The organism is Boudabousia marimammalium (genome assembly GCF_001936115.1).
GTDB classification, from domain to species: Bacteria; Actinomycetota; Actinomycetes; order Actinomycetales; family Actinomycetaceae; genus Boudabousia; species Boudabousia marimammalium.
The window spans coordinates 173,015-230,685 of sequence record NZ_MPDM01000002.1; the positions used below are offsets into that span (position 1 = coordinate 173,015).

The 57,671-nt window shown below is 55.0% G+C and carries 52 protein-coding genes and 1 tRNA gene (2 of these 53 running past the window's edge); 18 read left to right on the plus strand and 35 right to left on the minus strand.

Annotation, left to right across the window (positions count from 1 at the left end; translation table 11 throughout):
* Positions 1–86, plus strand: partial view of an ABC transporter family substrate-binding protein gene (locus BM477_RS02355; protein WP_075361072.1) — the 3' portion only. Its footprint begins 1,600 nt before the window's first position; 86 of the gene's 1,686 nt are visible here — the last part of the coding sequence; its start codon lies beyond the left edge, outside the window; its stop codon occupies positions 84–86.
* 99 nt (positions 87–185) lie between these two features.
* On the plus strand, positions 186–1,031 hold the full coding sequence (locus tag BM477_RS02360; RefSeq protein WP_075361073.1) for a D-hexose-6-phosphate mutarotase: 846 nt from the start codon (positions 186–188) through the stop codon (positions 1,029–1,031).
* A gap of 29 nt (positions 1,032–1,060) precedes the next feature.
* Here the strand turns inward: BM477_RS02360 and BM477_RS02365 are convergent, their stop codons facing one another.
* The 3 genes from BM477_RS02365 to BM477_RS02375 all read right to left on the minus strand — a co-directional run bounded on the left by BM477_RS02365 (position 1,061) and on the right by BM477_RS02375 (position 4,929).
* A complete protein-coding gene (locus tag BM477_RS02365; protein ID WP_084543650.1) occupies positions 1,061–2,341 on the minus strand; it encodes a M18 family aminopeptidase in 1,281 nt (426 codons plus the stop codon).
* A 10-nt stretch (positions 2,342–2,351) separates the two neighbouring features.
* Positions 2,352–3,896 carry an NAD(P)/FAD-dependent oxidoreductase gene (locus BM477_RS02370; RefSeq protein WP_075361075.1) on the minus strand — a complete coding sequence of 515 codons (1,545 nt, stop codon included), beginning with the start codon at positions 3,894–3,896 and terminating at the stop codon, positions 2,352–2,354.
* A 91-nt stretch (positions 3,897–3,987) separates the two neighbouring features.
* Positions 3,988–4,929, minus strand: coding sequence for a carbohydrate kinase family protein (locus tag BM477_RS02375; protein WP_075361076.1), 942 nt, complete (start codon positions 4,927–4,929; stop codon positions 3,988–3,990).
* 60 nt (positions 4,930–4,989) lie between these two features.
* Between BM477_RS02375 and BM477_RS08335 the strand changes: the two genes are divergently transcribed.
* The gene (locus tag BM477_RS08335) at positions 4,990–5,130 is read left to right on the plus strand and encodes a hypothetical protein (protein ID WP_158024336.1); all 141 of its coding nucleotides are present in this window, start codon (positions 4,990–4,992) and stop codon (positions 5,128–5,130) included.
* 2 nt (positions 5,131–5,132) lie between these two features.
* Here the strand turns inward: BM477_RS08335 and BM477_RS08610 are convergent, their stop codons facing one another.
* The 11 genes from BM477_RS08610 to ychF form a co-directional block, all read right to left on the minus strand.
* The gene (locus BM477_RS08610; protein ID WP_075361077.1) at positions 5,133–5,393 is read right to left on the minus strand and encodes a type II toxin-antitoxin system RelE family toxin; all 261 of its coding nucleotides are present in this window, start codon (positions 5,391–5,393) and stop codon (positions 5,133–5,135) included.
* A 13-nt stretch (positions 5,394–5,406) separates the two neighbouring features.
* Positions 5,407–5,649: a hypothetical protein gene (locus tag BM477_RS08265; protein ID WP_143230175.1), complete on the minus strand. Its 243-nt coding sequence runs from the start codon at positions 5,647–5,649 to the stop codon at positions 5,407–5,409.
* A 179-nt stretch (positions 5,650–5,828) separates the two neighbouring features.
* Positions 5,829–6,149, minus strand: coding sequence for a hypothetical protein (locus BM477_RS02385; protein WP_075361078.1), 321 nt, complete (start codon positions 6,147–6,149; stop codon positions 5,829–5,831).
* Positions 6,150–7,039: 890 nt separating this feature from the next.
* On the minus strand, positions 7,040–8,596 hold the full coding sequence (locus BM477_RS02390) for an alpha/beta hydrolase (RefSeq protein WP_075361079.1): 1,557 nt from the start codon (positions 8,594–8,596) through the stop codon (positions 7,040–7,042).
* A gap of 15 nt (positions 8,597–8,611) precedes the next feature.
* A complete protein-coding gene (locus BM477_RS02395; RefSeq protein ID WP_075361080.1) occupies positions 8,612–10,192 on the minus strand; it encodes an alpha/beta hydrolase in 1,581 nt (526 codons plus the stop codon).
* Positions 10,193–10,604: 412 nt separating this feature from the next.
* The gene (locus BM477_RS02400; protein WP_075361081.1) at positions 10,605–11,696 is read right to left on the minus strand and encodes an EcsC family protein; all 1,092 of its coding nucleotides are present in this window, start codon (positions 11,694–11,696) and stop codon (positions 10,605–10,607) included.
* 184 nt (positions 11,697–11,880) lie between these two features.
* The gene (locus tag BM477_RS02405; RefSeq protein WP_245792816.1) at positions 11,881–12,756 is read right to left on the minus strand and encodes an ATP-binding protein; all 876 of its coding nucleotides are present in this window, start codon (positions 12,754–12,756) and stop codon (positions 11,881–11,883) included.
* Positions 12,743–13,042, minus strand: a complete 300-nt coding sequence (locus BM477_RS08530; RefSeq protein ID WP_245792818.1) for an AAA family ATPase — start codon at positions 13,040–13,042, stop codon at positions 12,743–12,745. The genes BM477_RS02405 and BM477_RS08530 overlap by 14 nt, the downstream gene beginning before the upstream one ends.
* A 182-nt stretch (positions 13,043–13,224) precedes the next feature.
* The gene (locus BM477_RS02410; protein WP_075361082.1) at positions 13,225–14,424 is read right to left on the minus strand and encodes a type II toxin-antitoxin system HipA family toxin; all 1,200 of its coding nucleotides are present in this window, start codon (positions 14,422–14,424) and stop codon (positions 13,225–13,227) included.
* Positions 14,421–14,678: a helix-turn-helix transcriptional regulator gene (locus BM477_RS02415; protein WP_084543651.1), complete on the minus strand. Its 258-nt coding sequence runs from the start codon at positions 14,676–14,678 to the stop codon at positions 14,421–14,423. The genes BM477_RS02410 and BM477_RS02415 overlap by 4 nt, the downstream gene beginning before the upstream one ends.
* A gap of 152 nt (positions 14,679–14,830) precedes the next feature.
* The gene (gene ychF, locus BM477_RS02420) at positions 14,831–15,916 is read right to left on the minus strand and encodes a redox-regulated ATPase YchF (protein WP_075361083.1); all 1,086 of its coding nucleotides are present in this window, start codon (positions 15,914–15,916) and stop codon (positions 14,831–14,833) included.
* Positions 15,917–16,024: 108 nt separating this feature from the next.
* Between ychF and BM477_RS02425 the strand changes: the two genes are divergently transcribed.
* Positions 16,025–17,068: a DNA recombination protein RmuC gene (locus BM477_RS02425; protein WP_075361084.1), complete on the plus strand. Its 1,044-nt coding sequence runs from the start codon at positions 16,025–16,027 to the stop codon at positions 17,066–17,068.
* Here BM477_RS02425 and BM477_RS02430 read toward each other — a convergent pair.
* Entirely contained in the window at positions 17,065–18,072 is a 1,008-nt protein-coding gene (locus tag BM477_RS02430; protein WP_075361085.1) for a 4-hydroxy-3-methylbut-2-enyl diphosphate reductase, read from the minus strand. The genes BM477_RS02425 and BM477_RS02430 overlap by 4 nt on opposite strands.
* Positions 18,073–18,146: 74 nt before the next feature.
* Between BM477_RS02430 and xseA the strand changes: the two genes are divergently transcribed.
* Together xseA and BM477_RS02440 are read left to right on the plus strand one after the other, a co-directional pair.
* Positions 18,147–19,403, plus strand: a complete 1,257-nt coding sequence (xseA, locus tag BM477_RS02435) for an exodeoxyribonuclease VII large subunit (protein ID WP_075361086.1) — start codon at positions 18,147–18,149, stop codon at positions 19,401–19,403.
* Between the two features lie 42 nt (positions 19,404–19,445).
* On the plus strand, positions 19,446–19,688 hold the full coding sequence (locus tag BM477_RS02440; RefSeq protein ID WP_075361087.1) for an exodeoxyribonuclease VII small subunit: 243 nt from the start codon (positions 19,446–19,448) through the stop codon (positions 19,686–19,688).
* Here BM477_RS02440 and BM477_RS02445 read toward each other — a convergent pair.
* Positions 19,685–20,449, minus strand: coding sequence for an isoprenyl transferase (locus BM477_RS02445; RefSeq protein ID WP_075361088.1), 765 nt, complete (start codon positions 20,447–20,449; stop codon positions 19,685–19,687). The genes BM477_RS02440 and BM477_RS02445 overlap by 4 nt on opposite strands.
* A gap of 168 nt (positions 20,450–20,617) precedes the next feature.
* Between BM477_RS02445 and trhA the strand changes: the two genes are divergently transcribed.
* The gene (gene trhA / locus BM477_RS02450; protein WP_075361089.1) at positions 20,618–21,301 is read left to right on the plus strand and encodes a PAQR family membrane homeostasis protein TrhA; all 684 of its coding nucleotides are present in this window, start codon (positions 20,618–20,620) and stop codon (positions 21,299–21,301) included.
* Positions 21,302–21,420: 119 nt separating this feature from the next.
* Positions 21,421–21,900 carry a transcription elongation factor GreA gene (gene greA / locus BM477_RS02455; protein ID WP_075361090.1) on the plus strand — a complete coding sequence of 160 codons (480 nt, stop codon included), beginning with the start codon at positions 21,421–21,423 and terminating at the stop codon, positions 21,898–21,900.
* A gap of 81 nt (positions 21,901–21,981) precedes the next feature.
* Here greA and BM477_RS02460 read toward each other — a convergent pair whose 3' ends face one another.
* Positions 21,982–23,529 (minus strand): AI-2E family transporter, encoded by a 1,548-nt coding sequence (locus BM477_RS02460; RefSeq protein WP_075361091.1) that lies wholly within the window; start codon positions 23,527–23,529, stop codon positions 21,982–21,984.
* Between the two features lie 105 nt (positions 23,530–23,634).
* Here BM477_RS02460 and msrA point away from each other — a divergent pair, with 105 nt between their 5' ends.
* Complete coding sequence (msrA, locus tag BM477_RS02465; RefSeq protein ID WP_075361092.1) at positions 23,635–24,165, plus strand: peptide-methionine (S)-S-oxide reductase MsrA; 531 nt, start codon at positions 23,635–23,637, stop codon at positions 24,163–24,165.
* 123 nt (positions 24,166–24,288) lie between these two features.
* Here the strand turns inward: msrA and BM477_RS02470 are convergent, their stop codons facing one another.
* Entirely contained in the window at positions 24,289–24,690 is a 402-nt protein-coding gene (locus BM477_RS02470; RefSeq protein ID WP_075361207.1) for an FKBP-type peptidyl-prolyl cis-trans isomerase, read from the minus strand.
* Positions 24,691–24,784: 94 nt separating this feature from the next.
* Entirely contained in the window at positions 24,785–25,684 is a 900-nt protein-coding gene (locus tag BM477_RS02475) for a Bax inhibitor-1/YccA family protein (protein ID WP_075361093.1), read from the minus strand.
* Between the two features lie 242 nt (positions 25,685–25,926).
* Between BM477_RS02475 and BM477_RS02480 the strand changes: the two genes are divergently transcribed.
* The 4 genes from BM477_RS02480 to BM477_RS02495 are packed head-to-tail and all read left to right on the plus strand — an operon-like array spanning position 25,927 to position 29,788.
* Positions 25,927–26,847, plus strand: a complete 921-nt coding sequence (locus BM477_RS02480; protein ID WP_075361094.1) for an ABC transporter ATP-binding protein — start codon at positions 25,927–25,929, stop codon at positions 26,845–26,847.
* A complete protein-coding gene (locus BM477_RS02485; RefSeq protein ID WP_084543653.1) occupies positions 26,844–27,719 on the plus strand; it encodes an ABC transporter permease subunit in 876 nt (291 codons plus the stop codon). Before BM477_RS02480 ends, BM477_RS02485 begins: the two co-directional genes overlap by 4 nt.
* Positions 27,720–27,725: 6 nt before the next feature.
* A complete protein-coding gene (locus tag BM477_RS02490) occupies positions 27,726–29,075 on the plus strand; it encodes a sensor histidine kinase (protein ID WP_143230176.1) in 1,350 nt (449 codons plus the stop codon).
* A complete protein-coding gene (locus tag BM477_RS02495; protein ID WP_075361096.1) occupies positions 29,072–29,788 on the plus strand; it encodes a response regulator in 717 nt (238 codons plus the stop codon). Before BM477_RS02490 ends, BM477_RS02495 begins: the two co-directional genes overlap by 4 nt.
* A gap of 19 nt (positions 29,789–29,807) precedes the next feature.
* Here BM477_RS02495 and BM477_RS02500 read toward each other — a convergent pair.
* Positions 29,808–29,884, minus strand: a tRNA-Leu gene (locus tag BM477_RS02500).
* A gap of 186 nt (positions 29,885–30,070) precedes the next feature.
* Here BM477_RS02500 and nhaA point away from each other — a divergent pair.
* Complete coding sequence (gene nhaA, locus BM477_RS02505; RefSeq protein ID WP_245792820.1) at positions 30,071–31,432, plus strand: Na+/H+ antiporter NhaA; 1,362 nt, start codon at positions 30,071–30,073, stop codon at positions 31,430–31,432.
* 83 nt (positions 31,433–31,515) lie between these two features.
* On the opposite strand, the gene BM477_RS02510 is transcribed toward nhaA, so the two are convergent.
* The 4 genes from BM477_RS02510 to eno all read right to left on the minus strand — a co-directional run bounded on the left by BM477_RS02510 (position 31,516) and on the right by eno (position 35,115).
* The gene (locus tag BM477_RS02510; protein ID WP_075361097.1) at positions 31,516–32,466 is read right to left on the minus strand and encodes a Ppx/GppA phosphatase family protein; all 951 of its coding nucleotides are present in this window, start codon (positions 32,464–32,466) and stop codon (positions 31,516–31,518) included.
* 2 nt (positions 32,467–32,468) lie between these two features.
* Positions 32,469–32,996: a DUF501 domain-containing protein gene (locus tag BM477_RS02515; RefSeq protein WP_143230177.1), complete on the minus strand. Its 528-nt coding sequence runs from the start codon at positions 32,994–32,996 to the stop codon at positions 32,469–32,471.
* Between the two features lie 33 nt (positions 32,997–33,029).
* Positions 33,030–33,674: a septum formation initiator family protein gene (locus BM477_RS02520; RefSeq protein WP_084543657.1), complete on the minus strand. Its 645-nt coding sequence runs from the start codon at positions 33,672–33,674 to the stop codon at positions 33,030–33,032.
* Between the two features lie 154 nt (positions 33,675–33,828).
* Positions 33,829–35,115: a phosphopyruvate hydratase gene (gene eno, locus BM477_RS02525; protein ID WP_075361100.1), complete on the minus strand. Its 1,287-nt coding sequence runs from the start codon at positions 35,113–35,115 to the stop codon at positions 33,829–33,831.
* A 263-nt stretch (positions 35,116–35,378) separates the two neighbouring features.
* On the opposite strand from eno, the gene BM477_RS02530 reads away from it, so the two are divergent.
* Positions 35,379–38,009, plus strand: a complete 2,631-nt coding sequence (locus BM477_RS02530) for a glycoside hydrolase family 3 N-terminal domain-containing protein (protein WP_075361101.1) — start codon at positions 35,379–35,381, stop codon at positions 38,007–38,009.
* An 87-nt stretch (positions 38,010–38,096) separates the two neighbouring features.
* Here the strand turns inward: BM477_RS02530 and BM477_RS02535 are convergent, their stop codons facing one another.
* On the minus strand, positions 38,097–38,699 hold the full coding sequence (locus tag BM477_RS02535) for a TetR/AcrR family transcriptional regulator (protein ID WP_075361102.1): 603 nt from the start codon (positions 38,697–38,699) through the stop codon (positions 38,097–38,099).
* Between the two features lie 127 nt (positions 38,700–38,826).
* On the opposite strand from BM477_RS02535, the gene BM477_RS02540 reads away from it, so the two are divergent.
* Both BM477_RS02540 and BM477_RS02545 read left to right on the plus strand, forming a co-directional pair.
* Positions 38,827–41,472: an MMPL family transporter gene (locus BM477_RS02540; protein WP_075361103.1), complete on the plus strand. Its 2,646-nt coding sequence runs from the start codon at positions 38,827–38,829 to the stop codon at positions 41,470–41,472.
* Positions 41,469–44,684 (plus strand): YhgE/Pip domain-containing protein, encoded by a 3,216-nt coding sequence (locus tag BM477_RS02545; protein ID WP_075361104.1) that lies wholly within the window; start codon positions 41,469–41,471, stop codon positions 44,682–44,684. Before BM477_RS02540 ends, BM477_RS02545 begins: the two co-directional genes overlap by 4 nt.
* Positions 44,685–44,766: 82 nt before the next feature.
* Here BM477_RS02545 and BM477_RS02550 read toward each other — a convergent pair whose 3' ends face one another.
* Positions 44,767–45,708: a hypothetical protein gene (locus BM477_RS02550; protein ID WP_075361105.1), complete on the minus strand. Its 942-nt coding sequence runs from the start codon at positions 45,706–45,708 to the stop codon at positions 44,767–44,769.
* Between the two features lie 131 nt (positions 45,709–45,839).
* Here BM477_RS02550 and BM477_RS08340 point away from each other — a divergent pair, with 131 nt between their 5' ends.
* Complete coding sequence (locus BM477_RS08340) at positions 45,840–46,685, plus strand: hypothetical protein (RefSeq protein ID WP_075361106.1); 846 nt, start codon at positions 45,840–45,842, stop codon at positions 46,683–46,685.
* A 48-nt stretch (positions 46,686–46,733) separates the two neighbouring features.
* Here BM477_RS08340 and mfd read toward each other — a convergent pair whose 3' ends face one another.
* The 9 genes from mfd to trpCF form a co-directional block, all read right to left on the minus strand.
* Positions 46,734–50,411, minus strand: coding sequence for a transcription-repair coupling factor (mfd, locus tag BM477_RS02560; protein WP_075361107.1), 3,678 nt, complete (start codon positions 50,409–50,411; stop codon positions 46,734–46,736).
* Positions 50,412–50,456: 45 nt separating this feature from the next.
* Complete coding sequence (gene pth / locus BM477_RS02565; protein ID WP_075361108.1) at positions 50,457–51,062, minus strand: aminoacyl-tRNA hydrolase; 606 nt, start codon at positions 51,060–51,062, stop codon at positions 50,457–50,459.
* 12 nt (positions 51,063–51,074) lie between these two features.
* The gene (locus BM477_RS02570; RefSeq protein ID WP_075361109.1) at positions 51,075–51,743 is read right to left on the minus strand and encodes an amino acid ABC transporter ATP-binding protein; all 669 of its coding nucleotides are present in this window, start codon (positions 51,741–51,743) and stop codon (positions 51,075–51,077) included.
* A gap of 31 nt (positions 51,744–51,774) precedes the next feature.
* On the minus strand, positions 51,775–52,404 hold the full coding sequence (locus tag BM477_RS02575) for an amino acid ABC transporter permease (protein ID WP_084543659.1): 630 nt from the start codon (positions 52,402–52,404) through the stop codon (positions 51,775–51,777).
* Positions 52,405–52,436: 32 nt separating this feature from the next.
* A complete protein-coding gene (locus tag BM477_RS02580; RefSeq protein WP_075361111.1) occupies positions 52,437–53,288 on the minus strand; it encodes an amino acid ABC transporter substrate-binding protein in 852 nt (283 codons plus the stop codon).
* 137 nt (positions 53,289–53,425) lie between these two features.
* On the minus strand, positions 53,426–53,734 hold the full coding sequence (locus BM477_RS02585) for a YerC/YecD family TrpR-related protein (RefSeq protein ID WP_075361112.1): 309 nt from the start codon (positions 53,732–53,734) through the stop codon (positions 53,426–53,428).
* Positions 53,735–53,790: 56 nt separating this feature from the next.
* Complete coding sequence (gene galK / locus BM477_RS02590; RefSeq protein WP_075361113.1) at positions 53,791–55,044, minus strand: galactokinase; 1,254 nt, start codon at positions 55,042–55,044, stop codon at positions 53,791–53,793.
* A 55-nt stretch (positions 55,045–55,099) separates the two neighbouring features.
* On the minus strand, positions 55,100–56,284 hold the full coding sequence (gene galT, locus BM477_RS02595; RefSeq protein WP_075361114.1) for a galactose-1-phosphate uridylyltransferase: 1,185 nt from the start codon (positions 56,282–56,284) through the stop codon (positions 55,100–55,102).
* Positions 56,285–56,430: 146 nt separating this feature from the next.
* Positions 56,431–57,671 carry the 3' portion of a bifunctional indole-3-glycerol-phosphate synthase TrpC/phosphoribosylanthranilate isomerase TrpF gene (gene trpCF, locus BM477_RS02600; protein WP_075361115.1) on the minus strand. It continues 343 nt past the right edge of the window, so 1,241 of the gene's 1,584 nt are visible here — the last part of the coding sequence; its start codon lies off the right edge, out of view; it ends in the stop codon at positions 56,431–56,433.

The window sequence follows — 57,671 nt, forward strand, 5'->3', positions numbered from 1 at the left end:
TTGTTGCTACGCGCAACGGTCTTGCTAACATCGGAGCGATGGGCTTCACCAAGATTGCTCATGAGTACATCGGTTGGAAGAAGTAAACTAGCCTGCTAGTTTCTTTGCAAACTCCGCTGTGGGGGTTGAGTGGTTTGACGACTCAACCCCCACAGCTTTTTGCTATCAGAGAGTACAATGAGGGCATGGATATAGACAGTGTGGTGATAGCTAGTCCCTCATCAAATGCCCGGGTGTTTCATCAGGGCGCACACGTGGAGCAGTGGACCCCGCAGGGTCAAGAGCCCGTCGTGTGGGTCTCTCAGGCTTCCGCCTACCAGGTAGGCAAGAGCATCAGGGGTGGTATCCCCATTATTTTCCCGTGGTTCAACCAGGGGCGCACCCTAGGGCTACGTCCTCGGCATGGTTTCGCACGCACCACAAAATGGGAGTATCTTGGCTCCAGGCCACTCCCGGAAGGCGGCATGCAGGCTACCTGGTTCTTTGACCCGACCAGCGCGCAGGAGGCCGAGGGAGCAGACCTGTTCCCCTACGACTACGCCTTGCACTATCGGGTCAGCTGCGATGAAGCCCTAACAGTGGAGCTGGAAATTACGAACCTCTCCGATGAGGATTTCGAATGTGAACTGGCCTTCCACACCTATTTACAGGTGGGAGATATTGAACGCACCACGCTAGAGGGTCTGGATGGTGTGGAGGCCGTAAATCCCTTCATCAGCCCAGAGCATTTCACCCAAGAAGGCAATGTGGAGAGCCTGACCGGAATTGATCGCGTATTCTTTAGTGGCCCTAATCTAACGGTCCGTGACGAAGCTCTGTCACGTAATATTCAGGTGGAATCTGAAGGAGCCACCAACACTATTGTTTGGAACCCGGGCCCAGAAGGGGCCGCCGGCATGTCTGATATGGGTGATGATGAGTGGCGCCAGATGCTGTGCGTGGAAGCCGGTTGCATTTACGATAACGCAATAGTGGTGGAGCCCGGCAGAACTCATACTCTGTCCTACCGACTCTCCACCACTTCGCTTTAAGTCTGCTTCCTTACTTTTACAGGTTGAAACTATTTGCCTGCCCAGTAGGCTTCGCATACCTTAGATAGGGCCACCAGATCATCCACATGGCATAGTTCCCTAATCGAGTGCATTGACAAAATGGGCACACCAATATCCACCGTGAGGATACCTAACCGGGTCGCCGCCATGGGGCCGATCGTAGAACCGCAAGGCACGTCATTATGGGAGACGAACTCCTGGCTGGGCACACCTGCCCGCTCCACAGCGTCACGCCAAATCGCGGTGCCCGGCCCATCAGTGACGTAACGCTGATTGGCGTTAATCTTAAGCATCGGGCCTTTGCCCATCACGGGACGAGTATCCGGATCATGCTTTTGCGGATAGTTCGGGTGAACGCTGTGTCCCACATCGGAAGACAGGCAGGATGATTTCGCTAAAGCCCGCAGGTAGGCTTCAGTGTCGCCACCAAGCGCGGTCGTGGTGCGCCGGAGGACATCCTCAAGCACGCTACCAGCTGCGCCCGCCCTCGTCCCAGAGCCAATCTCTTCATGGTCGAAAGCCGCGAAAACGGTGATAGCCTCCGGGGTTTCCTCAGTCAGACGTAAAAAGGCCCGCATCCCAGCGAACACAGTGACCAGGTTATCCATCCGTCCACCGGCCAGCATCTCCTGCTTGCCACCAAGGAAGCTGGGGGCCTGCGTGTCTGCGGAGATGAGATCATATCCGGCAATATCCGCTTCGCTCTCCAGCCCAGCCAAGCGTGCCACATAGCCCAGCAGACTGGTTTCAGTGCTGTTCACTCCCCAGACGGGATGAATGTGCTGCTGTTTTTCCAGCTTCAATCCGTCGTTGACGCCACGATCCAAATGGATGGCTAGCTGCGGCACCCGCATGATGGGACCGGTCCGCACCAGGTGCGTCTTCCCCGCGCGGTCAATGATGCGCCCCGCCACCTCAAGGTCACGGTCCAACCAAGAATTGATGAGCGCTCCCCCATAGATTTCAACGCCAACCTGGTTGAAACCATCAGGCGAAGTAGCATCCGGGTTCGGCTTAATCTTCAAGGTTGGAGAGTCAGTGTGACAGCCCAAAATCCGGTACGGGTGGTCAGCTTTGGCGCCCTCAGGAATGCGGTAGGCGATAATAGCGCCGTCACGGATAATGTAGTGACCACCAGCGCTGGCATCCCAAGTGTCGGTTTCATCTTGGGGTTTGAAGCCGGCCGCCGTGAAGGCTTTCGCGACCGTGTCCGCGGCATGGTATGCCGAGGGCGAGTCTTGAATGAACTGTCCGAATTCTTTAGCAAACTGTTGCGAATTAATACTCATGCAGGCTATTTTACGCCTGCGCGCGTTGCTTTTGCTCAGGGGTCGCAGGTGAGGTCAAAACCTTATGCGGCTGAGCTTTCTGTCCGCGCTGGGCTCGGCGGCGTTCGTCGGCCTGAGCGGCCGCACGGAAAGCGGCACGCGGGCTGGTGAGAGAGCCGAGGGCCACGATTTCACGTTGGAACAGCATCGCCATGGTCCAGTCCGCCACGATGCGAGCTTTCCGGTTCCAGGTGGGCATAGCCATCATGTGGTAGCTGCGGTGTGCGAACCAGGCGAGCGGGCCGCGTAGCTTCACGCCCGCGATTTCTGCTACGCCTTTGAGCAGGCCGAGGGAGGCTACCGTGCCTACGTTCTTATGTGAGTATCTGGTCAGTGGTTCGCCAGACAGTTGCGCGGCTAGGTTTTCGGCCAGCACCTTGGCTTGGCGGACGGCATGCTGCGCGGTCGGAGGGCAGGTAGCGTCGCCGGGGGCGTTGAGATCTGGCACTGCGGCGCAGTCGCCGGCAGCCCAGGCGCCGGGAACCACGTTTTCTTCAGCGTCGATAACCTGCAATTCTGCGTTTGTGGTGACGCGGCCACGCTCTTCCAAGGGCAAGTCTGAGCTATCAAGGACTGGGTTGGCTTTCACGCCGGCAGTCCACACGAGGGTGTCAGCCTCAAATTTGCTACCGTCGGAGAGCTCAATATTTCCGTCAACGCAGGAGGTGAGGAAGGTGTTGAGGCGAACATCAATGCCGCGATCTTGGAGCTGTTCGAGGGCGTAGCCGCCGAGTTCTTCACCGAGTTCCGGGAGGATGCGGCGCGCACCCTCGACCATAACTAGGCGCAGGTCACTCATCTCAAGGTTGTCGATTCGTTTGACGGCGGCGCGGGCCATGTCTTCCACTTCAGCGATGGCTTCGATGCCGGCGAATCCGCCGCCTACGAAGACGAAGGTGAGGAGGCGGCTGCGCTCTGCGAGGTTGCGGGAGCTGGCTGCGACCTCAAGCTTGTTGAGAACCCTGTTTCGTAGGTTGATGGCTTCTTCGACCTGTTTGAAGCCGAGGGCCATATCCGCTAGGCCAGGGATAGGCAAGGTGCGTGGCTCTGCGCCGAGGCCAATGATGATGTGGTCGTATTCCAGCTTGTAGGTTTCAATCTCACCGTGGTGCTGGTCGCCAGTTTCGGGGCGAATAGTGACGGTTTTGGCGCCGTGGTTAATGTCGGTGATTTTGCCGATCACGAGGCGGCAGTCGCGTAGCGCGATGCGGTGGGGTGCGACGACGTGTCGCGGCTCAATATTGCCGCCAGCAGCTTCGGGCAGGAAGGGCTGGTAGGTCATGTATGAACGCGGGTCCACTACCGTGATTTCAACGTCTTCGGCGGAGAATTGTTTGCGTAGGTTTTGGGCGGCGATGAGTCCAATATAGCCACCGCCGGCCACGAGGACACGGACGGGCCGGGATTGATCGGCCAGCTGGCGCGCAGGTTTGCGGGTCGCTAGGTAGGTGGCAGCGGCGGCTGCCAGGGTTGAGGTGGACAAGATTCCGATTTTCGCAAGGGTAGTGTTTCGCATATACACAATTTACGCGAGATGACAGTTATCTGACACCTGACTGAGTATGTCATGTCACACAGTCACGTCGTGCCCAATAGTTTCCTCTGCTTTACAGCCGTTCTTGCACCTGCTCCCGAGTGGGCAGATCAGCACCCGCCCGTTCACACGTTAAAGCCGCCACAGTACTGGCATAATGCAGCATTTCTTTGACCTGGTGAGGGCTAAACACCAAACGCCGTTTCGAAACCGAAAAATCTGGGCTAATCCGCTGCTCAACCAGTTGCACCAGCAAGGCAGCCATCACAGAGTCTCCCGCCCCGACCGTATCAACAACCCGACGAGGCTTCGATTCCTGCAAGATTTTGGTCCCGTCCGGCAAATAGGCGACCAACCCCGCTTTCCCAGCAGTAATCACCACCAGTGAAACCCCGTGCGCAAACCAGTCATCAACCAGCTCTGGATGCTCCTGTGAGGGTTGAAAGTGGCTACGTTCCAAACCCGTCAACCAAGCACAATCCTCATCAGAAACCTTAATCAAATCCGCCTGATAAGAGGCTTCCCTAAGCAACCGCTGAGAGTCCGGAATCTGATCCATAATCGCGGGACGCGCATTCGGATCAAAAGTGATAACCGCTTGGGATTTGGCTGCCTCCACGAGGGTTCTAACACTCTCCGCCCCCGGTTCCATCACTGCCGCAATCGACCCCGTATGAAGGGCTAATACCTCCGCGTCAAGCGCGAACACTGGCGGAGCCCACTGGATGGTGAACTCATACTGCGCATCGCCTTTAGGACTGAGCTGAATGTCAGCGATTGAGGTCACTGGCGCATCCGTTGAGCCAGGCGCTAGGCGGACTGCCGAATCAGCCAGATGATCGGTGAGTTGGCGCCCCGCGGAATCCTCGGCCACCCAAGTACCGAGGGTGGACTCCACACCTAGCCGCGCCACGCCGAGGGCAACGTTAGCGGCGGAACCGCCGGGTACGTCTTGGACGCCGGTAGCGTTATGGAAACGGTCAATCAAGGCTTCACCTAGGACTAAAACAGTCATGGTTACTCCTTCACTCTTCGTTGAGGCATACACGTTTAGGGTAGCCTATAAGTCATGAAGATGAAACTAACTGCGTTCGCATTGATTACCGTGGCGATCATTCTGGCTGGTTTAGGAATCGCCTACCTGCTGGAGCCTGCGGATGCTGCGCTGGCTAGGCGGTTATCTGAGGTTTTAGTAAAGCGGCATCTAGACGTGTAGTCTTAGCGGCGGTAGATGCTACTTCGATGACCTATCTTTAGCACCAAAATAGTCAGTTGACCGTCGTTAACCTCGTAGATAACCCGATGGGATCCGACTCTTATACGCAATTCTCCCTGTCCGCCTTTTAGCCTCTTACACCCGCGCGGTCTAGGGTTTATCGAAAGAGCCTCGATAGCTTTTAGGATTCGTTGACGAGGCAAGGGGTCGGTTTGTTTTATGACTTTTACAGCTGAAGGGACGTAGGTAATCTGGTAGGGCATAGGAATCTACTAATTAGAGTCCAAGTTCTTTCAGCAGTTCCTCATGGGTTATACGCCCAGTTTCCAAGCGTGCCTTAGCTACGTCTTTGGCGTCTTCTTCTTCCTCAATCGATTCGAATAAACTCCTCACGGTAGCAGGAGAGACAGACATGGGCTGCGATGATGGCACAAACCGACCAGATATGACAGAGCGATACGGCGCACGTGAAGTATTAGCACGGGCACTGGCACGAGACGTAGAAGAAGTGGGAATCATATACCCATCATACAGTTCGAAAAAGCTGGTAACAAGCTACCGTAGTCGCCCTGTGGATAGCAGTATTCAATATATTTCTATATTTTTACCTGCAGCAGCATACAATCATAGCGTTAGGGTGAAATCCATGGGAGGCTAATTCTCTACAAGGACCAATACAGCAAATATATACATTTTCGCTAGTTTTCTTCTGTCTTATACAGGGTAGAAGCGCCGCCAACCATAACAAATAACAAAATAAATATTGTCCACGCTACCGTTATTACCCAAAAAAATGCCGACCAAAAACCGGTCAAATATTGAGCCGCCGTCACAAGGCCATAAGATATACCCCCTCCTATAATAGCCACAAATACTATCGCGCCTATCGCCCCAGTATCCATCTTCCTTCCAAGGCGTTCGGAATTACGTCTCGTGAACACAGACATTTCTTCATGTATTAACTGATCAATATCATGCCAAGCTTTGCTGTCTTTATCGAGGCTCTTTTGAAGTTCCACGTGCCTTCTAAGACGACGGTATTCCCTGCCACCAGAATCTCGTTCAATCAGAGGTTTGACAATACCCAGAAGTAATGGAACTGCAATTCCGGTAAAACAGCTAGATTAGAACTAAGCCAACCCATTAGTCTCCCTAATAAAGTTATAAAACTAGTTGATGACGTTCATATCATATAACCCACTTAAAGATAACGTAAACTGTTGCACATTTTCGAAGCGCCACGATTACTATCCTAGTTCAATTGAGATTCAATCCTGAAATGCCGACTAACCAGTTCTTTCTGAGCGCCAGATAGGAGTGAACCATGGAAGGCTAAACCAGAAAGATCAATATCTTTGTCAACACTTAGGGCTAGTCGGTGGACATCTCAGGCAGCACGTATAGGCAACCCAATACTGCCAGCAAATTCATCCCAGTGTCTGCCCGATTGCACATAGAAGCTAACGCCACCCTTAGCGATACGCAACATATAGAATTTTGTGACATACAAGTCGACATTTCCCGTCAGCCAAGCGAAAAAGAACTGCAGATATAGCGTCCAAGCCACCCAAGGTGAAAGTACTCATCTTGGACTAGGTGGGGCGTGCTGGAGCTATGCCCGAGAAGAAGATTCTGGCGCCGCGACTAACCACTACATAGTCTTTGCTTACAATCAGAACCTTACCAGCGGCTACCAGATCGTCGGATCAAACGAAGTCATACTCTACATCCTCAGGATTCGCTGATGCGAATATTAGCGGCGGAACCACCGGGCACATCACGGATGCCGGCGGCGGTGTGGAAACGATCAACTAGGGCTTCCCCTAGGACTAAAACGCTCATGGCTATTCCTTCGCTCAACACTGAGAGGGACAGAATTAGCCTAGCGCATAGTCACAGTTTAGTCAGGTTAACGAGTCGCCAACAGTACCCCAACTTCGCGCACCACATCCTGCCAAGAGGCATAAAACTCTAAGTTTGCGTTAAAAATCATGAACATCGTCAATACTAACAACACTGAACTAGCAGCCACCAACATGAGACTAAGCAAATAATGCGGTAGGAAAACACGCAAGTTGCGCAGCCGTGTGCTCTCAGCATGACGGGTGGGCAGAGGACGTTTCCCGAAACTGACCGTAAAGAAACTGAGCATCAGAGAAATAACCGCAATCAAGACAATCATGATTACTGAACGAATCCCCCACCAACCTTCGGTGGGCGCATTCACGGACGCATGATTAGCCCCAAGCCCCTTCCCTAACGGCTGGATTCTACCGATTGTACGGTCACCTGCCAGCCAACTCATCGCATCCGGGAAACCATCACTCCAAGCACCCCAGTTATGTCCCCCAGTGAGAGTCAGCTTGGCGAACTCATCGCCAGGTAATAGGCTAATCTCATTAACCGCGAAAGCTACCCGGTCAGCGTCCGCGTCGCTACTATTGCTGGCGAGCAGCACCCGGCTAGGATATTTGCGGGGTAGAGCGATAATAGTAGTAAGCGTATTCGCATTATAGGTTTCCACGTCTGCCTGCGTGAGGAGCCCGATAATTGGACGATTGTAGCCAGAAAAAGAAACGATTGAACCGAAAACTTCCGGATGCGCTAAGCCGGTCCTAACCGCACAGTAGGCCCCCGCAGAGACACCCATGAGCGTCCAATCCGACCGCTGATCAGATACTTGCGGAAACAGGGAACGAATCATGGTGGGGATTTCTTTCGCCGCCCAAGTCTCCACTCGGGGACGATCTTGTAAATCCACGCAGTCAGGCTCCCGACCATCCACATTCAAATCAGGGAAGACCATAATGGTGGGTGGAATCTTGCCCTGATCAATAGCATTTTGTAGGAGATCACCAGCCCGCAAAACATGCTGCGAACCTTCCGCATTTCCGGGCGAACCATGAAGGAGTTGGATAACCCGGTACTTTGGCTGCCCTGCTGGATTGTTGAGGTTGAACCCTCGGGGCGCCCAAATGTAGACGGGTAAGGTAATCCCCGAAAGTGGTCCTGTAAACTCTGTCAAGAGCCTGACTGCACCATTATTTCCAGCAGAAACCGCATACTCGGGATGCCATTCTTTACCAGCTTGCGCAGAAATACTCTGAGGTGCCTCCAATAACTGTTCCCGGCCGGCATGCTGCTGCGAAAGCGGCGGAGTCAAGGGTGAAAGCTGCTTCACCTCGGTAACGGGGATGGAGCCATCCTCATCAATCAGTTCCGTCGTGGTCGGATAGAACCCAATCATGGCATTGACGAGGATTACGAACGCCATCAAAGTCGCAGCTACGCCCAAACCTAAACCACCTAGCCGCCACCAGATTGGACGCTTTTTCTGACGCTTACTCACCAGTAAGCCCGCCAACAGCAGCGACAGTATGAACGCGACCACCGTGGTAGTAATCGCAGTAGGCCCCACCAGAGAGATAGGGCGGCCAAACAGTCCTAAGGGGAGCAGACTGGACATACTCTAAAGACTCTCCTAATCGAAGGTGAGGAAGACCGTGAACTCACGAATCACATCCTGCCAAGAAGCATAGAACTCTAGGTTAGCGTTGAAGATGAGGAAAGCCTCTAATGCTACTAGCGAGGCAGTTAAAGTCACCAAAAATAGCGAGAGTAGATAGCCAATAATCCGGCCTCTCAAGGTTTGTACCTCCAGGGTGAAAGACGGCGAATTGGTTGCATCAGCGGTCACACTTCGCCCCGGAATAGTCCAGCGGGTTACCAGCCCTGCTCCAAGGGCCAAAACAAGGATACTGACAAGGCTAATCAGCACCCACGACTTAATTCCCCACCAGCCTTCCACGGTCGGCTGGGAAGGCTCAAACTCTGCCCCTATCCCCTTACCAAGAGGTTGAAGATGAGGCACCTCAGACTGTTCTCCAATCCAACTTAAAACATTCGGCAAAACTTCATTCCAAGCACCCCAATTGTGTCCGCCGGTAAGGGGAAGATTGGCGTATTCATCCCCAGGCAGCGGGGAAATCTGGTTAGTGGAAACGGTGAGGAAGTCAGCATCGCGATCGTTGGCGCTACTAGCGAAAAGTATCCGAGTCGGATATTTGCGCGGCAATCCAATCAAATTAGAGAGCGTATTCGCATTGTATAATTGCACTCCCGCTTCCGAGAGGAGGCCCACAGTGGGACGGTTGTATCCCGATAGTGAGGCGGTTGAACCAAAAACCTGCGGGTGTAAAAGCGCTGTCCGCACCGCACAGTAACCGCCTGCCGACACACCAGTTAGATTCCAATCCCCCCGGATAGCTGAAATCTGGGGAAATACTGAGTGCAGCATGGTGGGCAGCTCTTGCGCCAGCCAGGTCTCTACTGCCGGACGTTCCACCAAATTGACGCAATCTGGTTCTTGCCCGTCAACATTAAGACCGGGGAAAACCATGATGGTGGGAGGAAGCTTTCCCTGATCGATTGCGGCCTGTAGTTTTTCGCCAGCTCGCAAGGCGGCTTGTGAAGCAAAAGGATTACCGGGTGAACCGTGCAGGAAGATAATCACCCGATAGTCGGGCTGCGGCGGGTTTGGATCAAGAGAGAACTCTCGGGGCACCCACACGTCAACTTCTTGACTAATCTGGGAAATTGGGCCGGTGAACTTAGTTTGCAGAAGTTTGGCACCGTTGGCTTCCTCAACCTGTTCAAAATGAGGCATCCACTGAGGCTCATTACGAGGGGCAACCTCCGCAGATTGAGGCTCATTTTTGAGCGCTTCCCGACCTTCATTATTTTGTGTGAGTGGAGGTTGCAACGGGGAGAGCTGCTTTACTTCTGTGACTGCCTTATTGGCTTTAGGAAACAGTGAATCCAGCATCGGATAGAATCCCATTGCCGCGTTCACCATGATTACCATCGCTACAATCATGGCTGAGCTGGAGAGGAGCACTCCCCCTGCTCTCCACACAGGTGCCATCCGCCGATGCTTCACCCGGACCAGAAAAGTTGCAATTACCAGAACGAGGGCGAGCGACACCAGAGTCAGCGTGATTGCGTTAGGGCCAACCAAGGAAATTGGTCTACCGAGCAAGTAGTCGGGCTGTTCAACAGTCATTCGGGCCTCACCTTCTAAACTGGGTTAGTCACTTATCAGCATCTCAGCTTTTTGTACTTAAATTGTTTATCTTGGTACTGTACCCTGAGGCCGGGACTAAAAGCGGTTGATTTTGCTTCCGAGTCTTGAGAGGTACACTTCACTTTTCGGAGCGCGAAGACGCTAACAAATCTCCGCTATGATTTCGAAAGCCGAGGATTCTGTTTGGTTGTAGAGTTCCGTATCTAAGAATCCTCGTCTAGACTTAAGGCAGCATTGCCACCCAGCGCGAAAGAGGAAAACAATGAAGCTGAAACTAATCGCATTCTTGCTGATTACCTTGGCGATTGTGCTGGCTGGTTTAGGAATCGCCTACCTGCTAGAGCCGGCCGGAAGGGCGGCGCTGGCGTGGACGGTTTAGGGATTAGTGCCACTAGTCCTGAGGGTCTTCCCCGGTTTCTTCCGTTTCGGCTTTCTTCCTCGATACCTTTGAGAATAATGAACCCGCTAGGTGTTTAGCCTGCGAAGCGGCCTCTGCCCCGGCTTCTTTGGCGCTACTCGCTAGGTTACCTGCGGTTTCTTTAACGGTATCCGGTACTGCTTCTACCGCGCCCTCGACTGCACCCACAGCCTTGTCGAGTATCGCGTTGTGGTCAGTATTCGTGTTCACTTCATGCAGTTCTGCCATGTACTTTGCTGCATCAACTCCGGGCGGCGGGATTTGACGCAACTGCTTTTGCAGCCTCACAGACTGCGACTTGAGCGCAACCAGAGTCATTCCACCGGAGAGGAGACCTCCGGCCACGGGAACTGCCTTCGTGATGGTCTTAGCGAAGGAATCCTTGGTGACTTTAACGCCGATGATGCGCAACGTCTGCTTCATTGGGCCATACCAAACAGTCTTAGTCAGTGCTTGCTTTGTGATCTGCTTTTGCAAGGCAGGCATGGTGATTTGACGAACGAAAGTAGTCAAAGAGGTTGCCGCCCCACTAACCCCCATCATCACACCAAGGAACATAGCTAGTTTAGCTAGGGTTTCATCATCAATTTCATCTAAATCGTTGATGAAGTTCTGCCAACCATAAATGTAGGCAAGTTTTTGCATGACTCTGAAGGCATGTGCGTAATACTGCGCAACGTCGGTGGGAATAGTTGCCAACATTGCGAACCCGCCGGGCAGACCGGCAGCGAAGGACAAACTTGCAGACTTTTTAGTTTCAAAGCCGATTACTTGCGACGCTAGCTCATCAAGCTGCTCTAAACTGACGCCAGCTTCACTTGGGGTAGTTTCAATCGCCTTCTGAATTTGCTCATCCGACATGCGAAGTTTGCGAAACTCTTGGCGCAAGAAAGAATCACGGTCAATCCGCACACCGCGTAAACGAATCACTTTCGTAATGAAAGCGATAGCGTACTGTTGCAGTTCAGCGTCTTGCTGGCCTAGCGCTTCACGAATCGGATCTTCAGTTTCTTCCCCGAAAATATCTTCCGGTTCAATCGGCTGTTCTATGTCTTGTCCACTCATGTAGCTATTCCGGACTCAAGTTTTACAGGGCGTTTTATTGACTACTGGAATACTAGCGTACTTCCGCGCTTCTAGGACTCTTATTTGAGCCCGGTTAGCGCGCTTTCTCTTTCATCTGCCGCCACACATAAGAATATGGAGAACATCGCTTTTCCATGGTTTCCTCCTGAGACGGATACCAATATTAGGCGCCTAACAATGCTAGGGGAACTACCCCAACACCATCTGACCTGCGATAAGTGGCCGGCCCAGTATTCACAACTAGTAAATCAACTACCCGGTCTGGTATCTGCTCTCGTAGCCACAGCAAATGGCGAACGTCTTGATCGTGGACAGCACCAGATAGTTTTACTTCAATTGCTAAGACTCTGCCGTCTTCACCTTCAACAATAAGGTCAATTTCGTGTCTACCTTCATTGGTGCGTAAGTGATATACCCGAGCCTCAGCTGCTTGAGCTGCCACCCTCACACCGAGTGTCACTAGGGATTCAAATAGTGGACCCGCCATGTGCGCTCCTGATGGACCGGCCAGAGATGATGCGTTCAAGCCGAGGAGTCGCGCAGCCAACGCGGGATCAGCCAATTGACGTTTAGGAGCTTGCTGTAACCTCCGGATTGGATTGTTGGATGGAATCCATCCGGGTACAGGATCAAGAATCCATAAGCGTTCAAGGTGATCTATATAGTTACGGGTTGTTGTTTTGGCGGGCTGAGAACCATCGCCAGCTGTTGTGGCGTCTAGTAGCCGAGAGTATGAGGTAGTGGTTGAACTGGCGGTAGCGTAGGCGGACATCCACCGTCTGAGCGTTTCCGGACGTCGAACTACGAAACCTTCATTGGGCAGGTCATGGTCAATAATCCGCTCAAGATATGAGTCTAGTTGAGCCCGCTGAAGCCGGGGTACTGTTTGCTGTACAGCAGGGAATCCGCTTGCGGTAATGGCAGCAAAGTAGTCGGCTAGTCCAAATTCACTACGCAAGGCCGGCAGTTGGGAGACTCCCTCCAGTAAAGCACGAAGTGAAACTGTGGGCTTAACTAGCCCTCTTTCATGAAGCGCCATTGGACGCATTCGGAGAGAGTATTCTTCCTGCCCCACTGTGGGTTCCTAAAGCATCACGCGGGGTAGCTGACCCGGTGAGGATGAACTGTCCCGGGGAAGCCCCTTGGTCAACTTTTCGCCGTACTGAGTCCCAGACTTGCGGTAGGTGCTGCCATTCATCAATCAGCAATGTACCTTCCGGCACACCGCCGAGGGCGAAGTCAGCAGCTACTACTTCTCTTAGATTTGGATCATCCAAAAACCAAGCGTTACTTGCCCGCCGACGAGCTGTAGCAGTCTTCCCCACACCCTTAGCTCCATCAATCGCAACAGCCGGAGCCAGGGGAAGAAGCTCATCCAGTTCTAGGTCTACAGTTCAAGGTTGATACTGACTCACAAGCCATACACTACCATTTTCACACCCCAAACGCTACCATTTTCACACCTTAAACGGACAGGTTAGCTCCACATCTGCCCGTCGCCGTGCTTCTACTGCAGTAGTGATTCAATCTTGAAACGCCTGCTACTTAGTTCCTTCTGAGCTCCCGACAAGGGCGAACCCTCGAAAGGTAGTTGGGAAAGGTCGATACTCTTTGCCGTACTTAAGGCTAACCGCTGGATGTCGCGGGCGGCCCGTATCGGCAGCCCAATATTATCGGCAAATTCATCCCAGTGTCTACCACTAAGTTTGTTGGTGCGACCTGCGACTGGTAGTGCCATAGTAAAGTCTCTATAGAGAGCTGTGCAGGCCAAATCATACATGGGAGCTACAGACCAAATACCCTTGAGATTACGCAAAATAGAGAGGTTTTTGGCATGCAAGTCACCATTTCCGGTCAGCCACGCGAAAAGGAACTGCAAATATAGAGTGCGCGTCGCAATTTTGGGTGCTTGCGTTCGCTCTGCAAGCGCACGAACTACATCCTCGGAAGCAACCGAGTACTTCTGTGCCGGCAGAATCTCTAGCACTTGGGTGGCATCCTCTTGGGCGAGGCGCATCAGTTTCCCGTCTTTTCCTGCGACACGGTCAAATCGTGTCACGAATAACCCTTCACACCCTTTACTGTCAGTAAGTAGCTCTGCTTGGGCGACAGGGATTTTTAGGGCACGCGCCGACTTAAGATGAAGGTATTCGTTTTGGACGAGGTGGGGATGCACGGGAGGGTTAATCTTTAAAATTGCGTAACGCCCTTCAGTGCTGATTGGCATATTAATCATGGATGCTGAGGCTTTAGCCTGCACACCAGGAACCGCATACCGGTCCACTGTATCGGTGATGACTCTGAAATCGGATTCGGCAAGCTCCCCCACCAGTGGGGCTGGTTCCGTCGGAGCCACGCCAGAGGGGAATAGCCTGACGTCTCCAGGAGTATCCGCACCAACAGCTAAGAGCATTGTTAGTTCATCATCGAGCGAGGTTTTGGTCGCCCGGTTCAAAACGGTGAGGCGGTGCCCTTCAGGCAGGAGTCCCGCAAAGAACGGCGGTAGCGCACCGCCGGGACGCACTGCTTTTTCCCCGAGGGGTAACGAAAAAGAGATTGCCTCTCCATCGTACGAATCAAGATAGGAGAATTCCACTTCCCCGGTTTCGTTCCGTTTTAGAGTCCCAGCTAGGTAGTCGCCTTTATACACGTCTACAGTGTCTATAAAGCGCATCTGGTCGAGGGCAGGGGCAGCCGTCTGTATCATTGACGAACCACCTCAACCGTTAGCCCGAGCGTATCCGCGACGGCTAGGAGAGCTTTTAGGCTGGGGCTGGAACTTCCTTTTTCGAGGGAGCGTACAGTGCGATCCGAAACGCCGGATAGATCAGCAACCTGTTGCTGAGTCAGGCCGTATTCTTTACGCGCAATTTTTAGGGCCGTAGCTATCCCAGCTAGACCCGCATCAGAATCTGATTCACCAGACGTTTTCGGAACTATTTTTCCGTAATTGGTAGACATGAAGACAATGGTACACCCTAAAAGAGCAATTCGGAACTATGTTTCCGAATTTACCAAAATCCAACCAACCATGTTTACTTTCAGCCAGTTTCGGAAACATCTTTCCGGACAGTGCAAACATGAGCTCAGACTGATAAGTCTGCTATAGGAGACTACACGTTAAACCGAAACTCCACGACGTCGCCGTCGGCCATAATGTAGTCTTTGCCTTCCATGCGGACCTTGCCTGCGGCGCGGGCTTCTGCCATGGAGCCGGCGGCTACCAGGTCGTCGAATGAGACGACCTCGGCCTTGATGAAGCCCTTCTGGAAGTCGGTGTGGATGACGCCAGCAGCCTCGGGGGCGGTGGCGCCCTTCTTCACGGTCCAAGCCCTGGCTTCCTTGGGTCCGGCGGTGAGGTAGGTTTGCAGGCCGAGGGTGTCGAATCCGACGCGGGCCAGCTTGTCCAGGCCGGACTCTTCCTGTCCTGCCTCTGCTAGCATTTCAGCGGCTTCTTCCTCGTCCAACTCAACCAGTTCGGATTCAAACTGTGCGTCCAAGAAAACGGCCTCAGCGGGGGCGACCAGCGCGGAGAGTTCCGCCTGCAAGTCAGCATCCTCCAGCCCCTCGGCATCCATGTTGAAAACGTAGATGAAAGGCTTGGTGGTCATGAGCTGGAAGGTACGCAAGATCTTCATATCCAAGTCGGCGGCGGCAGCGTTAGCGAACAGCAGCTTGCCGTCCTCCAACAGTTGCAGAGCGCCCTTGGCTACGTCCAGGTACTCCGGCTCTGTCTTCTTACCGCGCACCTCTTTTTCGAGGCGCGGGATGGCCTTCTCTAGGGTCTGAATATCAGCCAAGATCAGCTCAGTGGAGATGGTTTCAATATCGGCTGCAGCATCAACCTTCCCGTCGACGTGAACCACGTCAGGGTCCTTAAAGGCGCGGGTCACCTGGCAGATTGCGTCCGCTTCACGAATATTCGCCAGGAACTGGTTGCCCAGACCTTCACCCTCTGACGCGCCCCGCACAATCCCCGCAATATCAACGAAAGATACGGTCGCGGGTAGAATCCTTTCGGATTTGAAAATCTCCGCCAGCTGATTCAAACGAGGGTCAGGTAGCGACACCACGCCTACGTTGGGTTCAATGGTCGCAAACGGGTAGTTTGCTGCCAGTACGGTCGCGCGGGTGAGCGCATTAAACAAAGTCGACTTGCCTACGTTGGGCAGTCCTGCAATTCCAATAGTTAAAGCCACAAGGGCATTCTACGCCATGACGGGCTTGCGGGGCACGCCACCGGGCCTGAATCACGTTTTGGGGACGAGGGGGTCTTAAATGTCCCGCCGCCTTGTTTAACTAGTCGCATGAGTTATACGGAACTATTTTTCATCTTCGCCAGCCTGTTGCTTGGCCTCGCGATTGGTTATTTTCTGGGCAGCCGCTCTCACGGCTACTCCCCTACTGACTCTGTCCAGCCGCCCGCCGCGACAGGACAGGATATGGCTTTGCTGTCACAGCATCTGAGACAGTTAGAGGGACGGGTGCAGGATTTAAGTAACCGCACCAGTCAGCATTTTGGCTCTATTGGGCAGCAGCTTCGGCAAGCCGTCGAGGGGGATGCCCGCTTGGTGGAGGCAACGCGGAGCCTTGAATCGACCTTGAGTTCACATAGCGCTCGCGGCGCTTGGGGTGAGATTGAGCTGCATAGGATCTTTGAAGCAGCCGGCCTGCAGCAGCACGTGGATTACTCTTTGCAGGCAGTGCAGACGGATCGTTCTCGGCCTGACGCAATCATTCACCTTCCCGAAAGTGGCAGCATCGTGGTGGACGCAAAAGTTCCCTTTGACGCATATTTACGTGCCATGGAGGTGCCAGCTGACTCTGCCGAATACTCCCAGCTAATGCACGCCCACGCTAATACCTTGGCAGAGCATGTGAAAACCCTACAGAAACGGGATTATCACAGCACTATCTCTGGCTCCTTGGGTTTCACCCTCATGTTCCTCCCCATGGAGGCGCTACTGTCTGCCGCACTGGATGTCGATCCTGCGCTGTTGGAAACCAGTATGCGGGCTAATGTTTACATTGTGACTCCCACTTCCCTACTGGCGACTGCGCGTACCTGCGCGCAAATCTGGCTGCTGGCCAAGACTGAGGATAATGCGCGCGATATTGTGAAACTAGGCCAAGAGCTATCTGGCCGCATAGCCACTGCGGTCAACCATTTGAACCGGGTCGGCAGCAGTCTCCAAAGCGCCCTCAAAGCCTACAATCAGACCGTTGGCTCTCTAGAAACTAGGGTGCTCCCACAGATACGGAAAATTGAGAATCTGGGGGAAATGCCCGCTCTAAATGGGGTCGAGGATGCTACCGCCCGCGCCTTCTCATCAGCGGAATGGGGTGATTAGGCGGTATGGTTACTGCTTCGCGTGCGGTCATTGTGCACGTCAATCACGCCGGCTTCTTTCATGTCGGAGCGAAGGTTCTTCGGCAATGAGAAAGTCACAGTTTCAGTTTCGGTCCGCACCTCTTCAACTGTGGCGTAACCGTGCTTATCCAGCCAGGCCAGCACGTCACGTACCAGAATCTCTGGCACTGAAGCACCAGAAGTCAAACCAACGGTGCTGACGCCCTCAAACCAGGACTCTTCCAGCTCATCAGCTTTATCAATCCGCTGTCCAGCTGAAGCACCGTTTTCTAGGGCAACTTCGAGGAGCCGCACAGAGTTTGAAGAGTTAGCTGAGCCCACCACAATCATCAAATCACAACGCGCCGCCATCGCCTTCACCGCAGTCTGCCGATTCTGGGTCGCATAGCAAATATCCGAACCCGGCGGATCCACTAGATTCGGGAAACGATCCCGCAGGCGGCGAACCGTCTCCATGGCTTCATCCACTGAAAGAGTGGTTTGTGAAAGCCAAACTACCTTGTCAGGGTCGCGGACAACGACCTTATCCACCTCATCCGGATTGTTTACAATCTGGATCCGATCAGGAGCATGACCGTAAGTACCTTCGACCTCTTCATGGCCTTCATGGCCAACCAGAACAATGTCGTAATCGCCCTTGTCGTACCGGACCGCTTCACGGTGCACCTTGGTGACCAGCGGGCAGGTGGCGTCAATAGTTTGCAAACGACGGGCCGCAGCCTCCGCATGGACCTGCGGGGAAACACCATGTGCGGAAAACACGCAGCGCGCCCCCTCAGGAACCTCATCGGTTTCCTGCACGAAAATCGCGCCGCGAGCACTCAAAGTCTCCACCACATACTTGTTATGGACAATCTCCTTGCGCACATAAACCGGGGCGCCGTACATCTCCAAGGCACGCTCCACCGCCTCAACCGCACGGTCCACGCCCGCACAGTAGCCGCGAGGGGCTGCCAACAGGACTTTCTTATCTGCTCCGCTCATACAGGCCAGATTACCAGTACACAGGCTGAATGATTGAGTGGAAAAATTGCCCCAAAGAAGAATAAGGTTAGCTTATGGATTCAACACTACCCCGCCTAGCCGGCGAAACCACCCGCGAAAATCCGTGGCCGCTCCGCTTACTCACCGAAAAGATGAAAGCGTATATTGAGCGAATGTCCACCTGCTGGGTTGAAGGCGAAGTCGTTGAACTCAAAATCCGCCCCGGCAACCGGATGAGCTTCCTCACACTGCGCGACATTGAAGCTGAAACACAAATGAACGTAGCCCTCTGGGCCAGCGCCATCCAGCCCGTCAAGGAGACCCTTGAACCCGGAGCCCGCGTAGTAGTCCAAGCCAAGCCCACCTTCTGGGAACGTAGCGGCTCACTACAACTCCAAGGCACCGCCGTGCACTTACAGGGCCTAGGCGATATGCTGGCCCGCATCGAGATGCTCCGGCAACAACTTCAGGCAGAAGGACTCTTCGCAGCAGAGCTGAAAAAACCACTCCCCTTCATCCCCCGCAAAATCGGTCTGATCTGCGGGCAAGGAGCCAAAGCCGAACAAGACGTCAAAGTCAATGCCCGCCTGCGCTGGCCCGGCGCCATCTTCGAAACCCGCTACGCCAACGTACAAGGCGAACACACTGCCGCTACCGTCATCAACGCCCTCACCGAGCTAGATCAGATCGAGGACGTAGACGTCATCATTATTACCCGAGGGGGCGGCGCAGTAACCGACCTGCTGCCCTTCTCAGATGAGCGCATCGTCAGAGCCGTAGCGGCCGCTACCACGCCAATCGTATCCGCGATCGGCCACGAAACCGACGCTCCCCTCCTCGACCTAGTAGCAGACTACCGGGCCTCCACCCCGACAGATGCAGCACGCAAAGTCGTGCCCGACCTAGCGCAAGAACTAGAAGGCCTAAACAACACGATTCAGCAAGGCAGAAGCCTCATCCTGGCACGGCTTGATGACGAACAAAAACACTTGAACGCACTCTATGAGAGGCCCACCTTCGCCTCCCCCATCGGCATTATCGACTCACACAGCACCGAAATCGAAAGAGCCCAGCAGGGATTACAAGAACGCATCAGCAACCGGCTAGACATTCTTGAATCAGCCCTCACCGGCTACCAGAGAGAACTCAAAGCACTATCCCCACAATCCATCCTGGAGCGCGGTTACACAGTGTTGAGAACCCCAGACAGGAAAGTCGTCACCGACGCGACATCCCTCAAAAAGGGCGACCTAGTGGAAGGCATGCTAGCCCATGGCTCATTCGTGGCCTCCATCGTTGGCACCAACACCAACCAAGGCTCCACTAAATAATCAGAACCTCCAACCATTACAACCCAAAGAAAGACAAGCACTATGACTGAAAACAACGAAACCGCAGCAACCGAAATCAGCCAGCTCAGCTACGAAGAAGCCCGTGCAGAACTAGTTGAAACTGTGCGCAAACTAGACTCCCGCGACATCCCCCTAGAAGACGCGCTAAAACTATGGGAAAGAGGACAAGAACTAGCTGCACACTGCCAGGCAATCCTAGCCAGCGCCCGGGAAAGAGTAGCCGCTAAAGACCAGAGCGGAGCAGGAAGCGAACCGGAAGCCTAATGGCCCATGCGGCGCTCACGCTGACCGTAATCACGCAAAGCACGCAAGAAATCAACGCGGCGCATATCAGGCCAGAAAGTCTCACAGAAATAGTATTCAGAGTGGACTGACTGCCAGAGCAAGAATCCAGACAGTCGCTGCTCACCAGAAGTACGAATCACCAAATCAGGATCAGGCTGGCCCGTAGTGTAAAGATTATCGGCAATCTCCTCCACCCCGACTTCCTCAGCAGCCTGCTCAATGGACTGTCCGGCCTCCGCACGCTTACACAGCAGCCGACGAACCGCCTCAGCAATCTCATCACGGCCCCCATAACCAACCGCAACATTCACCACTAAACCCTGCACATCACTAGTTGAATCGCAAGCCTCCTGCAAAGCGGTGGCCGCATCCTCAGGGAGCCGGCTCAAATCCCCCACCAGCTGCAAATGCCAGCGCTTCGACGCTGCCATCTGCTTCACACTATCCACAATGATGCCGATTAGCTGATCAAGCTCCTCACTGCTACGACCCAAATTATCCGTAGACAGCATCCACAAAGTCACAATCTCAACCTTCGCGGACTCAGCCCAACCCAAAAAATCTACAATCTTCTTCGCGCCCTCACGGTGACCTGAAGCAGTATCGAAACCCGCCTCCCGAGCCCACCGCCGATTACCATCCAAAATCACACCCACATGGCGCGGAATCGCAGAGCCCTCAAGAATTTCGCGCAACAAACGCCGCTCATACGCGTCATACAGCAACCGAAAATTCATCATGACTCCTCCTTAAACTAGGGATATTGTACGACGAAACCCGCCCCACACTGTAGAACTACCCCACCGGCACGCCCTCGGCGTACAAACCGAAGACTCCTGTTCATATAAGGTGACGCACCTCAAATAGCGAACTACAGTTATTAGTAACGCTTTCGCGAAAGGTCCAACATGTCTACAACAAAACCGGAAGTCAGCTCAGCACCCTACGACGAAATCGAACAACACCGCCCCCTGCTCCGCGGCTGGATCCACACCATCGCTGCACCCCTGTCGTTGGCAGCAGCAATCGTCCTAGTTGTCCTCGCACCCACCTCAGCCACCAGATGGGCATCAGTGGTGTACATGATTTGTTCACTCATGCTGTTCTCCACCTCCGCGATCTACCATCGCATCGTCTGGGGGCAAAAAGGCGACGCCATCCTAAGACGAATGGACCACTCCAACATTTTCCTGCTCATCGCCGGCACCTACACGCCCATTACCGTGGCATCCCTCACCGGCACGAACCGAATCATGTTACTCTCCATCGTCTGGGGTGGCGCCGGCATCGGCATCCTCATGCGCATCTTCTGGCTCCAAGCACCCCGCTGGTCCTACACACTGATCTACATTCTGCTCGGCTGGGTTGCCATCTGGTTCCTCTACCCCATCGCTGAAGGATCAAACTGGGCGGTAGTGTGGCTCCTCGTTTCCGGAGGCATCGTCTACACGATTGGCGCTATCTTCTACGCCTTACGCTGGCCCGGGCCGCTCGCAAAAATCTTCGGATTCCATGAGTTCTTCCACCTCTGCACGCTAATCGGCTGGACCCTCATGTGCGTCGCAACTTATATCGCTGTGCTTAGCGCATAGACAACAAAGCAGATACAATACAGACAACCTACGCATCAACCAATGATGCTTGATTACGCCCACAGGCAGCTGTATCATCCTGTGGTCTAGCTGCCCACAGGGTTAACAAAGGAAAAACAATGACCGAAAAACGTTGGATAGATAAAGCTTCATACCAGAAGCTGCAGGAAGAACTGGCTTTCCTCACGGAAACCAAGCGCCCCGAAATTGCCCGCAAGATTGACGAAGCACGGCAAGACGGTGACCTCAAAGAAAACGGCGCCTACCATGCTGCCCGCGATGAGCAATCCATGAATGAGACCCGCATCCTACAGCTCGAAGAGCTACTGCGCAACTCTGAAGTAGGCGAAACCCCCGCCGACGACGGGATTGTTGAACCCGGCATGGTTGTGACCGTGAAAATGGCTGGACGGGAAATGAAATTCCTGCTCGGCCTCCGTGAAGCCTCCGACGACCTAGACATTGACGTGTACTCTCCCGAAGCTCCACTCGGCCAGGCCATCCTAGGCTCCAAGCAGGGCGACACCGTCTCCTACAAGGCACCCAACGGGAAGACCTTCGACGTGGAAATCCTAAAAGCCTCCCCCTACGAAGGCTAAACTAGAAAACTAGAAAATACGAGGAAGGCTGGCACCCATCACGGGTGCCAGCCTTCCTCGTTAAACATCAGCTACCTGCAATTAAGAACCCTGCCGGTCAGTTGAATCATCTAACTCAGTCTTTTCCGCAACCGAACTAGACTCCACCTCAGTTGACTTAGACGACTCCGCCGATGCTGCCACAGAGCCTCCCTCGGCCTCCCCAGATGCCGTATCCATCTCCGCGTCAGACTCCGGCAAGAGCCGCAAATGATCTGGCGAATAGTCAGCACCCAATGGCACCTCATCCACGACTAGGTCAGCATCAGCAGCATCCTCGTCCTCGTCCTTGAAAGCGTCACGCGGCTCCTTGTCATCATCTTGTAAAGCATCCACAATTTCATCCGCGGAGGTCATCAGCCCCAGCTCTCTATCACTGGTATCGGACTTATTCATCCGACTGTAGGAACTATTCGCATAAACCACTGAAGCATTAATGAAAGCCATCACCGGGACGGTAAAGAGAGCCCCCAAAATACCGATCATGTAACTGGCGGCAGTCAAACCCAACAGAACCGCAACCGGGTGCAAAGAAACCGCGGAAGCCATCAGAATCGGGTTCAAAACATTGCCTTCCAACTGCTGCACGACCAGCACAATAATCAGCATAAACAACGCAGAGCCCGCGCTCACATCCACCAAAGCAACCAGCACAGCGACGACACCGGCAATAATCGCACCCACAATCGGGATGAAAGCCATCAAGAAAGTAAGCAGACCAATCGGAGCCCACAGCCCAATCCCTAAAAAGTAGGCGCCGGCGCCAATGCCAATAGCATCAATCGCGGCCACCAAAACCTGCACGCGAGCCCACGCACCCAAAGTAGTCCAGCCCTGAGAGACGGACTCATGCACGGTCCGGCGGCTAGCACGCGGCATGATACGCACAATCCACAGCCAGATTGTCTTCCCGTCATAGAGGAAGAAGAAAATACAGAACAGCACAATGAAACTGGTCGTCAAGAAGCTACCGAATGAAGCCACCGCGGTGAAAGCACCATTGGCAATATCGCTGACATTATCACGCAAAGTATTCATCAGGTTTGTGGTGCTCTGGCTAATCCACATATCCAGCTGATTCTCACGCAGATTCAGCGGCCCCTCAGAGAGCCAAGTCCGTAGCTGTTCAAAAGCAGCCGCAATCTTGTACGCCAAAGAGGGAGCGTCAGCGATCACCTGATTGATAGCCAAACCCACAATGGTCACGAAAATCGTAATTCCCACCAGCATGGCGATGACTACCGACAGTACCTTCGGGAAATGCAAGCGAACGGAAAGTAGATGCACCAGCGGGTTAAGCACAGCAGTGAAAACCATAGCGACCGCAACCGGAATTAGAATCATGCTGAACTGGCTCATCACCCACAAGACTCCCAGTCCAGCGACTGCTATGAGGATAATGCTCCAAGACCATTCCGCGGCGGCCCTGACCCCTAGCGGCACATAGGATTTAGCGGAACGGTTCGCGCCGCCAGATTCATCCACTGGCTCCATCGGAGAGAAAGCAGCTTCCTCAACCAAATTGCCTGCGCGAGAATCACGTATGATTTTCTTAAAACGATTTAGCAAGTTCTTTCTTGGCTTCTGCATAAAAGCATCCCTCTCAGTGCGGATGGTCAGGAATAGAGGCGACTTATATCGTGTTTAATAGTACACAGTATGATTTGAAATCACCATAAACAAAGGCTGGTCACAGTGAATAAAACTATCGTTATTGGCATGGGATGCTTCTGGGGCGTGCAAAAGGCCGCAGATTCCATTCCCGGAGTGAAAGAAACCACTGTAGGTTACATGGGCGGGACCACCCCGAACCCCACCTATATGGAGGTTTGTTCTAATCTGACCGGGCATGTTGAAGTAGTTGAGGTGGTTTACGAGGACGACCCAAAAGTCCTCGCTGACTTGCTGAAGTTCTTCTGGGAGCAGCATGATCCCACCCAGGGTAACCGTCAGGGCAATGATATTGGCTCCCAGTACCGCTCTGTGATTTACAGCGCTGACGTTGAGCAGTTAGAGGCCGCGAAAGCTAGTGCGGAGAAAGCACAGCAGGCCCTCACCGCGGCAGGTTTTGGCCCCATCACCACGGAGATTTCACTAATGTCCGAGGCAGGCCAGTTCTGGCCGGCAGAAGAATACCATCAGAAGTATTTGGAGAAGAACCCGAACGGCTACTGCCCCGTTCATGCGACCGGCATTAAGTGCGGCTGGACTGCTGACGCGCAGTAGCGAGCGGTGGGTAAACACAACAAACCGTCCACGCAAGCTTACGCGGTCAGTAACCGCAGCAAACCGGCTAAGAAATGGGCCCGAGAGTCAACTGATTCCCGGGCCCATTTTCTGTTGGCTAGTTTAGAGCTTGCCGACGATGTCAGTTACGAAGACGAGGGTGTCTCCACCCTTAATGCCGGCCTGCGGGACTCCGCGGTCACCATAGCCGAGCTCCGCAGGAATCGACAGCAAGACGCGGGTACCGACCCGCTGGCCAACTAGGCCATCATCCCAACCGCGGATAACCATGCCGACACCAACTTGGAAGACCAGCGGCTGACCGCGGTCGAAAGAGTTGTCGAAGACATTTCCGTCCCAGACCTGACCCAGGTAGTGGGCAGCGATGGTGTCACCAGCTTCGATGACGTCGCCGTCACCGGCGTGAAGCACTTCCACCTGCAACTGCGCCGGAGCGTCAGGTGACGGGAAGGAGATAGTAGGTTTAGTTCCGAAAGGTTCATTTACTGAAGGCATATTTTCCATAATGCTAAGCATAACAATGCCCACCCCGGATTGTCAGGGGTGGGCGCTGTTATTCTGCTAGCTTAGAGCCAGAAAACGTCGATTTAGACCAGTCCTAGTCGCGGCCAGCCAAGATTGAGGCGTAGCGCAAAAGGTTGACGTACAGCCAAATCAGGGTAACCATGAGGCCGAAAGCCAGAGTCCAAGAATACTTCTGCGGAATCTGACGATTTACCGCCTGCTTGATCTGGTCAAAGTCACCAATGAAGGAGATGGCACCCAAAATCACCACGATGATTCCTAGCAGCGCTGCCACCGGGATACCGAAAATCGTGCCCCCTTCAATGCCCCAAGGGCTGGAAGTCAAGTTAAACATGATGAGGACCCAGTTGACCAACTGCAATAAGCCAAGTGAGATAATGCCAACCAGCCCGACCATCATCAGTTTCGAACTGTTACGCACGAAACCGAAAGAGAACAAGAACAAGGTGACGCCAAAGACCACGAAGGAAGCCACCATAGCCTGCATCACAACGCCAGGATAAGCATTGTTGAACACCAGTGAGATGCCGCCCAGCAGTAGGCCCTCGAATACGCCGTATGCCATTACCAGAACCGGCGAGGGCTCACGTTTGAAGATGTTGACCAGTGCGGTCACTAGGCCACCAATCGCGCCTATACCGGTGAGCATAACACCGAGACCCGGGTTCATCAGGAATAGGTACCAGTTCACTGCGGCACTGCCCAGCACGAGGGCGAACAAGACAGCGGACTTAATTAGCACGTCATCATAGGTGATTCGGCCGGTGTCCACGCTATCTGCGGCTGGACCCGAGTACATTTGCTCATATTGGCGCATATCAGTTGCGCCCGGCTGAGTGTAGGTGCCTGCCACTGTAGCCTGATAAGATTGGGGGTTTTGCGATCCGGGCTGATAACCGGGCATCTGCGGATAACCGTTCGGGGTCCGATCCTTAGTAATCGTATCAAGCCGGTCAAATACGGGGTTACTCATGTGAGCCTCCATTTCGTGCTATTCCCGTCCAGTATGTCATGCCTGCATGTTCAGAGACAGACACCGGTTCGGTCTTTCCCCTCAGGCGAACACAAAGGACGGTTTTTCATACCTGCGGAGGATACAGTCCAGCGTCTCTTAGTACCCTGGGCGTAGTTCATAAAAGCGAGTTCATTCCACTGCCCTATCGGCTTTCCGAAACTCAAGCGATAGAGTGGAAGTATCGAAGAAAGGAGAGCGTAATGATTGAAGCTCGTAACCTAACTAAACGCTATGGAAAGAAAGTAGCGGTGGATGACGTCTCATTCAGTATTAAGCCAGGTAGGGTAACTGGCTTCCTCGGCCCAAACGGCGCAGGCAAATCAACCACCATGCGCCTGATTATGGGCATGGATAAGCCCACCTCAGGTTCAGTAACTGTAGGAGGGGAATCTTTCGTCAAGTCGAAAGCCCCACTCACCCGTGTAGGCTCACTTTTGGACGCGAAGGGCGTTCACCCGTCCCGTACCGCCTACAGCCATCTACACTCCATCGCTGTCACACACGGTATTCCTTCCTCCCGGATTGATGAAGTCCTCGCGATGACCGGCCTAACAGAGGTGGCAAAGAAACGCATCGGCGGCTTCAGCCTCGGCATGGGACAGCGCCTCGGCATCGCAGCAGCTTTGCTGGGTGACCCCGAAATCCTCCTTTTTGATGAGCCAGTTAATGGTTTGGATCCCGAGGGCGTTGTCTGGGTTCGCCAACTGTCCAAAGAACTAGCCGCCAACGGCAAAACCGTTTTAGTCTCATCCCATCTCATGTCCGAAATGGCACTCACCGCTGATGATGTGATTGTGATTGGTAAAGGCAAGATTTTGGCATCAGGCGCAATCAACGACATTATTGGACAAAACACGAAAACAGAAACCGTTTTTGTGGTTTCACCGCAGCTTGATGAACTGATTCGCTCCCTCGGCTCCACCATTGCCGTGGACCGGAAGGAATCCAATGTTGCGTTCATCAGCAATCTTGACGCCGCCACAATTGGCCGCCGCGCGCTAGAGAGCGGCATTGAACTTCATCAGCTAACCACGAAGCGTGTCTCCTTGGAGGACGCATTCTTGCAGCTCACTGAACAAGCCGTGGAATTCAAGACCGGCTCGAAAGGGGAAACACTATGAGCACAGCAACTATCCCACATCGTTCCGTTCCGGCGACAGCACCAACCAATCATGGTTATAAATTGAGTTTCCTTGGCGTGCTACGAAGTGAATGGATGAAATTCTGGTCCCTGCGTTCCTCCTGGATTGTAGTTCCACTAACCTATATTTTGGCAGTCGGACCGTCCATCGCCTTGACTTATGCCCTTCGCAACGAAATCGGTACAGGCAAAGAGCTGCTAGACACCATTTACTCTCTGCTTTCGCTCTCCGCCGGATTATCAGGCCTGATTGTGATTGCCTATTCGGTAACCATTGTGACGAATGAGTGGTCAACTGGATCGATCTACTCGACCGTCACCGCAGTCCCCCGCCGTACCCCGACTTTCTTCGCAAAACTAATCGTCTCAAGCTTCATCACCATACTGGTACACACCCTTGCGTACCTAACGATTTTGGCGAACCTTAGCTACATTGGCGATACCGGCTCTTTCTGGAGCGATAAAGACACTTGGCTGCTAATGCTGATTCAGATTGTCGGCATCTTGTTCTACAGTGTCCTTGCCACTTTCATTGCCTACCTGCTACGTAACACTGCCCTATCAATGGTCATCTTGTACGCTTTTGTCACCGTCGTACAAAGCATCTTGACGGTCCTAGCCCTACAGTTTGAGTGGATGCGAAACATTGTGAAAGTGCTTCCCTCCTCACTGGTCCAAGCAATCAACGAATTCGTCATTAGCAGTGCTGAGCAAGCCCCACCTGGGGGAGACTCAAGCATTCCGGTACCCGATCTGACTTTGTCAGCTAACTGGTCTGCTTTCACCATGGTGATCTGGGTAGTGTTCTTCGGAGTACTAGCTTGGGTAACTTTGAAACGACGCGACATTTAGGAAACTGTGAGTCACTTTCATCCCTTTCATCAAGGAAACACCATTAGTTGGTGGCGACCGCAACGGAGAGAACTGATTACCGTTGCGGTCGTCGCCATGCTCTGGGTCGCCGCACTATGCGGGCTCTGGGCACAGCCAGTGCATCCGCCGTTAGGCGTCCTAGCGGCAATGCTTCTGCTACAAACCCTAGCGATGCTCTGCTGGATTCGGCTGCCATTATTCACCTTAACCGCAGTCGGTTTATCGGTTTTAGGATTCTTAACCACACTATGGGCTCGAAATCTAACTATTCCGAACAGCTACCAAAGCTTCAGTGCCGCCACCGCAGAATTCCATTTCGGCTACGCATTCTTCTTGGCGCTGCTGGCTTGGGCTCCCGGACTGGCGGTTTACGCGGTCGCCCTCGGCTTCAAAGCCAAAACTGCCATCCCAGTAAACCTCGCTTTTTTGGCGTATCTACTAGCCCTAGCTTATTTCTTCGAATCCTGGCCACATCCTTATCTTCTGTTGGCCTCCATACTGGCACTGTTGGTTTGCCACATTATTGGCATGTACCAGCGCTCCTATCTGGAACGCCTCAGCATACTAGAAGACCAGTTACGGAAGCTAACCCTGGCAAATGAGCAGATCCAGCAGCTGGCCGTAGTCGCAGAACGGACCCGAATTGCCCGCGAAATGCATGACATAATCGCGCACTCTCTTTCAATCATGATTACCCTGGCGGACGGCGCCAAAGTCAGCTTGGAAAAGAATCCTGCACAGTCGGCAACCGCCCTCGAAATGCTGGGAAGTACTGGACGAACCGCCTTAGCGGAGGCACGAAAACTGGTGGGAGTGCTCCGCAACCCAGAACAGAACACCGGGGCAGCAAAGACAGAAGACGCGAAGCTATCTTTGACGCAGGATGAGTCAGACCAGATCATGCCGCTCAGCCCGCAACCCAACTATGAGGACATAGAACAGCTGATTCGCCGCTTCCAAAATGCTGGACTACCCATCACCGCACATCTGGATGCCTCTCCCCTGCCCGATGAGCCCGGGCTGGTACTGACCCTCTTTCGTTTGATTCAAGAATCCTTAACCAATATCTTGCGCTACGCCCCCAGCACCCCCAAGATCACGGTCACTACTGAACGCAATATTGGCTCCCTGATTGTGACCGTTTACAATGCGACCGACCCGAATGCGATTACGACACCAGGCTCCGGAAACGGGCTGCTAGGCATGAAAGAGCGCGTTTCCGTTTATAATGGACAAATCGAAGCCGGCCCCTATCAGCAAGGCTGGCAGGTCCGTGCAGTACTGCGCTGGACTGAAACTGCTGACGGTTTATCTGCTTGGAAGGCTCCCCTATGATTCGCGTTCTTATCACTGATGATCAGTCACTCATGAGGATGGGTTTCGGCATGGTGATTGGCGCCGAAGAAGACATGGAAGTTGTCGGGGAAGCCAGTAATGGTCTGGTTGCGCTGCAGCAGGTGAAAGCCCTAAAACCTGACGTGGTGCTGATGGATGTCCGCATGCCAGAAATGGATGGGATCGCAGCTACGAAAGCGATCGCGGAAGAATACCCTGAGACAAAAATTCTGATTCTGACAACTTTCGATTTGGATGAGTACGCTTTCGCGGCCCTTCAGGCGGGCGCCTCAGGCTTCCTCCTGAAGGACGCCGAGCCGGCCTCCGTAGTGGATGCCATTCGTGCCATCGCCGGCGGCGACGCGGTGGTTTCACCGCGAATCACCCGCCGGATGATTGAACTATTCGCAGATAGGATGCCTAGAGAGTCAGATTCCACCGGGTCGCGCCCAATCGAAGCTCTGCAAGTGATTGAGAACAGCAAGCTAACCTCACGTGAGGTTGAGGTCTGGAAACTGTTGGCCCGCGGCCTCTCGAACCATGAGATTGCGGAGAAACTATTCCTCTCCACCACCACGATTAAGACTCATGTCGGCAATATTTTAGCGAAGCTAGGAGTACGCGACCGGGTCCAAGCGGTCGTAGTAGCGTATGAGCATAACCTACTGGGAGATCAAGATCAGGTCAGCGTCCTAGACGCACCTGAACGGTAATATTACGCCGCAAGGTAGTTGGTACCCCCAGTGGGACTCGAACCCACAACACATCGATTTTAAGTCGATTGCCTCTGCCAATTGGGCCATGGGGGCGCACCCACTAGAGTACCAGCTACCGACGATTTTGCACGAGATAGGCCGCGCAAGAAGATTCGCCAACATGCCAATAAAAGGTAAAGCCGACATATCTTTCATCACTTGAAATAGTCAAATCAAGATTAGCGGCGGTAGAATGGGAGTTCAGATTGACTACCATTGTAGAGCCGATTCGAGGATAGCGTGACTGAGCAGAAAAACCATGAGGATCAGATTCCCTACAAGGGCCAAGGAATCAAGCGACGTTCTCGATACAATACGCCGGGAATGAGGACTCTCCCTCGTCCCCATAGACTACAGAGCTCACATCGCCGCGTTTATGAAGTATCACACTCCACACAAGAGTCTTTCCCGCAGCGGCTGACCCGATTCCGGTATGCGATTGCACGCTTCTTGGCGAATGAAACCAAGTCCGGCCTGATTCTGATGGTCTCCGCGCTCCTCGCCCTGATTGTTGCGAACAGCCCCTGGCGTCATATTTACGAGGCCGTATCCGCATACCATATTGGCCCCCAATCCTTGCATCTCAACCTCTCGGTCGGACACTGGGCAGCGGACGGTCTGCTCACTATCTTCTTCTTCGTGGTCGGCTTGGAACTCAAAACCGAGTTCGTTACCGGTTCACTACGCGACATTAAAGAAGCAGCCCTTCCAATGCTGGCCGCCGTGTTTGGCATGATTGGCCCCGCCCTTATCTACATACTGATACAGTCGCTCTCCGCGGAGCCCGCCTACCACGGCTGGGCCATCCCGACCGCAACAGATATCGCCTTCGCCGTCGCAATCCTGGGCATTTTCGGTCGTGGCCTCCCGCCCGCAGCCCGCACCTTCCTGCTGACTTTAGCGGTTGTCGATGACCTGCTGGCAATTATTGTGATTGCGGTCTTCTACTCTGAGAACATCAACTTCGTCGCCTTACTTCTTTCCCTCGTAGTAGTGGTTATCTTCATGCTCCTAGTGCAGAACCGGATTACTTTCTGGTGGATACTGATCCCCGTGGCGGTAGTAGCCTGGGCGCTTATGCATGCCTCCGGCGTACACGCCACCATTGCTGGCGTACTCATGGGCCTGTCCGTGCCGGCTCTGCGCCGCCGCCATGAGGAACAGATGACCCACCGCTTTGTGGAGAGAATCAATCCCTGGTCAGCTGGCCTTGCCCTGCCGCTCTTCGCTTTCTTCTCCGCTGGCGTGAATATGGTTGACTCCTCCGGCCTGGTTTCAACCCTGACCGACCCGGTTACCGTCGGCATCATATTGGGCATGCCGATTGGTAAGTTCCTCGGGGTCTTCGTCTCCGTGGCGGTGCTGACCACCTTCACTCGTTTGAAGCTGGGCAATGGCGTGGACCTAGGAGATATTCTTCCTATCTCTATCCTGTGCGGCATCGGCTTCACCGTGGCGTTACTGATTGCCGGCCTGGCCTTCCCAGCCGGTTCACCGCACGTCGAGCACGGCAAGCTGGCAGTTTTGGCCGGCACGCTGGCTTCCGCATTGCTGGGTTCCATGCTTTTGCATCACCGCACCCGCAAGCACGTCCGTCACTAAAGCACATGAAAACTGGGCCCGTTACCAAAATGGTTACGGGCCCAGTTTCCTATCTAAATGCTCAGGCAAGGAAACGGCTTAAGTCACCTTCCCTGCTGAGCGGCTTCGGCTGCCGCGCCGAGGGTGATGCCGTCCAAAATGTCATGCTCTGAGGTAATAATCTTCCCCAGCTGGCGTCCTGCTTGGGAGACTTCGGCAGATACCCTGTCTACAATCATTTCCCAAATTAGCGAGCCTGCCCCGATTACGTCCCGCCGTCCCGGATGCATGAAAAGCATCTGGGCTTTCTCCGCAGAGCTGGCGAAACGCAGCGCCTCAGTTGAGGCATGAATCTGCTCCACCGTCAGGGCGGCGCCATCAATGGCTGCAGGGTCGTAACGCTTCAGGCCGAGGGCGTGCGCAGTAATCGTAGTAACTGAGCCGGCCACCCCAACTAGAGTGCCAACCTTTGAGAAATCAACCACCCGGTCAGCGTCATCCAACAGTTGATTAACGTACTGGTGGGCCTCATCCTCGGCCCCAGAGCGTAAGAAACGCTCCGTCACCCGCACGCAACCCATATCCACGGAAATGGAAGCCTCCACGGACTTGCTGCCGATTGCGAACTCGGTAGAGCCTCCCCCAATGTCTACGACCAAGACCGGACGGGGAGCCGTAGCCGGGACTCCAGCCATCGCCCCGGTGAAGGAGAAAGCAGCCTCCTGATCGCCAGAGATGACACGTGGGCCAACCCCCAGGCGCCGCTCCACGCCAGCGATGAACTCGCCGGCGTTCTCAGCATCCCTACTGGCGGAAGTCGCCACGAACAGGGTGTGTTTAACCCCGTGCTGGCGAATCAAAGCCACATACTCATCCAAAGCGGTGAAAGTGCGTTCCAGTGCTTGCGGGGCAAGACGGCCAGTCTTATCGACATCCTCCCCCAGGCGGACCACCTTCATCAGCCGCTCAATGTCATGCAGCTTACCCTGCTGATCAACGTCAGCTATCAGTAGACGAATCGAGTTAGTGCCACAATCAATTCCGGCCACGCGCATGATTACTGGGCCTCCTGCTCAGCGAAATAGTCGATAAACTGCTGCGGCGGCGTCCACATGTGACGCTCCACCATGAGGCGGATCGCCCAGTCACCGATCGGATTTACGCCCGGACCGGCAGCCAGAGAATGACCAACTAGGGCGTGCAAACATTTGACGCGGGTAGGCATACCGCCAGCAGATGTGTTTTCAATCTCTGGGACTTCACCCAGCTGATTACGCTCACGCAAATATGCCTCATGAGCTTTTTGATACTGCGCTGCCAAGTCAGCATCGTCTTGCAGGGCCTGCTTCATCACATCCATGGTGTGCTCAGCTTCCAAAGTTGAGCAGGCCTTCACGGCACCCGGGTCGCTCAGGTAGAAAGTCGTCGGGAAAGGAGTGCCGTCTTCTAGCCGCGGCGTGGTTGCCACCACGGCGGGTTCACCGTTGTCTGCGCGGGCGGCAATGCCCACCACCCCGCGCGGGAGGCGTCCCAGCTGCTGGGCGAGGATTTCTAAGTCGGTACTGGTTGCTTCAGTAATCGGCACGCTAGTGTCCTTAAAGTTGTTTGCGATTAGGGGCTAGTTTTCTGGGCTGGGCGAGGGCGTTGCCGGGCTTTCCGGCGAAGTAGCTATAACAGTTTCAGGGGTGACTGCCGGGACTTCTCCGGCCGCCGCTAAGGAGTCGGACATAACTCTGAACCAGGGCCGAGGGGGGCCCTCCAAAGCTTGGCCTTCAGCTTTTGCTAACTGTTTTGCTTTCGCCGCCGGATCAATCACCAGATACTGGGTCTCTCCCGGGCGAGCGTAGCCGAGGCGAGCGCGGGCCTGAGCTGCCACATACTCATCATCATCCCACTGCGCAATCAGGTCTTTTAACTGCTGCTGACGTTCCTGTTCGGTGGCAATCTGCGCTTTGATGTGCTGTATTTCTTGCTCCTGCGCCAGCAGATTCTTCACCGGGCGGCTCAAGAACAGCAACAGGAAAACCAGCAGGGCAATAATGGCGAAACTTCGGTATGAAATCTCACCCTTGCGTCCTGGTTTCTTCGCTGCAGGTTGCGCACTGCTGGACAGATTCTGGCGGGCGCTCATACCCGGTCTATTACTGCCTGGACCGCTACTGCCGCGAGTAGATTTAGGCTTCGCCGGACCTGCCGGACGGCCCGAGGCGGCGGGGCGTTTCCGGCCAGGCTTCGGGCTGTTGGGACGAGGAGGACGAGTCATAATGACAATTGTGAACTAAGGAGAGGGATGATGCCACCTGCCGCGCGGTTAAACCCTGCTTTGAACACAGTGCAGCCCCACCGTGATGGTGGGGCTGCACTGTCTTAAAAGCTAGGCGGGCTATTAACTAGCCCTCAGCTCAACCTGAGTACTCTCAGAAGTTTGCACGCGGGAAAGCGCTGTGGCCAGCGTAAACAGCTGCACCGCCCAGGTCTTCCTCAATGCGGAGCAACTGATTGTACTTGGCGACACGCTCAGAGCGAGCCGGAGCACCAGTCTTAATCTGGCCGGAGTTGGTAGCAACTGCAAGATCCGCAATGGTGGTGTCTTCAGTTTCACCGGAACGGTGTGAAGTCATGGTGCGGAAGCCTGCACGGTGTGCATCTTCAATGGCCTGCATGGTTTCAGTCAGTGAACCAATCTGGTTTACCTTAACCAGCAGAGCGTTAGCGGCCTTCATTTCGATACCCTTGTTCAGACGCTCAGGGTTGGTGACGAACAAGTCGTCGCCGACGATCTGGACGCGGTCACCGATAGCTGCAGTCAGAGCAGCCCAGTCTTCCCACTCGTCTTCGCTCAACGGATCCTCAATGGAAACCAGCGGATACTTGGAAATGAGATCCTCGTAGTACTTCACCATGTAAGCGGTGTCGCGCTGCTCACCTTCGAAGGTGTAGGTCTTGGTCTCGGTGTTGAAGAACTCAGTGGAGGCAACGTCCAGAGCCAATGCCACGTCAACGCCCGGCTTGTAGCCGGCCTTCTCGATGGCTTCAATGATTAGGTCCAAAGCTTCAGCGTTGGAATCCAGGTTGGGGGCGAAACCACCCTCGTCACCTAGACCAGTGGAAAGTCCACGCTCCTTGATAACGGCCTTCAGGGTGTGGTAAACCTCTGCACCCCAACGCAGAGCCTCACGGAAAGTGGGGGCGCCAACGGGAGCAATCATGAACTCCTGAATGTCAACGTTGGTGTCAGCGTGTGAGCCACCGTTGAGGATGTTCATCATCGGGACGGGGAGAACGTGACCGTGGGGTCCACCCAAGTAACGGTACAGCGGCAGGCCTGCTGAATCAGCAGCAGCCTTAGCAACAGCCAAGGAAACGCCCAGAATAGCGTTCGCACCCAGCTTGCCCTTGTTGTCGCTGCCGTCAAGGTCAATCATGGCCTCATCAATAGCGCGCTGATCGGATGCTTCCAGATCAATCAGTTCCGGGGCGATGGTATCAATGACAGCCTCAACCGCATCCTGGACACCCTTGCCCTGGTAACGGTTCTTATCATTGTCACGACGCTCAACAGCTTCGAAAGCTCCGGTGGAAGCGCCTGATGGGACAGCGGCCTGAGCCAAAGTACCATCCTCAAGCAGAACCTCTACCTCAACGGTAGGGTTACCGCGCGAATCCAAAATCTCGCGTGCGCCAATTGCTTCAATACGTGCCACGTGCAACTCCTTTAGTTATGATGACTGCTCCGGCACTTTTGCGCCGGCAACGCGCACCAACATCTTTGGTACGCAAAAGTCTTCTGACAGAACTAATACTAGTCGGTTTAATGCGCTGCGTCATAGCCTTTAGTCCCCGTGTTCGCTGTCCGCTACTTATCGACTTCACATTTGCTTTTTCTCTAACTTGCAAACCCCTCGATTGGTCCTGATAAAATCAGAAGACCGTCAACGTTGACGGATACAAAGCAAAGGAGATTTACATGCTCTCTTCATATTTTCATTCGAAATATTCTTTGCGTAACAAACTCCTAGCTAGCGTAGCTATATCAGGCATAGTCTTTACTGGCTTGGGCTTCGTTACGCCCACCGCAACCGCGGCCGAGTCCACCCATTTTTCGGGGGCCACCTCCAGTGCGGTAAAAACTGCAAACACTGACCCACATGAACGTGCAGTTGCGCTGCGAAACCAGATGAGTCTGGATGAGAAACTGGGACAACTCATTTGGACCCATGTTTACGGCAGCGATGCCAACCAGGTAACTGAAAAGCAAGCCGCCAGCAACGAAGCAGTCTTCGGTACTGGAATCACCACTCCTGCCGCCGCCATCCAGCACTGGAAACTTGGTGGCGTCCTGTACTTCAACTGGTCGGATAATATTGGCCGTCCAGCCGACCTGCAGCAAATTGCTAGCCTCTCAAATGGGCTACAAGACGCTGCCCGCGCTACCGGTACCGGTGTTCCACTGGCCATCACGGTCGACCAGGAAGGCGGCTTGGTTGCCCGCCTGCGTGGTTCCACCACAGATTTCCCTGGCAATATGGCTCTGGGAGCTACCCGTAGCACTGAGCTCGCTCAGCAGCAGGGTGTCGTCATGGGCAGAGAGTTGAAAGCCGTTGGTATCAATGTTGACTTTGCACCCGTCGCCGATGTGAACACAAACCCGCAGAATCCGGTGATTGGGATTCGCTCCATCGGCTCAGATCCGAAGTTGGTTGCCGACCTCACGAAAGCGCAGGTTCTAGGTTTACAATCCGAGGGCGTTTCCGCCACCGCAAAGCATTTCCCCGGACATGGCGACACGTCCTCGGACTCACACACCTCCCTACCGGTAGTGAACTATGATCGCGCCACGCTGGACCAGCATCTTGAACCTTTCCGCGCCGCTATCGCCGCGGAAACCGACATGATTATGACAGCGCACGTAATCGTGAAGGCGATCGATCCGCAGCAGCCCGCTACTCTTTCCAAAGCGGTACTTACGGACCTATTGCGTGACGAAATGGGTTTCCAAGGAATCATCACTACCGACGCGATTGATATGGAAGGTGCGCAGCTAGCGGTAATGACCGAGGAAGAAATCCAACACTACAACGACTGGAAATGTAAGGGCACTACCTCCATCAATGGTGGCAAAAATACCGCCCCTGAAAACGCCGAGGCCTGCATTGACCTGATGAAGAAGATCCGTGGAGAAGTAACCGTTAAGGCAGTCGCAGCCGGCTCCGATATCGTACTTAACACCTACGATGTATCTGCTTCAGTTGAGGCACTAAAGACGGCCTTGCAGGACGGCACCCTCTCTGAAGACCACATTAACGCTTCTGTGGACCGGGTCTTGGAATGGAAAGCGCGACGCGGCGTTCTAGACAGCCCGAATGCGGATTTGAGCCAGATTGACACCACCGTGAAGAACGGGGAAGCAAAATATATTGCTTCACAGATTTCTTCCCTTGCAACCACCTTGGTCCGCAACAAAAATCAGGTTTTGCCGTTACCCGCAGGAGCGAAAGTGCTGGTGACCGGTTCTACCTACGGCAATCCGGAAAAACTTGAGCCGAGACTAGCCAATTTTGGTTTCCGCACTAGCTACGAGACCACAAAGAAACTAAATCCGACTGATGAAGAGATTGCCAAGCAGGTAGCTGCAGCCAGCAATGTTGACTACATCATTTATACGGCATACCGGGCCTACACCAGCACACAGCAGCAAAAGGCTGTGAAAGCCCTAGCTGAAACTGGCAAACCTGTAATAGTTGTAGTGACGCACGTTCCCTACGATTCTGCAGCTTTACCGCAAGCTAACGCAGTATTGAACATATACGGTAATCAAGACCCGAACCATGAGGGGGCAGCCCGGGCACTGACCGGTTTAATCTCACCACGCGGTTCACTTCCAGTTTCAGTGCCAGCAATCGCGGGAATTGAAGGATCACGGAGCCTCCCCTACGGTTACAGCCTGACTTACCCGTCTCGAGTACCGGTGATTGATCGAGCTCTAGCACCTGCCCCTGAAGAAGCTCCTTTCCAAGACGTCCCCGTTAATCGCACCTTCGCCGGAGAGATTAACTGGCTGAAAACGACCGGCATCAGTACAGGCTGGGATGACAATACTTTCCATCCCTTGGAAGGAATCAGTCGCGAAGCTTTCGCCGCCTTCCTGTACCGACTGATCGACAGCAAGCCGGGGGCGACGCAAATGGATTTGCATGAGGATATCACGTCCCCCTTCATGGATTACCAAAATGGCAAGTTCTCTAATGAAGTTGCACATGTGGCCCGTCTGGGAATCATCAAAGGGTGGCCCGACGGAACCTTCCGTCCTGAGGAAAAGATTAGCCGCGAAGCTGTCGCAGCCATGTTGCACCGTATGTGCGAAGAAACCCGATTCGTCTGCGCGACGGGTCTGAACACTTTGCCAGTGCCAGAGGTGTCCGGCAATGTGTTCTCCGACGTGCCTGCGGGGGCCATGTTTGCTGCGGATATCCAGTGGTTTAAGCAAACTCAGATTACTACCGGATACCCGGATTTCACCTTCCGCCCACAAGAACCGGTTCATCGTGACGCCATAGCAGCGTTCTTGTACCGTCTCACGAAGAACAGGATCCGCTAGTTCTTACCCAAACAGGTGGCTCCCTTGAGGATCAATCTCAAGGGAGCCACCTAATTTTATTCAGCTTCAGTTTTCACTCCCCGACATTCACTTCTGTGAAAGTCCAGCAAGCAGATTATCGATTGTGCTTTGGAGTAGATCTGCACTGTTTCCACCTGTCGGATTAAGGTGATCTTTGACCACAGAGTCGAAGAAAAGCACCATCAAGGAGTCAGCAATCGTGTACGTGTCGGTTTGCGGGGAAACCCCCATCCGTTTAAAGATTTCTTCTAGGAAATGCTCGAACTGCAGAGTCAGCTGCCGGCGCAAGTGAACGGCCTCCTTGCGTGATTCTGGATGACGCAAGGCATACATGGTCATTTCAGAGCTAAGGAGGAACATGTCCAACCCCATCGGGCGAAGCCGCTCTAACACGCGCACAATCACGGTCCTATCAAGCAGATTGGTTTCTACCGCAATGGCTTCACGAGCAACTTCCAAAGACTGCTTTGCTAGCAGTTTTACGGATTCTATAAACAATTCATCCATGGAATCGAAGTTGGAGTAAAAGGCGCCTCGGGTGAAGCCAGCCTCCGCAACCACATCATCAATTCTCGAGAAGGAGAACCCCTTCTTCACAAACACCTTAACGGCGGCCTCCAGTAATCGAGCCCTGGTATTTTCACGGCTCCGTCGTGCTGGCACAGGCATCGTTCCCTCCATAAAAACGTACAGTAATAGGCCATTATACCCACACCCAACGCACACTCCTCTTTAGATTCATACATAAATCGAATATGATTAAGTACAGGATGATTTCTGAGAATCTGGAGGAAAAATGTCGGCTTCACTGCACCAGTTAGGCCGCCTCTGTGTGCGCCGAGCCAAAACCGTACTTACCGTATGGCTAGCTATCCTCATAACACTATTTGTCGGGGTTGCTAGCGTCGGTTTGAATCTTGATGATTCCTTCACTTTGGAAAACAGCGAATCCATTGCCGGGATGAATATTCTGCAAGAACAGCTCCCCCAAGCTTCCGGCACGAATGGGCAGATAGTTTATGAATCCATCGATGGGAAACCAATTACCGACCACCGCGACCAGATTCTGGAGTTCGTTGAAAAGTCTTCAAAGATTAAAGGCGTCACCTATGTGGCTAACCCCTTCGACTCACCTGATCTTTGGGTTTCCCTGAATGGAAAATTTGCAATCTCACAAGCCCAGATAGCAGATTTTACCGATGCCGCCACGGCTGGCCCGGGAATGCACGAAAATGCTAAAGCGTTAGACGGCGTTAAAGTTCATTTATCTAAAGAACTGACTGAAGTTCCTGGCGTCTTGCTGTCCATTACGGAGGCCTTCGGTGTCCTCCTCGCAATGCTGATTCTGTTTCTGACTTTCCGTTCCGTGGTGGCGGCTGGTCTCCCGATTGTTTCAGCACTCATAGGGGTGGGAGCGGGCATGGCCGGAATCTTACTGATTGCAGCTTTCACCGATGTTTCCTCCACTGCCCCCACCCTCGCCGTCATGCTGGGTCTAGCTGTCGGTATTGACTATTCACTGCTGATTCTCTCCCGCCACCGCGACCATTTAGCAGAGGGATTGAGTGTCGAGGAGGCTGCGGGCAGAGCCCTCGCCACTTCCGGATCTGCGGTTATCTTCGCTGGCACTACGGTGATTATTGCTCTGCTCGGCATGTTCGTCGTTGATATCGGTTTCCTCACCGTCATGGGTGTGGTTTCCGCAATGACGGTAGCGTTCGCGGTATTGGTTGCAATCACTGCGATCCCCGCATTTGCCGGCCTAGTAGGTGCACGGTTGACACCCAAACCACAGAAACAAAGCAAAGCGGGCCAAAATCGCCCCACTCATCCGGTGGCAGACAAGTGGTCCAACTTCATTATCCGCAAACCTTGGCTAGCCATTGCCGGGGCTGTCATCATTGCAGCTTTACTAACCATGCCGGTTACGGCTCTGGGATTGGCTCTTCCAGATGCTAGTTTCGACCCGAAGGACAGCGAGGGGCGGCAAACCTATGAGCTGATTGCAAAAGAGTTCGGAGAAGGCTACAACTCCCCGATTGTCGTGATCGGGGACCTAATCACCTCCACCACGCCGGTGGAAGACGCTGAGCGTCTAGGTGATGAGCTTAAGAAGATTCCGGGGGTTGAAAAAGTCGCGATTGCCACGATTGATCAGAAAGCCTCAATTGCTTTCGCCCAACTGATTCCAAAGCATTCACAGTCTGATCCGCGCACCACAGACTTGGTGAACCAGATTCGCAACCAGAGACAAAACCTAGAGGACACTACTCAGGTCAGTAACCTGAAGGTCACCGGCCTGACCGCTGTAGCTATCGACATATCCAGTAGTCTCTCTCAGGCCTTCCTTCCCTTCGGCCTAGTCGTAGTCGGCCTGTCCCTGATCTTGCTGATGATCGTGTTCCGCTCTGTGGCGGTACCCATCACCGCCACCTTGGGATACCTGATCTCTTTAGCCTCCGCGATGGGTGTCACCGGGGCTGTTTTCGGCTGGGGCTGGGGCGCTGACTTGCTCAATGTGACCCGCACTGGACCCGTGATCTCTTTCATGCCAATTATTGTCATGGGCGTGCTCTTCGGCCTAGCGATGGACTACCAGGTCTTTTTGGTCTCCCGCATGCGTGAGGCACATGTACGCGGAGCAGACACTGACGGCACCATACGTGAAGCCTTCCGCGGTGCCGGAAAAGTCGTCACCGCAGCTGCCCTCATCATGTTCGGCGTGTTCGCTTTCTTCATCCCCGAAGGCGGCGTCTACGTCCGCCCGATGGCGGTTGCCTTAACAGTTGGCATCGCAGTAGACGCATTCTTGGTCCGGATGACTTTAATTCCAGCCCTGATGAAGCTGCTGGGAGAGCGCGCCTGGTGGCTGCCGGCTTGGTTGGACCGTTTACTCCCACAGGTGGACATCGAGGGAGAGGGCCTAGCCCGGGCCATTGACAATGATGAATGGCATCTGCAGCACCCCGATATTGTGGTGCGGGCAGAAAATCTCAGCATTAAAGATGAGGTTAGCCAGATTTTCTCCCACTATAGTTTCACAGCTGGAGAGGGAATCAACATTATTGTGGAGCCCGATGCGCTCCGCAGAGCAGCCCTCACTGCCGCTTTGCAAGGCCGCCTAGCTGTCACCGCTGGTTTACTTTCCGTACTTGGCCAAGTGCTACCCGATCGCGAGAGCGCAGTCGGTATGCAGACGGCCGAGTGGGAAGCTTCCTCGGCGCGTAGATTGCAGAAAGCCCAGCTGGTGGTAGCAAACCAACCACCTGAACAGTTCTGGACGGAACTTAAGGCCTTCCCGCCCCGCGAAACCGGCCAGACCGTGATGGTGCTGCTGGCCGATCAGAGCCTAGCTCCAGTGGAAATCTGGGACCAAGCCACTCTCATTCAGCCTATCGAATCACCCTTAGAGTCCCCGCTCACGCAAGGAGAAAGCCAATGAGCACCTCATATTTTCGCAATCTAACGAGGCGACCGTGGCTACTGGTAGTAACCATTATTTTCCCGGTAGTGGCAGTAGTCGGATCCCTCCTCATGGTGGCGCCTTCTCTCATGGAAAACAGTCACCTTCCGGCAGCTATCGTGAACCAAGACGAACCCTACACGCTAGATAATGGTAGTCTCCTGCCCGCCGGCAGAATGCTGGCCGGACAGCTCATGCACCCCAACTCGAGTTTGAACGGGGAAAAACCGATCGAGCTGGTTAGCGATGATGGAAGCACCTTCAAATGGGAGATTGTTTCCGCGCAGACCGCCCGGCAAGGCATCATCGATGGCACCTACGCGGCAGCCGTGACTATTGATAGCGACTTCTCTGAGCAACTGGCAAAAACTTTGCAGGCGAAAGAGCCCACCCAGCCGAAGCTCCTGATTGATTTCCCATCGAGACTGAACCCTGCCGTGGAGCATCAGGCCCGCCGCCTAGTGACGGAGGCCTCCCAAAGGGTCGGTTCCTACCTGACTGCGACCTTCCTAAACACCTCGCTCAGTCAAACCGGGGAGATGGCTGATGGTTTGAGTCAAGCCAGCGACGGCGCTAAGAAACTGGGCAACGGCGGCAAACAGGCGCAAGATGGCGCGGACCAACTCAAAGACGGAGCGACACAGTTAGCTCAAGGCGGCAACCTCTTGGAAGACGGTTTGCGACGGCTGGCGGCAGGTGGCCGCGAAGCCGTCAATGGAACGAGGCGACTTGCTGGCGGCTCACAGCAGTTAGCTGCAGGCGCCGCAAAGCTCAATGGCGGAGTCACTATCTTGACCCGCCGCGCACCTGAGCTTACTGACGGGGTCCTGCAAGTGATTGCGGGCACCAAACAGACTTCCGACGTGGTCAACGGTCAGCTTCTACCCGGCGCGAAACAGCTCTCCGCTGGTCTAGCCCAGGCCGATCAACAGCTGAGCGGCGTCGATTTCAGCCAAATGACCGAAGGCTTTGACCGTCTCCCCCAGCTGGCTTCCGGAGCGCAGCAACTAGCTGACGGTCTAGAAACTGCGGCCGCTAATGCGCCGCAGCTGTTTGCTGGCGGGAACCAGCTACAAGAACAGACCCCTACCCTTCTGGCAGGCGTGCAGCAACTATCGACCCAGTTGACCCCGCTGATTCAGGGTTCTCAAGATTTCGCGGCTGGGGTTACGCAATCACAGCAGGGCGCCACGCAGCTACGGACTGCCGCGCAGCAACTTCCGGCAGCTTCAGATCAGATTAAAACCGGCGGGACGCAGATTAGTTCCGCGCTCTCCCAAGTAGATGCCGGATTCCAAAGTCTGGTATCCGAACTCCCCCAGTTGAAAGCCGGTGCAAAACAGTTAGCTACCGGAACGCAGCAGCTGGCGACCGGCGCTAATCAGGCGGCAGCTGGCGGGCAACAGCTTAAGCAGGGAGCGGGGCCGCTAGCTCAAGGCGCAGACCAGCTGGATACCGGCCTGGCCGCCTACCTGAACGGAGTAGAGCAACTAGCACAACACTGCACCGCCACGAATGACAACTCAATTCCCTGCATGGGCCTGAAACAGATTGTCGCCCAGGCAACTCAACATCAGCTGAAGGACAATACGCACCGGTTCATTACCGGCGCAAAACAGCTGAGTGAAGGCACCCTTCAGTACGTGGATCAGACCGCCCCGCTATTCGCCTCCACTCAGCAGCTGGCGACCGGCGCACAGCAGCTCAACGAAGGTATCGCACAGTCCAATGCCGGTATCGTGCAGCTATCGCAAGGTAGCCAGCAAGCCAACGAGGGGGCACGCCAGTACATTGCCGGCGTCTCCACCTACGCTGACGGGATGAAGCAGCTTTCCTCCGGGGTAATCACCTACCTAGATGGCACCGCTCAACTGGGTGCCGCCGCGCAGCAGCTTGGTAACGGCTACCAGCAGGCAGCTGATGGGCTACAGCAGCTCTCCCCCGGCCTCACCGCTTACGGCAATGGCGTCACCGCCTTCACGCAAGGTTCCATCCAGTTGGCCGAGGGCGTGACGCAGTCCGCGCCAGGTGCCCGTCAGATCTCCGACGGCGTGACCCAGCTAGTGGATAAACTCTCTGTCCTACCGGACTCAGTGCAACAACTGAACCAGTTGCAGGCCGGTATCGCTCAGGCAGCCTCAGGTTCCGCTGCTTTGACCGATGGCATTGGTCAGCTGGGCAACGGCTTGGCCGCGAATGCTCCGAAGCTAGATCAGCTCTCCGCCGGAATGAAGGCTTTCGGGCAGCAAATCCCGCAGCTTGCCGATGGTACTTCCGCACTGACTACAGCCAGCAAGCAGCTAGCTAGTGGCGTGGAACAGCTGACCGCCGGCAATCAGCAGCTAGCTGATGGCCTCAGCCAAGCCGCCCGGCAGTCTGGTCAGATTCCTGACGGGGCACGTCAGCTGGGTGATGGTGCTGGAGAGTTGGCGGGCGCCCTCGGCCAGATTGCTGACGGCGCAGGTGAGCTCTCTGAGCAGTTGGATGAGGGAGCTGAAGCTATCCCGGTTTACACTTCCGTTCAGGCTAAACAGCTGGCGGATGCTCTTTCCGCACCTATTGGGGCGGAGGTTGCCACTGCACAGAACACATACTCTGTATTGACTCCGGCACTGTTGGCTGCTGGACTGTGGCTGACTGGCTTGCTGAACGCCCTCGTCCTCGGCCTGACTGCGAAACGAAACCGTCGCGCCAAGCTGGTCCCCGCCGCCCTGTCTGCCATTGTGCAGGTATCAGTACTGGCGGTAGTGCAGACGCTACTGATTGCCCTAGGGGTGCTTATCTTCGGCCCGGCAGTGGCGAATCATGTGGCCGTTTGGGTGGCAGTTTTAGCCGGTCTGGTAGCCATGACTTTCATTAACGCGGGTCTGCTCTCCTGGCTGGGTAAGGTTCTGGCAACCGGGATTTCTCTGGTCCTATTCGCCCTGCAGGTGATGGTTTTGAACGCGGTTAATCCGTCAGTAGCTTTGGGTGATTCTGATAGTTTCATTGCTTCGATTAGCCCGATGGTGACTGTGGAGCATTGGGTGACGAACGGGATTTTGAACGTACATAGCTCCGTCTATCAGCTGCTGGGTCTAGTGGTTTGGGGCGTGATTGGTTTGCTGCTGGTACTTGGCGGTATGGCAGTAGCGCATCGGACTAATCTCTCCCAGTTGAAACAGCAGCTGGCTGAGCCACAACCGGCTTAACAGTTACAGAAAAGTGGGGGCGGGGTGTCCGAAATGCTACACCCCGCCCCCACTGTCTGTGTAGGCTAAATCAAGCGGTCGCTTAGTCAGCGGCCGGCTTGGTCACTGATGGGATTGCGATTTTGACGGCTTCGAAATGTTTCCCGCCGCAGTCGTATCCGCCTTCGATTTCACGGATCCAGCCGGAGTTAAAGTCCTCCCCGACCATGATCTTGACTGGCTGCTCACCGACAAGCAGGTAGGTGCCTTGCGAGTCGGCGACGGCAGGCTCAGAGAATACCACCAGTTTGCCGTCTTGTTGGAGGGGGCAGGCCTGCTGGTTTCCAATGTGGATTTTGGTCAGGGTGCTGGTCAGCAGTGGCAGGGGGATTCCGCCCGTATCTGGGGCTTCGGTGGGAGCGGGGATTGTCTCCATCGCGGTGGGCACTGTTTCGTGGTGCACGTAGTAGATTGAGGCTCCATTTTCGGACGGTTCCTCAGCTAGCTTCTGGGCTTGCTTTTCTGCGTCGCTACCTGGTTCCACGCCCAGTTTCACCCGGTTGTTCATGACATCGACTGCGATGGTGGCCCATCCGGTCACGCCTTCTGACTGTGCTGCGGCTTTGTCCTGAGCTGTTTTCAGCTGTTGTGTGGAGAAATCAACTTGGCGCACCTGCACTAGATTGGGGTTGTCTGCGGCGATCTTAGCTGCCTCTGGGGCTTCTGCCTTGAAGTCGGCCTTGGTAGCGAACAAGAGGACGCTTTGCCGGTCATAGGCTAACGCAACGCCAGCGAAAACTTCGGGCTGCTTCTCCACTAGGGGACCCAGTTGTTCGATCAGTTCGGTGACGTTTTCCGGTGCGGTGCCGTGCCAGAGCTGCTCTTCTGAGGTGACTTCAGGGGATGTCTTTTCAACGGTTTTATCTCCTGGTGCGGTTTCAGGTGTGGCGGGCGTCCATAGTACGGGAGCCAGCACGAGACCACCCAAAACTAGCACTACGACAGCACCAATTCGGTACCGAATATTTTTTGATTGGAGATTCATCTTTCCCCTCCAGTAAAAATCGATTAGTGGTTTGTGCTTGGTTATCTACGGCCTTGTAGCTTCTTGAAACGTCATCTAAATGAGAATAGGATTCTTTAATATTAGTGTATCGCTAAACTTCAGGGGGAAAAATGAAAAACGATAGGTTATCTCTAGGCTTGGCAATAACTGCCGTAATTGCCCTTGGTTTAGCGGTTTGCTTCCCGTTTTTTCGCTTCTCCTATGTAGCCCCTGAAACTGGCGCCTTCACGTGGGCAGTTCTCAGTCTAATCCCCACAGTCTGGCTGTTGTCTCGTCACCAAGTTGAACGTTCATCAGTGTACGCTACACTAATTTTTACAGTATTTGCCATCTTTTTGAGCGGGCAGACCTGGCTCGCAAATCATCGTGATGGATATGTATTTTTCCAGCTAGATAACTACCTTAGGATTGAATTGGCAGTGTTATCTGCATTCATTAGCGCACTACTAAGTGTTAGGCTCGTTTCCCGGCCCACACTCCCAACCTCCTCAACAGGTGCCACTGCCACAGTCTCCACAGTGTCTTCACGTCTGCCTAAAACAGCATTACTGGGAGCCTTGTTGATTATGGTTCTAACGCTGGGCACAATGGCCTTTTCCTCCCTCATGTTTTTCACTCTCAATTCGTGGATTGTCCTGTTAGCTTTGGCAATTTATGCAGTTATCGCTTTCTTGTCTGGAGCTACCAGCCAGATTGGAAAGAAACGCCTCTATGCGGGAGGCATATTGACCCTGCTGCTGTTTCCGCTTTACTACTATCTGCAACATCAAGTCGGCAATTTGTTTTCCCCCATACTTGGCTCCTTGTCAATCCCCCCTGAGATGACCCTATCCCCGCATCTTTGTGAGAGCACAATGCTAATAATCGGTTATCTTTCATACCTGCTTCTAGCTCCACTACTGGCAACGGGGCTCAGCGCTCTGCTGGCAATCGGGAGCGCAAAATATCACCGTTAACAGCCTGACCGCGCTCAGCCCGGCACTGTCAAGCCTCGCACATTAGCCCTAACCCTGCCACGCTAGGATGTGGGTGATGACGTCCTCGGCCCATTCAATCAAAGCCTCATCTGTCACCGGTTTGCCGCCTAGTTTCGCGGTCATCGGAGCGGGGATGAGGACCTGCCGGATGGCGGGTTTTTGCATGGCACCGGGGTGGAGGCGGCGCAGTCGTGCGGATTGCGCATCGCCGAGGGCGACTGGCCCGAAACGGATGAATCTGCCCTGCTCTACGATGTCTACCAGGCCGGTTTCGCGCATCAGTTCGCGGAGCTTAGCCACCCGCAGCAGTAGTTCTACGGGTTGGGGAATCGTGCCGTAACGGTCAATTAGTTCTTCCCGCACCGCGTCGCGTTCAGCCTGGTTGGCGGCGGCCGCAATCTTCGCGTAGGTTTCGAGGCGCAGGCGCTCCCCCGGAATATAGGTGGTGGGGATGTGTGCGTCCACGGCAATCTGGATGTTCAAGTCGGTGCGGGGGGCTTGCTCTTCACCCTTGAACTCAGAGACGGCCTCTGCCACCATCCGAATGTACAGGTCGAAACCAACCCCGGCGATGTGTCCGGATTGTTGCCCGCCGAGGAGGTTACCGGCGCCACGGATCTCCAGGTCTTTCATGGCGACAGCCATGCCGGCCCCCAGATCGGTGTGGGAGGCAATGGTTTTGAGCCGCTCATGGGCGGTTTCAGTGAGAACTTTATCTTTGGGGTAGAAGAAGTAGGCGTAGGCTCTTTCTCGTCCTCGGCCTACCCGGCCGCGAAGCTGATGCAGCTGGGAGAGCCCCATGGCGTCGGCCCGGTCCACAATTAGGGTGTTAGCGTTGGAAATATCAAGGCCGGTTTCCACAATGGTGGTGCAAACCAGCACATCAAATTCGCGGTTCCAAAAGTCCACGATCACTTGCTCTAGCTGCTGTTCACTCATCTTACCGTGGGCTACAGCAACCCGAGCGTCGGGCACTAGCTGCTGCACATGTGCGGCGACCGCATCAATGCTTTCAACGCGATTGTGGACGTAGAAAACCTGCCCGTCACGCAGTAGTTCCCGGCGAATCGCAGCTATCATCTGCTTATCTTGATATCTGCCCACATAGGTGAGGACCGGGTGGCGCTCTTCGGGTGGGGTCTGCAGCATCGACATTTGCCGGATTCCGGTGACCGCCATTTCCAGGGTACGCGGAATCGGGGTCGCTGACATGGAGAGAACATCGACGCTGGCCCGCAACTGTTTCAAGGTTTCTTTGTGTTCCACCCCGAAGCGCTGCTCCTCATCCACAATCACTAAACCAAGGTCTTTGAAGCGCACGTGCCCGGTCACAAGGGAATGGGTGCCAATCACAATATCGACACTGCCGTCTTGTAGTCCGGTCTTGATTTTATCGGCTTCACGGTGTGGGGTGAAACGCGATAGGGCTTGCACGTTCACGGGGAAAGCCATGTAGCGTTGCGTGAAAGTCTCCAGATGCTGCTGCACTAGCAGGGTGGTCGGACACAAGATTGCGACCTGTTTTCCGTCCTGCACGGCCTTGAAAGCAGCCCGCACTGCGACCTCGGTTTTACCGTAGCCCACGTCACCGCACAGGAGACGGTCCATCGGGTAGGGCTTTTCCATGTCGGCTTTGATCTCTGCGATGGTGGTCAGCTGGTCGGGAGTTTCCGGATACGGGAAGGCGTCCTCAAGTTCACGCTGCCAAACCGTGTCGGGTGAGAAGGCGTAGCCCTTCGTGGAGGTTCGGGCCGCGTAGAGGCGAACCAGCTCACCCGCGATTTCACGAACTGCTTTGCGGGCTTTCTGTTTGGTTTTTGCCCAGTCAACGCCACCCATCTTATTCAATGTGGGGGCATCTCCGCCGACGTATTTACTGACCTGGTCGAGGCTTTCAGTGGGAACGAAGAGACGGTCATTCGGATGCCCACGTTTGCTGGACTTATACTCAACCAGCAGGAAGTCACGGGTGACAGCTGAGGGGCCGCGACCTATGGTACGGGTGACCAGCTCCACGAAGCGTCCCACGCCGTGCTGCTCATGCACAATATAGTCGCCCGGCTGCAAAGTGAGTGGATCAATGACAGCGCCGGCGGCCCGCCGTTTGAGTTTCTTACCTGCCCGAGCCTGCGCGCGTCGTCCGGTGAAGTCCTGCTCCGTCATCACGCCGAGACGGTCTGCTTCCATGACAAATCCGGTGCCGGCCGTGCCGGAAACAATGTAGACGACAGGGTCGTTCAGGGCTGCCGGGACGGCATCCAGATGCCGAGCAGGCACCCCGCCCTCGCCCAGTACCTGCACCAGGCGGGTGGCGCTACCGGCTCCTTGCGTGGTGACCAGCAGACGCCAGTCCGCGGCTAATAGTTTTCGCAAATCCGCAATCGCGGTGGTCATCTGGCCCCGGTAGGGCTCCACATCGCGGGAAGGGATCAGGAATTCCTGTTCGGTTTCCGCCAAGAAAAGGTCCAGATCGAGGGCGGAGGCGACTTGGGGCGAGGATCCGTCCTGCGGCAGATCTTCCAGTGCGGGAAGGCTGGCGGCAGCCGGGGATTCTGCTTCCCCAGCCGGCTGCCGGGTGAGCTCACCCTCGTCCTCAGCTCCGCTGGTAACCTGCCCACCGAAGCTACTTAAGGAAACCCAGCCAGCCCCGATCTCTCTAACAATTTTGCGGCTTTGCCCCAGCGAAGCAAAGGAGGCCTGCTCCACTTGGACGGGAATCTTGCCGCCCGCGGCGGCGCTCTCCCAGGCGGCCTCCATGAACTCTTGGGTGGTGGCCTCCAAGTCGGCGGCGCGGCGGGCAATCTTTTCCGGCTCCGACATGAAAGTGATGGAATCTGCGGGCAGCATTTGCACCAGCGGAGTCAAGGAATCCGTCAACACCGGGGCGAGGGCTTCCATGCCTTCCGCGTAGATGCCTTCGCTGAGGCGCTCTAAAGTTTCGGCGGCGCCCGGCAGGTCATTACGCAGGGCGTGGGCGCGCTGTTTCACGTCGTCGGTAAGTAGCAGTTCCCGGCAAGCAGGAGCCCAAAGCCCGTCATGTGCTTCCTCTAGGGTGCGCTGGTCGCTGAGTGAAAAGTAGCGGATTTCATCAATCTCATCACCAAAGAACTCAACCCGTACCGGATGGTCTTCAGTGGGCGCAAACACGTCAATCAGGCCGCCACGGACAGCAATATCGCCGCGCTTTTCCACCATGTCCACGCGCGCGTAGCCGAGGGAAATAAACCGCTCCACCAGCCCCTCAAAGTCTAGGCTGTCCCCCACTTTGAGCCGGATTGGTTCCACTTCGGCGGCGTCAGCGACGACCGGTTGCAGCCAGGCTCGCGCCGAGGTGACGAGGATGCGGATAGGTCCGGCCGCTTTATCACCGGTGACTGGATGGGTCAGGCGTCGTAACACCGCCACCCGCTGCGCCATGGTGTCTAGGCGCGGAGAGAGCCGCTCATGGGGCAAGGTTTCCCAGCTGGGAAGGACCGCGACCCCGTCAGTATAGGAGCTGAGCGCATCCGCGAACTCATCAGCGGCTGGGCCGGAGGCGGTCACCACTACGGTCAACGGGACGCGGGAGGAAACCGAGGCTACCAGGGCGGGGCGCAGGCCTTCCGCCACGAGGACGCCAGCTTCCGTGCCGGGACGCAGCTTGGAAACCACGTCGGAGAAAGCAGCGGATTTCGTCAGTTCAGACAGCAAACCTGTCAGTTTCACAAGTATTCCTTAAATGCTATGAGGGGGTAGGTTTCCAGTTTAACGCTACTGGCGAGAATGCAGACGTTGCTGGGCGTCAAGGAAACCCAGGGTGACGACGTCCTCGGCGGCTTCGGCGGCCTCCTGGATGGTGACCTGCCAGTCCGCGGCCGCTTTAGGCGGGAAGTTGGAGAGGACATAATCGGCAGTGTCCATCCTCCCTGGCGGGCGCCCAATCCCTACCCGCAGGCGGTGGTAGTTTTTGGTTCCCAAAGCTGAAGTGATGGAGCGCAAGCCATTGTGTCCGCCTTCGCCACCACCGAGTTTGAGCCGCAAGGCATGCTCTGGAATGTCCAGTTCATCATGGATCACCAGCAGGTTTTCCGCACTGGCCGAATAAAACTTAAGGAGCGCCGCAGTCGGGCCCCCAGAAGTGTTCATATAGGAATCTAAAGTGGCTAAGACCACCCGCGGTCCGGGGGCTCCGCCGGGCAAAATTCCTAGTCTAGCTTCTGCCACCTGGGCGCGAGCCTTATGCCGCACCAACGTGGCACCTGCTTCTGCCGCCAGGGCATGAATCACCATCTGCCCAATATTGTGGCGGTTTTTAGCGTATTGGCTGCCGGGATTTCCCAGCCCAACAATAATCCACGGGGTGCTTGTCGAAGTCATGCACCTATTATCTCAAAGGTTGCCGGCAGATGAGGTACCAACAATCTGCCCATCGGCCATAGTGAAAATCTGATCCCCCACCGCTTCCGCGAAGGGTTTATCGTGAGTGATGACCAGAATCGTCATGCCTTTCGCAGCTAGGTCGCGAATCACTGAGACAACCCGATCTGTGGAAGCATCGTCGAGGGCGGAGGTCGGCTCATCGAAACACAGCACCGCAGGGTCTAGCGCGCAAGAGCGCGCAATCGCCACGCGCTGGCATTGGCCACCAGATAGCTCCCCCGGGTAGGCGTCCGCTTTCTCAGCCATACCGACTGATTCCAGCAGTTCCCTCCCCCGGGCTTGCGCGACCTGCGGGTCTTCACCGTACACGTAGATGGGGGCCTCAGTCACGTTCTGCAAAGCAGTGCGGTGCGGGAAGAGATTGAAATCTTGGAAAACCATGCCAATTTTACGGTGCCATTCACGTGGGGAAACCCCCTCGTTCTGAGTTACCCCCGCAACGGTAATCTGCCCACCGTCCGCGGTTTCTAGCAGGTTGATGCAACGCATGAGGGTGGTTTTACCCACCCCTGAGGGGCCGAGGATGACGCCCACTTGGCCGGCGGGAACAGTCAGGTTAACTCCTTTGAGGACCTGATTATTTCCGTAGCTTTTGGTGAGTCCGGTGATGGAGAGCATGGCTTTTCTTTCTGGTTTAACAGTTTGCGGGTTACTTGTAGTAGGCGAGCCGCTTTTCCAGCCGCTGCAACAGGTAGGTCAACCCGATGACGATGATTAGGTAGGCGGCGGCTGAATACAGCAACGGGGTGAGGCTGGCGGTGCGGTTCATTTCAATCTGGGAGACTCGCAGCATGTCCACCACACCAATCGCGTAGACCAAAGCGGTGTCCTTCACCAGTGTGATTACCTCATTGGAGATGGGCGGCAGGATTCGTTTAACCACTTGCGGCAAGATGACCCGTTTATAGGTGGTGCGGGTATCGAAGCCGAGGGTGCGGGCAGCTTCGAATTGTCCTTTCGGAATGGACTCTAGTCCGCCTCGATAAATCTCTACAAAGTAGGCGGCATAGTTCAGGATGAAAGCAATCAGCGCGGAGGGTAAACGGTCCAACACGATCCCAATATTGGGCAGCCCATAGTAGATGAAGATTAGCTGTAGTAGCAGCGGGGTGCCGCGCATGACGGTGACATAGATTTGTGTCATCAGGCGCAGGGGCGCGAATCTTGACATTCTAGCCAGCGCTAGAATTAGGCCCAGTGGCAGGGAGATTGCCAGTGTGCCCACGAAGACATAGAAGACAACCAGGAGTCCGGAATAGAACATCGGGTTGGTCAGCATGGTGTTGATTCCTTAACTGTTTTCCCCAGCTTCTATTTGAACCAGGTATTGGTGGCTTTCTCAATGGTTCCGTCGCTCTTAGCCCCTTGGAGGAACTCATTGAGTGCGTCCTTGAACTTGGTGTCATTGCTCCGAACTGCGACGACGAAACTTTCCTCACCGAAGTTTTCATCTAGGGTGGTGAACTTATCAAGACCTTTTTGTTTGGCGTAGTAGTTGAGGAGGACGGAGTCGCCCACTACCGCGTCTGCGCGTCCCACCTCAAGGTCGCGCAAGGCCTTGTCGAAGGTGTCGTAGGCGGCTGGTTGCCCGCCGGCTAGTGAGGCTTGAAAGTCGGCGTCTTTAGTGACGGCATCAGCGCCGGTGGAGCCTGCCTGAACGGCAACGGTCTTACCGGCCAGGTCGGCTTTGCTTTTTACCGGTGAGTCGGCCAGCACCATGATGATCTGCTGGTTAGTCATGTAGGGGTCGGTCATGGCTACCTTCTTGGCCCGCTCATCAGAGTAGGAGTAGCCATTCCAGATGGCGTCAATCTTGCCGGAGTTGAGTTCGGTTTCTTTGAGGTTCCAGTCAATATTTTGGAATACGAACTTCTTGCCCAACTTTTCTGCCGCGGCGGTCGCTAGGTCCACATCGAAGCCTTTGGTGACGCCGCCTTCGTCGAAGCCCATGGGGACGAAGGTGTTATCGAAGCCAATGATGATTTCATCTTTGTCCATGGCGGAGGTGACAGCGGGTTCCATGGTGGCTGGGCTGGTGCCGTTTTCGCTGGGACTGCAGGCGCTGAAGCCGAGGGCGAGGGCGGCGGTAGCGAAGACCGCTAGTGCTTTGTGTCCGCGGCCAGCGAGATTGCGGTTACTGGCGGTGCGAGCTAGGGGTGACATAACGGTCTCCTTCATGTAGTAATGTATTAACGCGTTACTACATTAACACAGTGACTGGTGCTTGCCAAGCCCGAAACCAAAATAGGACGGCTTTCACAAAAACTAGTGGGGAGCGCTATTGCGCTCCCCACTTATGGTCAGTTTTCTGTTTGCCTGTCTGACAAAAGCTCCAAGGCACGCTCATAGCCGCCAGCACCCGAAGCGTAATATCGGGCGACTCTGCCAATAGTCGTTACTGAAACACCGGTTAGTTCATGGACTTTCCGATATGAAGCCCCAGCTGCCAGCAGCGGCACCACGCTCCACCTATCAGCCATAGCTTCAAGCTCTGAGGGCGTGCAAAGGTCGTGAAGGAAATCGGCAACTTCTCCCGGATCATTTAACTGAGCCAAGATAGTGGCTAAATCTTCGACCGGCTGAGAGACCGCTTCGCCTCGACGTTTCAAACGACTATTCCTTTCAATGATGGTTTACCGCAGATGCACCGGGTAGTGCAGAAAAACTATTTCAGCCGCTGCGCGGGGGCTGCGGGGACCGCACGCAAAAACTCCGGCGAGTTAAAATCAGCCTGAGCGTATGCCTCCACAATCTTAGCGGCCACTTGATCGGCGGTTCCCGCATCGATTAAAGCGATCGCTGAGCCACCGAAACCACCGCCGGTCATGCGGGCGCCGTGCGCTCCAGCGGCACGGGCCCCCTCCACCGCAGTGTCTAACTCCGGACAAGTCACTTCGTAGTCGTAGCGTAAGGAATCATGGGAAGCGTTAAACAACTCTCCCACCCGCGCTAGGGTTTCCCCTTCCAAAGGGTGTTCCAGAAGGACATCACAAGCTTCCCGGGTTCGCTCAATCTCAGTGACGACGTGACGGACCCGCATCACCTCAACCGGATCATCTAACTGGGCCAAGGTTTCATCTAGCTTCGCTGGATCAATTTCCACCAGTTGTCCTACCCCCAATTTACGGGCAGCCGATTCACAGGCATCGCGTCGTGCCTTATATTGTCCGTCATTCAAGGAGTGCGGCGCTTTAGTGTCAATCACCAAGAGCTCAAGTCCCTGCGCGGCCAAGTCGAACGGGATCTGCTTCACCGAGTTATCGCGCGAATCCAGCTCCAGGGCATGATCCGCCTGGCAACGCAAAGAAGCCGACTGGTCGAGGCCGCCGGTGGGTGCGCCAGCCACCTCGTTTTCGGCGCGCCGGCAGGCGTTCACCAAGTATCCGCGGCCCTCATCAGTGGCAGCGAAACCCAGTCCCGCCAGGTCATCGATAGCTACCGCCATGGCGCACTCAAGTGCCGCCGAGGACGAGAGGCCGCCACCACGCGGAACACAAGAAGCCAAAGCGACATCGAAACCAGGCAAAGGCTCAGCCAGGGCGTCCGTTTCATCAGCAGGATGCTCCAGCGACCAGGCAACCCCCGCCAGATAGGCGGTCCAGTTGCCAAGCTCCCCGTCGGAACCAACCGGACCAATGCGGTCCAAATCGACCTCCTCCCAGCCGGAAGGAAGGTAACGGTCGGTCAGCCGCATGAGGCGGTCATCACGTTTAGCGACCGCCACGAAAGCCCGATGCGGGAGCGCGATAGGGAGAGAGAGACCACCGTTGTAGTCGGTGTGTTCACCAATCAGGTTGACGCGGCCCGGCGCGGCCCACACCCCGGTCGGCTCATAACCGTAACGCTCCTGAAAGAGCGTCACGCAACGGGCGATGCCTTCCTCTTCAGAGAATGGTTCCAGCCAAGTAATTTCAGTCATGGTTGACTCCTTCGTCAAGTTTGGTGTCTCTACCCTACCATTGAGCGCTTTCGCGTCAGCCTTCCCAGACTTCCCGCAGGCGGGCGGCAATCTTCTCTGGCGTGGTGTCAGAAATCCAAGCGAACATGCCAGATTCGGAGCCGGCCAGGTACTTGAGTTTGTCGGGGCTGCGCTGAATTGAAATCAACTGCAGGTGCAGGCGCAGATCATCCTCGGCGCCCTTCGGGGCCTGATGCCAGCCGGAAACATAAGGCAGATCCACGTACGAGCCATCCGGGTTCTGGTGGAAACGGTTGCCGGCCTGCAGCATCTTCAAGTAGATGCCGGCCAGATCCTCACGCTCCGCATCGGTGAGCTCCGGGATACGAGCAACCTGGCGGCGCGGCGCCAAATGCATTTCGACGGGCCAGCGGGCAGCTGCCGGCACATACAGGACCCAGTGCTCGGTCTGGGCGACAATCCGGTCCCCCAGCTTCAGTTCGGTTTCCAGCACGTCAGCTAACAGGTTACGGCCGGTCTTTTCCCGGTGAGCGCGGGCCTGACGGAGCATCTTCTCCGTGTAAGGCGTAACGAAGGGGTAGGCGTAAATCTGGCCGTGCGGATGGTGCAGGGAAACACCAATGGCAACGCCGTGGTTTTCAAAGCAGTAAACCTGTTCAATTCCGTCCATCGCCATGAGTTCTTCCGTCCGGTCAACCCAGGCTTCAATCACGGTCCGCATCCGCTTTTCACCCATAGAAATCAGGTTCTCTTCCAGTTTCGGGCCGAAGCAGATAACTTCGCAACGGCCCGCGGCGGGACGCTCCGCCAGGAGCTCACCTTCGTCCAGATAGCTGACCACATCGGGAACCCCAGGAACCCGCATCAGGGAGGCGAAACGGTTCTCAAAAACCACCACGTCATAGTCAGTGTCCGGGATTTCACCGTCCTGATAGGCGGCACCGGGACGGGCCGGAGCGAAAGGATTCGCGTCGGCGGGCGGCAAGAAGGTGCGGTTCATGCGGTGCGCAGCCATCGGAATCCAGTCGCCGGTAAGCACGTCGTAACGCATGATAGGTCCGGTGAAAGCGGTCTCGTTACCGTCCTCATCTACGTGCGGGGCAAACCTGTCGCCGAGGGGGCGAGGGTCATCTAGACGGCGGGTCTTCTCCCCAGAGACATACTCTGGTGAATCATCAAAATAAAAGAAATCGCGACCGTCAGCTAACTTTGTTGCGGTTTTGCGCACCTTTGCTGCCATGAAACTCTCCTCAATCGTTGAACCATAGTTCCAAGCCACTATTTTAGACTGCCGACCGCTTAGAGTCACTCTTTTACCGGGAGCAGAATCTGCAGTTCAGTCTCGGCCGCGCAAAACAACCAGATCTTCACCGATAGGAACCGGTTTTAGAGCTCAAAATTAGCGGATTTAGTCATGCCGGAGGGCTGCTGTACTTCGGTACGGGCAAGGGCGGCGAAAGCTGCCCGAATCTTTGCACAGTCTTTCCAGACTCCGTCCCGCTCCGCGCTCTTCGGGTAGTCCAAACGCCAGTTGAAATCTACGCCAACAGCGCCGGTCGCCATGGCGGCGCCGCAGTTATCTGCATCAATACCGCCACCTAGTAAAGATTTGTGGACGGATCCGGACGGAATCCGGGACCAGTCGAAGCTGCTCTCCGCTCCGGTGGTAGAAGAATCCAAAACTAGGCGTTCGACGCGTTGATCGTTAGCAAGGAAGTGAGCGGCATCCCGGTCCGCGTCAATCTTCATGTCGAGGGCGCGCCATAGCTGCACTTCAGCGGGGATGGCTGCGCGGAGCTGATCAACGAACTCAGTGCCGGTACGGGCGTTAAAGTTTCCGAACTCATCGATTCGGGCATTCACATGCACCTGCACGGCGGCCAGCTGGGGCCGCTGCTCCCCCTCGGCGGGTTCAACCTGCGCGAAAGCCCACATCAGGTCGCGAGCCAACTGACCCACGCTGGCAGGGTCTTCGCTTTCAATCACGGCCACCCACTGCAGCTGCGGGGCAGCCGCAGCAACCTCGGTGGCCTGCTCAATTGTCACATAGTGCGGGGAGCCCGGGGTGAAAGCTAAACCACCGTAGGTAGCGCCCGAGGCCTGCGCTACACGGGCGGAGGCGGGGCGGGCCAGACCGCTCACGCGAGCTTCCCCGTACAGCAGTTTACGAATCGCCAAATCGACCGTCTTGTCACGGAACAGCTGGCTACCGACCAAGAAGCCGGAAACGACTTGGCTGAGGTTACGCACGATGGCGTGATCACGAATACCGGCCTCGGAAATGATTACTACGCCCGGAGGTAGGTGAGGTGCGAAACGCGCCGCCAGTGACGTGTCCACCGCGCCGGTACGCCGGTTACGGTTATTAATGCCGACAATCTTGGCCTGCATGAAAATGGCGCGGTCCAAGTCTTCCTCAGTGGAGATTTCGGTCAGCACATCCATATCGTAGGAATGGGCTAGGTCAACCAGCCGCTGATACTGCTCATCTTCCAAAACAGACAGCATGAGCACGATGGCGTCAGCGCCAAAGTAGCGGGCAGCTTTCACCTGCACGGGGTCAATAATGAAATCTTTGCACAGCACCGGCAGGTGGGTGCTGGAGGCGACGAGGGCGAGGTCATCAT

Excerpts from the sequence above, each read along its gene's own strand:
- BM477_RS02370 (WP_075361075.1), bottom strand. The coding sequence starts at position 3,896 with ATGCGAAACACTACCCTTGCGAAAATCGGAATCTTGTCCACCTCAACC.
- pth (WP_075361108.1), bottom strand. The coding sequence starts at position 51,062 with ATGACTTCGACAAGCACCCCGTGGATTATTGTTGGGCTGGGAAATCCC.
- BM477_RS02440 (WP_075361087.1), top strand. The coding sequence starts at position 19,446 with ATGACTGAAAACAACGAAACCGCAGCAACCGAAATCAGCCAGCTCAGC.
- BM477_RS02545 (WP_075361104.1), top strand. The coding sequence starts at position 41,469 with ATGAGCACCTCATATTTTCGCAATCTAACGAGGCGACCGTGGCTACTG.
- BM477_RS02400 (WP_075361081.1), bottom strand. The coding sequence starts at position 11,696 with ATGAGTGGACAAGACATAGAACAGCCGATTGAACCGGAAGATATTTTC.
- BM477_RS02510 (WP_075361097.1), bottom strand. The coding sequence starts at position 32,466 with ATGCGCGTGGCCGGAATTGATTGTGGCACTAACTCGATTCGTCTACTG.
- BM477_RS02540 (WP_075361103.1), top strand. The coding sequence starts at position 38,827 with ATGTCGGCTTCACTGCACCAGTTAGGCCGCCTCTGTGTGCGCCGAGCC.
- BM477_RS02460 (WP_075361091.1), bottom strand. The coding sequence starts at position 23,529 with ATGCAGAAGCCAAGAAAGAACTTGCTAAATCGTTTTAAGAAAATCATA.
- BM477_RS02475 (WP_075361093.1), bottom strand. The coding sequence starts at position 25,684 with ATGAGTAACCCCGTATTTGACCGGCTTGATACGATTACTAAGGATCGG.
- BM477_RS08340 (WP_075361106.1), top strand. The coding sequence starts at position 45,840 with ATGAAAAACGATAGGTTATCTCTAGGCTTGGCAATAACTGCCGTAATT.
- BM477_RS02535 (WP_075361102.1), bottom strand. The coding sequence starts at position 38,699 with ATGCCTGTGCCAGCACGACGGAGCCGTGAAAATACCAGGGCTCGATTA.
- BM477_RS02405 (WP_245792816.1), bottom strand. The coding sequence starts at position 12,756 with ATGGCGCTTCATGAAAGAGGGCTAGTTAAGCCCACAGTTTCACTTCGT.
- BM477_RS02485 (WP_084543653.1), top strand. The coding sequence starts at position 26,844 with ATGAGCACAGCAACTATCCCACATCGTTCCGTTCCGGCGACAGCACCA.
- BM477_RS08265 (WP_143230175.1), bottom strand. The coding sequence starts at position 5,649 with ATGATTCCCACTTCTTCTACGTCTCGTGCCAGTGCCCGTGCTAATACT.
- BM477_RS02395 (WP_075361080.1), bottom strand. The coding sequence starts at position 10,192 with ATGACTGTTGAACAGCCCGACTACTTGCTCGGTAGACCAATTTCCTTG.
- BM477_RS02530 (WP_075361101.1), top strand. The coding sequence starts at position 35,379 with ATGCTCTCTTCATATTTTCATTCGAAATATTCTTTGCGTAACAAACTC.
- BM477_RS02365 (WP_084543650.1), bottom strand. The coding sequence starts at position 2,341 with ATGAGTATTAATTCGCAACAGTTTGCTAAAGAATTCGGACAGTTCATT.
- galT (WP_075361114.1), bottom strand. The coding sequence starts at position 56,284 with ATGGCAGCAAAGGTGCGCAAAACCGCAACAAAGTTAGCTGACGGTCGC.
- BM477_RS02520 (WP_084543657.1), bottom strand. The coding sequence starts at position 33,674 with ATGACTCGTCCTCCTCGTCCCAACAGCCCGAAGCCTGGCCGGAAACGC.
- xseA (WP_075361086.1), top strand. The coding sequence starts at position 18,147 with ATGGATTCAACACTACCCCGCCTAGCCGGCGAAACCACCCGCGAAAAT.
- greA (WP_075361090.1), top strand. The coding sequence starts at position 21,421 with ATGACCGAAAAACGTTGGATAGATAAAGCTTCATACCAGAAGCTGCAG.
- BM477_RS02495 (WP_075361096.1), top strand. The coding sequence starts at position 29,072 with ATGATTCGCGTTCTTATCACTGATGATCAGTCACTCATGAGGATGGGT.
- BM477_RS08335 (WP_158024336.1), top strand. The coding sequence starts at position 4,990 with ATGAAACTAACTGCGTTCGCATTGATTACCGTGGCGATCATTCTGGCT.
- BM477_RS02550 (WP_075361105.1), bottom strand. The coding sequence starts at position 45,708 with ATGAATCTCCAATCAAAAAATATTCGGTACCGAATTGGTGCTGTCGTA.
- BM477_RS02470 (WP_075361207.1), bottom strand. The coding sequence starts at position 24,690 with ATGGAAAATATGCCTTCAGTAAATGAACCTTTCGGAACTAAACCTACT.
- BM477_RS08610 (WP_075361077.1), bottom strand. The coding sequence starts at position 5,393 with ATGCCCTACCAGATTACCTACGTCCCTTCAGCTGTAAAAGTCATAAAA.
- trhA (WP_075361089.1), top strand. The coding sequence starts at position 20,618 with ATGTCTACAACAAAACCGGAAGTCAGCTCAGCACCCTACGACGAAATC.
- BM477_RS02445 (WP_075361088.1), bottom strand. The coding sequence starts at position 20,449 with ATGATGAATTTTCGGTTGCTGTATGACGCGTATGAGCGGCGTTTGTTG.
- BM477_RS02480 (WP_075361094.1), top strand. The coding sequence starts at position 25,927 with ATGATTGAAGCTCGTAACCTAACTAAACGCTATGGAAAGAAAGTAGCG.
- BM477_RS02415 (WP_084543651.1), bottom strand. The coding sequence starts at position 14,678 with ATGTCTACCAATTACGGAAAAATAGTTCCGAAAACGTCTGGTGAATCA.
- BM477_RS02580 (WP_075361111.1), bottom strand. The coding sequence starts at position 53,288 with ATGTCACCCCTAGCTCGCACCGCCAGTAACCGCAATCTCGCTGGCCGC.
- BM477_RS02570 (WP_075361109.1), bottom strand. The coding sequence starts at position 51,743 with ATGCTCTCCATCACCGGACTCACCAAAAGCTACGGAAATAATCAGGTC.
- BM477_RS02360 (WP_075361073.1), top strand. The coding sequence starts at position 186 with ATGGATATAGACAGTGTGGTGATAGCTAGTCCCTCATCAAATGCCCGG.
- BM477_RS02410 (WP_075361082.1), bottom strand. The coding sequence starts at position 14,424 with ATGATACAGACGGCTGCCCCTGCCCTCGACCAGATGCGCTTTATAGAC.
- BM477_RS02430 (WP_075361085.1), bottom strand. The coding sequence starts at position 18,072 with ATGAGCGGAGCAGATAAGAAAGTCCTGTTGGCAGCCCCTCGCGGCTAC.
- BM477_RS02390 (WP_075361079.1), bottom strand. The coding sequence starts at position 8,596 with ATGTCCAGTCTGCTCCCCTTAGGACTGTTTGGCCGCCCTATCTCTCTG.
- BM477_RS02375 (WP_075361076.1), bottom strand. The coding sequence starts at position 4,929 with ATGACTGTTTTAGTCCTAGGTGAAGCCTTGATTGACCGTTTCCATAAC.
- BM477_RS02425 (WP_075361084.1), top strand. The coding sequence starts at position 16,025 with ATGAGTTATACGGAACTATTTTTCATCTTCGCCAGCCTGTTGCTTGGC.
- galK (WP_075361113.1), bottom strand. The coding sequence starts at position 55,044 with ATGACTGAAATTACTTGGCTGGAACCATTCTCTGAAGAGGAAGGCATC.
- BM477_RS02575 (WP_084543659.1), bottom strand. The coding sequence starts at position 52,404 with ATGCTGACCAACCCGATGTTCTATTCCGGACTCCTGGTTGTCTTCTAT.